The organism is Huaxiibacter chinensis (assembly GCF_022171985.1).
Taxonomy (GTDB): Bacteria; Pseudomonadota; Gammaproteobacteria; order Enterobacterales; family Enterobacteriaceae; genus Enterobacter; species Enterobacter chinensis_A.
Map to the genome: position 1 here is coordinate 287,692 of NZ_JAJVHF010000004.1, position 57,671 is coordinate 345,362.

A 57,671-nucleotide genomic window follows, 5' to 3' on the forward strand; every position below is an offset into this window, starting at 1 on the left:
GACACGTGCGTTATCCGAGCGGGTAAAAGTTGCTGATGAGCTGGGGATCGATCTGCGTGGAAGCGATGAGGGTGTGGATCTTTTATTGAATGGCCTGGGATGTCGATCGCAGGAGCCGCCTACAGATATTGAATTGCGCTTTATAAAAAAGCAAAAACGATTTGGCCGGACACCAAAGGCTTGTGCGGATTTTTCTCATTGTGTCGAATGTTCAAAAAGTTGCGTTGTGGAAACGCTGGAGTCTGTATGGCTCCTGCTGTCATTCAGGCATGCTATCGAGTATGGAAAACCGTTGTACATCGGTTCGGTCAATGCTGTGGAGCGTTATGAAACGTTACTCCTGAAGATTGATTTACGGCTTGGGCTGGTAGATGAGGCGACCCTGAAAAAAGCGCGCGTTAAACTTCAGCGAGAAGGTGTGGCTCCGGTATGGCAGATTTGAAGAAAAAAGAGGTAAGCCGTAGTCGAATGGCGGAGTTTCCTGCCGGAACGCCGCTTCGTTCAGGGGATGAGTTTCCGACTGAGGATATCATCTGTGAGGCACTAGAAAACAAAAGCTTTGAACGTCTGAATAACTGCCTGGTTATCGCCAGCTCAGATGAACATGATATGCGTTTTATCAATGAGGAGACGCTGAATATTTATTTCAGGGATGATGTCTGGACCAATCGCTATGTCAGAACCCATATTGGTGAAACGTTAAGAACCGTTAATTTTTCAGGCATACGGGATCCTGAACTGCGTCTTGAAGCCAAAATCATCTCAGCCAGCCTGCTCTGGATTGTCGGCAGGACCGCGAAGACGCAGTCCCTGATCCGGAAATGTGCAAACATTGTGGCGGGAGCCCGTATTATTGAGTCTATGGGGTATCGCAGTCTGTTTCAGCTTCGTTTTCCGCTTGTCCGGAATGCTTTCATTGTAAAGATGAAGGAGGAGGATGAGCACGGCAGGAAGCGTTCTGAAAGAACATTACGTAATTACTTTATGGACCTGGCGGATATCTCGCTGACAGGTCATACCCGTCTTCGAAAATACGGTTACTTTCCTGATATTAGCTTCGACAGTTACAACAGTGTGGATGATTCAAACCAGACATATTGTATGCCTTTCAGTCTTATGATGTCTGTCTGGGAAGGGCTGATTACTGAACTGGATGCTGAAATCAGTGATTTCGATTTTGACGGGTTTTCCCGGCTGTGCGCTATCATAAACGGTTTTTATGATTCGCCTTACTATACGTCGATGCTGGAAGCCCGTAAAAGAGGGACAGCAAAAAGCATACCGGATTACCGGGCCGCGTATTACTACAATATTGTTGCCGGGGAAATTCGGGCGCTTTTCGCGACACTTGGCCCCGGGATGCAGGGCTGGTTCTCGGTACATAAAAATAAGCGCTGGAGATCTGATTTTATTGGCGTTGATCACATAAAGCTGAACACCTGGCATTTTGAGCTGACGTTAAAAGTCATGAATGTGATACAGGCCATGTCGGGGATGAGACACAGCGAAGTGCTTGGCGTGATGCACGGTTCACTGATTTATGATGGTGATATCCTGGGACTTCGTTCGGTGTTGCATAAGTTCGCCCCGGAAGGTGGAAGTCACGAAGACTGGGTTGTTTGTCGCTATGTGGAAAAGCCTTTTCAGCATTTACGCAGAATTAATCAAATCATGACAGGCCTGGACGGGAAGACGCTGGACAATGTTCCATTGTCTTTAAATATCAGGTCGTGGTTCTCGGAGCAAAAACTCTCTTTTATGGGGACGCAGCGCCAGACTGAGTGGGCAAAGAAATTTGTGAAAAGACACCATCTGTTCATCCGACGTGACCATATTGATGAGTTCAGGCTTTTAAATCCAAACATACGTGATGATGAACGCGTTGCGATGGAGATTCGGGAGGGGGCTTTCTGGCCATTGCGAACCCATCAGTTTCGCCGTTCACTTGCTGTACACCTCAGGCGTCTTGATCTGATTTCTACTAATGATCTTATCCGGCAGTTTAAGCACTTAATCAGAGGCATGACGGAGTGGTATATGTCCGGTGCACTCAACGCTTCGCATTTTAGCCGGGCGATCCCTCAGGCATTCGCTGCCGAGATTGAGAGGGTTGATACCGAACTCTCAGCTTCCAGGGCTGTTTCTTATCAGCATGAAGGCCTGCTTTATGGCGAAGGCGGGAAGTTACTGATGTCCCAGAGAGGTGGGCACTTACATCAGATGACGTTTCCTACACTGAAAAAAGCGATGAGCATGGCTAAACGAGGCGGGCAAAAACTGGTATCTCTTGGAAACGGTTTTTATTGCATGAATGGCCATGACTGCGAGTTTAAGGCGGTTGTTCAGTCAGCGTCCTGCAATCCGGGATGTGAGAACATGCTGGCCGGAGCTGATTCTGTTCCCGTGTGGAAACGCAGGATGGCTCATTATGACAACCTTCTGGAGATTGCCGTGCGAAATAATGCTCCTCAGGCTGACAGGGATTTTCTGATGCTTGAGAGAGATTTTTATGCAGATGCTGTCCGTTTTTTTGAAAAGGATGAATAGAGCATGACGAACGAACAGTCGGGGGTTAAAAAAACACAGGCAAGAGCAGAGCAGGCCCTGAGGGAACTGATGTTATCAGGGGAGCGTATCAGCCAGTATGCTGTGGAAAAACGAGCGGGGCTGGCAAACGGCACCCTGAATTATAACTGTCCTGAGTACAGGCAGGTCAGGGAGGCTATCCGCAGTCTGAAAAAAACGTGCCAGGGCACCGCGCCGGTTGATGAGCAGGGCATTGAGCAGCAGATCAAGCTGAAAGAAAAGTATCGCCGTCAGAGAAATGAGCTGAGGGAAGAAATCAAAAAGATGATGGCTGAAAATGTAGAGCTGTTACATAACCTTATACTTTTACAGCAGTATGTCAGGGAGCTTGAACGCAACACCGGGAGGGAGAAAGGGGACGTCATTCCGTTCTCGGGTGGTGTCAGGGACTGAGGCTATACTGAACGGAAGGACGCGAGGTGAATCGCCACAGGTTTAACAGACACCTCAGAGTCATTTAAGATGACTTAAAGAGAGGTGCCCATGAGCGGTAAGCGTTATCCTGAAGAGTTTAAAATTGAAGCAGTCAAACAGGTTGTTGATCGCGGTTATTCTGTTGCCAGCGTTGCAACGCGTCTCGATATCACCACCCACAGCCTTTACGCCTGGATAAAGAACTACGGTCCGGATTCTTCCACTAATAAAGAACAGTCAGATGCTCAGGCCGAGATCCGCCGTCTTCAGAAAGAGCTGAAGCGGGTTACCGACGAACGGGACATATTAAAAAAAGCCGCGGCGTACTTCGCAAAGCTGTCCGACTGAGGTACGCCTTTATTCGTGACAACACCTATTGCTGGCCTGTTCGCCTGCTCTGTCGGGTGCTGGATGAACATCCCAGTGGTTTTTACGCCTGGCTTCAGCAGCCGCATTCACAACGCCATCAGGCAGACCTGAGACTGACAGGACAGATTAAACAGTTCTGGCTGGAATCGGGATGCGTCTATGGTTATCGCAAAATCCATCTGGATCTGCGGGACAGCGGGCAACAGTGCGGAGTGAACAGAGTCTGGCGACTGATGAAACGTGTCGGGATAAAGGCTCAGGTCGGATACCGGAGCCCGAGGGCATGTAAAGGCGAGGCCAGTATCGTGTCGCCCAACAAGCTCCAGCGACAGTTCAATCCGGATGCTCCGGATGAGCGTTGGGTAATCACAGCGTGGTTTCCTCAAACCCTCGCTGTGAATTAACTGAAATACTTCATTGAAGCTGTAACCAAACAGTTAACTGAAAGAATGAGCCCGCAGAGCATTGCACAGCGATGACACCATTTGTTGAGCTTCACCGTTTTCGCATACAACCGTCCGGAATTTGGAAAAGCACTGTCTTTTTGTACTGACCGATCATGATTAAGTGACACCTCTTCGAAAAAGAGAGCGCGATGAGCGATTAATATATGGCTCGAAAGACAATTATGTTGGGCTTTTATGACCGCTGTCAGAGGTATTATCTTACCCGGACGGCAACAGGGTCGGAATGTCATCAGCGGCACTGTAACAAGCTATCCGCCATCTTAAATATCTGCAGGTCCTTGCACCGAGTATGCACACCAACCGACAGAGTGATTTGACCCAAACTGGTGGATATTTTGCAAAACTATTAGCCTCTTATGACCGGTCTGCAGCCTGATATTGAGGAATTAGTGCGCTTTCATGGAATGCCTGCCGGGATCGCAAGTACGAACCCCCGGTACTGTTACACTGAATGTGCTCAGTCCTGTATCAGATTGTATTTTTCAGCAACTCAAGAACAACCCTTATTTTATCATTGTCACGTTTGTAGTACGTCCAGGGACCGATGCGCTGAGAAGTAACAAGTTGTGCCCGTTGAAGAGCTGAGAGGTAAAGAGAAACGGTAGACTGTGAGAGCCCGACCTTTTCCTGAATGATACTGACACACACACCGAACTCGTCCGCATCAGCATAAGGCTGATGGAAGTGTATTTTCGGTTCCTTGAGCATATGCAGAATTTTTCTTCTAACAGGGTTTCCCAGCGCCTTAATCACGTCATTCAAATCAATATCAGGCATAAACTCTGTCACTTGTCGCATTGAGGAATTGCAATGTTACGATACTTCTCTACGTTAAGCATCAGCTTTTGAAAAGCTGATGCTCATAAGAATGGTTAGCCAAAGGCGGGATAATCTGTGTAGCCTTTTGCCGTTCCACCATACATGGTTGTTGGATCGACCGGATTCAGTGGCCATTCATGATAAAGGCGCTGCGGTAAATCCGGATTAGCTATGAACGGGCGGCCAAATCCGATAATGTCTCCCCAGCCAGCACCGATAATCCGTTCGGCTTTTTCTTGCGTATATCGCCCGGCATACATAATTACACCGCTGAATAACTTACGGACTTCAGCTCTGAATGCTTCAGGCAATTCGGGAGCATCATCCCAGTCGGCTTCAGCAAGAGAAATATAGGCTATTCCGATTTCTTCAAGAATTTTAACGGCTTCGGTATAGGTTTCATGGGGATCATCTTCCACCAGGCCAAGATAGACCCTTACTTCATCCGTGGTCTGAAAGAGCGGAGCAAAACGGACTCCCACACGGTCTTTACCGACCACATCAGCGACAGCCTGCGTCACTTCGCGCAGAAACCGCAGCCGGTTATGTAATGAGCCACCATATTCATCCTCTCTTTTGTTGCTATGGGATGACATGAACTGGTTAACCAGGTATCCATTTGCACAGTGAATTTCCACACCGTCAAAACCGGCATCAAGGGCGTTCTGAGCTGCCCCGGCGTACATCCTGACAATCTCACTAATTTCCTCTTTTTCCAGTGCGCGGGGGCAGGAAGCGGTAGCCAGCGCACCCTCTCCCGGCCCGGTTTCGATGAATACCTTAACGTTTTCCCCTGCCGGTATCGCCGACGGAGCGACAGGCGAGGCGTTACATGGCTGCAGGGAGTTATGGGATACTCTTCCGACATGCCAGAGCTGGGCAAAAATGATGCCTTCTTTTTCATGCACTGCCCGCGTCACTTTCTTCCAGCCTTCCACTTGCCGTGAGCTGTAGATCCCCGGGGTCCACGCATAACCCTGCCCACGAGGTTCGATTTGTGTTCCTTCGGTCACCATAAACCCGGCACTGCTGCGCTGTGCGTAATATTCAGCCATCAGTTCGTTCGGAATATCACCCGGTTGTGAGCTCCGTGAGCGGGTTAAAGGCGGAAGTACAACACGATTCTTCAGGGTGTAGGGACCTAGTCTGGTGGGAGAGAACAGGTTTTTCGTCTTCATTACATATCCTGATATAGCGAATTTTCAATATCACTGAAACGCCATGTCTCAGCATTTACGACCTGGCATGTCGTCGTTCGGCCGATGTAGCCGCAGAACCACGACACTTTATTCCACATATTGAGATTTACCAATATCTAGATTTATAAAAATTATGATCGGATGAGCGGAACGGGGGGGTTGCCTGATGGCTCACAGAATCGGCATCATGAACCTAAATGGTTCTGATAATGTTATCGGAGATCCTGAACGGGAACGGTATGCGTCACGATTTTAATGACTATGTTGCATTCATGGCAGTAGCACAGGAGTGCAGTTTTTCACGGGCTGCTGTCCGCCTCGGGATCTCGGCATCCACGCTTTCACACACGATACGTCGTCTCGAGGAGCGCGTTGGCATGCCGTTACTTATGCGTACAACCAGGCGGGTGGCTGTCACCGAAGCCGGTAAACAATTATTACTGACGCTTGAACCCGGTCTTGCGCGCATTGAAGCGGGCGTGACAGCTCTTCAGAGACTGCGCCATACACCGGCTGGGCTGGTCAGACTTACGGTATCAGATCACATGATTCATGAATGTCTCTGGCCACGATTGTCACCGTTACTAAAAAAATATTCGGATATCAAGGTGGAAATGTCGCAGCAGAACGGTTTTGTCGACATTGTTGAGGGCAATTTTGATGCCGGAGTCCGAATTGGTGATGACATATTAAAGGATATGGTGGCCGTCCGAATCGCACCGGACATACGGTTTGTCGTCATTGGATCGTCCACCTATCTTGCAGAAAGAGGTCTGCCGCTACATCCCTCTCAGCTGGAAAAACATGACTGCATCAATATACGTCTGTCACCCACAGGCCCGCTGTATGGCTGGGAATTTGTCAGGCAGGGGGAGATTGTGAAAAAAGTGGACGGGCAGCTTACTTTTTCAAGCATTTATCCAATGCTTCAGGCAGTAAAAGATGGCTACGGCCTGGCCTACCTGCCGGAGTCTTCTGCCCTGGCGGGGATTGAGGCGGGACACTATTGTCGGGTGCTTGAGGACTGGTCAGAGGCTTTTCCCGCCGACATGATAATTCCAATAATGTCCATTACAGGCTCCGGTAAAGATAATACCGACACCTTACATGAGAAAGGCAAAAGCAATATAACCTGCTGTGCTCCGGATTTTAAGAATGAGCGGTTTACGTAGCAGGATGAGCAGTTCGAACCAGAAATTTCGTTACTATTGCTAAAGTAAAACCTGATGACCTCTAATCGTAACGGAGACCAATATGACTTCACAACTGAACTGGCAGGCCCCGGCTATCAATCGCAAAAAAGTAGGTGACATGACTGTGACCATGCTGAGTGATGGCTATCTGGACGTATCTTTTGAGCTGCTGTCTGGTATTGACGGCTCACGTGCCGAGGATTTACTGCAGAAGCGCGGTGTGCCAGCAGTACCCCGTATTAATATCAACGTCTACGTTATCCAGACGCCTGAGCGAACCATCCTGATTGACAGTGGTGCCGGAGGTATCAATGGCTGGGGCGGTCGGCTTCAGGTAGCCCTGGCCGCGGCAGGCATTGACCCGCTTCAGATTGATACCCTTCTCCTGACTCACGCGCATCCTGACCATATCGGCGGGCTTGCAGGCCCCCTGCAGACTCCCGTTTTCCGCAATGTTCAGCAGTTGTTTGTGCATGAGAAAGAACTCGCTTTCTGGCGTGATGAAACCATTTCCGCTGGCGCGCCTGACGCATTCAAGCCGTTCTTTGAAGTAGCAAGGAACGCCTTCAGCGCTTATGACGACAAACTGGTGCCATTCCGCGAGGAAGCGATTTTACCAGGTATTCAGACTGTACCGCTGTTCGGCCATACACCAGGACATACCGGTTATCTGCTGGGTGATGAAAAAGAGTCGCTGCTCATCTGGGGTGATATTGTTCACTTCCCGCACATTCAGGTTGCTCAGCCTGACGTTACTATCGCGTTCGACAGCGATCCTGCGGCGGCGGCGGCCATCCGTAGCAAAGTGCTTGACCGCGCAGCGAGCGATAACCTGGCTGTCAGTGGTATGCACTTCAACCTGCCTACTACCGGTAAGGTTATCCGTGAAGGTAACAGCTTCGCACTGAATTACGACCTGTGGTCACCCGCAGTCTGATCACCTTCCTTCCCGGTGCACACAATAGTGACCGGGAAGATCCCCTTTCATATCGCCCGACAAGAACCCACCTGCAATACTATGAATATCACTGCCTCACAAAAAAATGGCTCATTACTCTTGCGCCCTGGCTTTTTGTATTCCTCTGGAGTCAGGGTTTGTCGCAGCCAAATTTACCGTGCAGTACAGCGCGCCGTTTCATCTTTTATTCCTGCGTGGCGCATTTTCCTGTCTGGTCCTTCTGCTGCTTACACTGGGGTTCAGGGCCCGTTTTCCGTCCGGCAGAGGAATGGTTCGCAACCTGATTGTCGGACTTTTCCTGCAGAGCTTCTTTCTGGGCGGATGCTTTTATGCCATCCATCGTGGCATGCCGTCAGGCATTGTGGCGCTCATCACCGGCCTGCAGCCGGTACTGACTGCAATACTGGTTTCACTCATGCACCGTCAGTCCCTGCATCCCCGGAAATGGCTGGGTATTGCGATTGGCTTTGCGGGCGTTTTCCTGGTGCTCTCGCCAGGCCAGCATAGTTTTGCACTGGATCCTGTGGCTTTTGGGTCGGTCATGCTGGGGTTATTTGGCGTAACGATCGGAGCGCTTTATCAGCGCCGTGCTCAGGGAGATGGACATATCTTTGCGAACACGTTTTTACAGTACGTCACTTTGACAATATCGATGGGTGCAATTAGCCTGATGTTCGAATCTGCTCCGACGCAGTGGAGCTTATCATTTGCGCTGGGTCTGGGCTGGCTGGTTATTGGCGTATCGGTTCTGGCGATTATGTTGCTGATTTTTATGATACGAAGCGGTGAAGCAACCAAAGTCGCTACTTACTTTTACCTGGTTCCCATTCTCACGGCAGCTGAAGCGTGGTTGCTGTTTGGAGAGGCCATTACATTGCCCATGCTTGTGGGTATGGCAATAACTATAATCGGCCTGATTTTTGTCATCCGGGAATAGACAACCGCACGCGTCGCTGTATGCTTTTGTATATGGCGACGTATAATAGCGGTCAAAGTCAAATTCCGGATGAATATGCAAACAGTCAGCTTTTCCGATTCTCCCGTTGATGATCTCCTCGCTGAGCTTCTTACCCTGGCACGCTCCCGTTTTCCACTTCCCTGCGATTGCCTTCGCGCAGAACAGACGCATCAGGTAAAGAAGTTCGAGGTGGAAGGTGCGACCCTTTCCTTCCCGCTGGAAGGAGAATTCCGGTATCGTGAAAATGAGAAATGGCACCGGGTGATCCCGGGCGAGATTATGGTCGTCCCGAATGCCCGTAGCATCGATATAGAATATGCCCCTTCAGAACAAAGTGGTGAGTTTGTTGCCCTGAGCGTGGTGCTCGCGGAGGAACAGCTTGAAGCAGCCAGGCTGTTACTTGCCGCACCACCACCACAGGACACCGGCAGCATCGCAGCCATTTCCGTATCAGCTCTTCTTTCACCCCTTAACCGCTGGACAGCCGCAATGCGGGAAGGGAAGCGTCCGCTTTCCCTGCACGCCATGGTTGAAGTGGTGCTCTGGCTTTATGGCATGGGATACCATGCTTTGCTGCGAGCCCGGCAGCCAAGTCTGGCCATGAAAATCCGTCAGATGGTAGCGGACAAACCGGCTCATCCCTGGAGTGCTGCTGAAATTGAAGATCTGACGGGACTCAGTGGCCCCACGCTTCGGCGCCACCTGGCCAGTGAGTCAACCAGCTTACGCTCAGTTATCGCCGATGCACGTATCGCGGAGGCTCTCCGCCTGCTGATGACATCGACGCTGCCGGTAAAAACGGTCGCGGGGCGGGTGGGTTACAATTCACTATCGAGCTTCAGCAAGCAGTTTTCTGAACGCTATGGAATCGAACCTTCAGGGTTCCGCTGACTTCAGTTCGTTCAAGGTACACATTGCGTCCCTCGCACTTCAGTAACTTGCGTGGATCTTTCGAATATAACGGAAGATATTGGCCGGCATTGCGTGTAACCGGTTCAGGAGTTCTCATCGTGACGGGAGAGCTAAATCGGTACGGCTGTTGTTCTCAGCTATAAGAACAACTGAGTATCTGACCAGCTGTCTGGTGCTGGCAGCAGCATGCAGTGCAATCGGTCAGGCTCAAAGGAACTGACCTGATGTCAGGTTATAATTTCGGACACATCATAACCCCAGAAGGAGACAACTGTGGTTCATGTTTTCATTATCGGTGGTGCAGGCAAAATCGGCCAGCGTCTGTGCAGGATCCTTTCAGGTAGGGGGCATGCTGTTCGTGCCCTCTACCGTAAGCCAGAGCAGCAGGCATTGCTAGGCGAGCTGGGTGCTGAGCCCGTCAGTGGGAGCCTGACAGAGCTGGATGCAGCTGCGCTGGCGATGCACTTTGCAGGTAGTGATACAGTGGTGTTTACTGCCGGTGCCGGCGGTAAGGGGGGACAGGAGATGACCAATGCGGTCGACGGCGAAGGGCTGAAAAAGTCGGTAGCTGCCGCCCTCAGTGCCGGTGTGTCTCGCTTTCTGCTCGTTTCTGCATTCCCGGAGTCCGCACGGGGAGAAACCACTTCTGAATCATTCGAAAATTATATGCGTGTTAAAAAAATGGCCGATGTGGAACTAGCACAAAGCGAGCTTGACTGGGTGATCCTGCGCCCCGGCGCGCTGCAGGATAAGACTGGTACGGGTTATGTACGTGCCGGCCTGGCCATCCCGTATGGTAACGTGCCCCGTGATGACGTGGCGGCTACGCTGGCTGAACTCATTGAGCAACCTGCCGTCAGCCGCGTCATCATTGAGCTGACGTCTGGCGATGCTCCTGTCCGTGAAGCCATACAGAAGCTGGCGGGCCGATAAAAGGCAGCGCACGTACCAGCAGGCTGCAGGCCCCCAGGCGTTTACAATAAACTTTCCAGCCAGTCGGTAAACGCCCGTACTTTTCGGGAGAGATGGCGGTGCGGATACAGAAGTTACAGTTTGCGATTCGGGGACGTATTATCTGGCAGAACCTCTACCAACAGCCCGCGATCGAGATAAGGCTGCAAAAAAATATTCATGCCCTGTAGTATTCCCAGCCCCGCCAGGCCTGCTGCAATGTAGGCTTCTGAGTTATCCACGACAAGCCTGCCTGGAAGTTCAATTTCGGTGGAGCCCTCTGACGTCCCGAATGTCCAGGGCATAACTTGTCTGTTGCTGCTGTTAATCCAGTTGACGGCCTGATGCTGCTGCAACTCGTCCATTGTTTCCGGGGTGCCGTGTTGATCAAGATACGCAGGACTGGCGCAGGTCGTCATTTTAACGGTTCCCACCTCCTTTGCGATATAGTCGCCATCGTCCAGCTCCCCCACCCTCAGTATGCAGTCCAGGCCATCATGCAGCATATTCCGTCGGCGGTCTGAGCTGCTCAGGATAATTTCAATTCCGGGATGCTGGCGATAAAAATCAGGCAGGTTGGGTATAACAAGTAAAGCCGCAAACGCGACAGGCATATCTATGAGCGAATAGCGGGCGTCAAAATGATAGCGACAGGAAAGTTCTGCCATATTAAACATAACAACCCTTGGGCGCACCGCCGCAGGCGCCCTCAGCACGTTTCTGCGGCCTCCCGCCTGTTTCCGGCACCTTTCAAACGCCCCTGATGATTTCTGCGCGTCTGCATGGCTATGCAGTGAGATCTGCTCTCCACCGATTAGTGCATGCAGATTTTGGAAACGTCCAATTCTGGCACGAAGCGGTCACCCCGGCGGGGTGCAGTCCGCTGTCAGCGAAAACGGACATTGAGCCAATCAAATAATCTGTGCCAGAATTTGTCATTGAGGCTAGTACTTTCGAGTAGATCTATTTCCCGCCCGTACTCTTAAACTCATCTATCTCATCCTTCTACGACTTATTACCGGGAATATAAAACCCCGCCGAAGCGGGTTTGGTAATTTGAGTTTTTCTCAGGCGGCCATCTTTCTGCATTGTTCGGCGCAGTGATGACAAGCGCTTGAGCAATCCTGACAATGGTCATGTTCATGCTTTCCACACTCGTCACCGCACTTCTGACAAACATCAGCGCAAAGACGGCAAAGATCCTGGGCAGACCCGCTATTTAGTGTCATGAATTGAGCTGCAAGACGGCAGATATTTGCACACTGCATATCCAGTTTTATGCACTCGCGCATCATCTCCAGATTCTCTTCGTCGAGACACGAAGCCGCACAGTTATCACATGCCGTTGCACATAGATAACAGGCTTCGATGCATTTTTTGTATTCGTCTAACATAATTTCTCCTTAGCTAAGGTTACGTATTAAGCATGGAAGAGATAACTGATTATTCAAATTTTGAATTAGTTAATTACCTTTTCAGCATTTCATATCATTGATTCAAAGTGCATCTCTAGGGTTACCTAATTCACCTATGTCTACTTCTGGCACAATGCAGAAATGAGATAGATTTACTTTATCCGCTTCTCGCTCAAAGCTGTCCGTAATCCCTTGCCTGCTTAAAAAAACCGGATTAACGTGTGATGTTTTTACGTTTTCCAGGCAGCCTTCATCGGTAAGTACCTGTCTTACAGACTTCAATGCACTTAGTTAAGAAACATCCTAATCGTCCTTTCGCCGATCGCGAGATCTGTTATGGCAGCTAAACTCGATTGATACCCCAATCCGCGGGGCAGCATTTCCTTTCCGCACGCAAGAAGGAGAAGATCATGAAAGCAGTAATTTACAACGGTCCTTATGATGTAAAAGTAAAAGACGTACCGGATGCGAAAATTGTCCGCCCCACGGATGTACTCGTCCGCATCACCACCACCAACATTTGTGGGTCGGACTTGCACATGTATGAGGGCCGGACCAGCTTTGAACAGGGACGGATTCTGGGTCACGAAAACCTGGGTGAAGTGGTCGAAATTGGCTCAGGCGTTGAACGTATTAAGGTGGGCGACTATGTTTGTCTGCCGTTTAACGTGGGATGTGGTTTTTGCGAAAACTGTGAAAAAGGTCTGACCGGCTTTTGTCTCACTACCAATCCGGGTACGGCAGGCGCAGCTTATGGTTTTGCTGAAATGGGTCCCTGGGAGGGAGGTCAGGCGGAACTGCTTCGGGTGCCATTTGCCGACTTTAACTGCCTTGTTCTTCCCCCTGATGCGGCAGAAAAAGAAGATGATTATGTGATGCTCTCTGACATTTTTCCTACCGGCTGGCATGCAACAGAACTTGCCGGATTGAAGCCTGGTGAAAGCGTGGCCATTTATGGCGCGGGGCCGGTCGGTTTGATGGCAGCTCATTCGGCGATCATTAAAGGTGCTTCACAGGTGTTTGTGGTTGATACGCACACAGACCGGTTGGCTCTGGCTGAAAAAATGGGGGCGACGGGCATCAATGCTACTGGCGATGAAGCTGTACAAAAAATTCTCGACCTGACGGATGGACGCGGTACGGATTGTGGCTGCGAATGTGTTGGCTATCAGTGCTGTAACAAACATGGCCATGAAGATAACTCTGTTACCATGAACAGTCTTGTTGCGTCGACGAAAGCAACCGGGGGAATTGGTGTGGTTGGCGTCTTTATTCCTCAGGATCCGGGGGCTGAATCGGAGCTTGCCAGAGAGGGTAAGATGCCATTTGATTTTGGGAGTTTCTGGTTTAAAGGACAGGCAATCCGTACCGGCCAGGCGAACGTTAAGGCCTATAACCGTCAGCTGTCTCGCCTCATCCATCACGATAAAGCCAGTCCGGGCAAAATAATTTCTCATCGTCTTTCGCTTGAAGAGGCTCCTGCCGGATATAAGCACTTCGATGAGCGGGATGAAGGATGGACGAAGGTTATCCTTAAGCCTTAAATAGAGTTATCCGGTATGAGAAAGCAAAAACCGGGAAAGAATGTATGACTTTTGACAGGGTGCAATAAAATATCCTGTCAGGGCGTTATTATTCATACTTTCAGCTGCCAGGCGCTTCCATATCCAGACTTGTTCCCTGATTTTGCCGACGAGATAGCAAAATTAATACATTCAGGAGGAGGCATCTGCGGTTGATCTGTTCCGTATTTATTAACGCCCTGTGCTGTAAGTATTGTCTGCCTCTACCACATAGCAGACATGTGCGCAGGAACGGTCCGCTATGAGCGAAAAGCGGACTTCCGGTCCTTGCGCAAACTCCCGTTCCGAGAAGTTGCAGTTCACAAATCACCTGTTAAAGAAGGTATGGTAGCCCACAGCATTAATTTTGCTTCCATCTTCAGTCAGACTGGCCGGTACCGGCTTCCGATAAGTTTCGTCGGCTGAGGCCCGCTAAAGTAGAGAGGTCAAAAAATAACCTTGACGTACAATAATTTTCGATATCCAAACTGACCCCTAATTAGGTGGACACCTGATGACTGACTTAAAATTTCTATCACGCCAGCGTTACACATCCGCAGTCGCATCTTGCGGGGTTCAGCGGGGTGTTGCAGGCGGACGTGCACGTGCGGACGCCCTCTGACACCACGACCGAAGCGCTGTGCCGTATCGGCGAGCTGTATGGCATCGAGGCGGGCATCCGGGGCAAAAGCGCGGCGGAACGGCTGGCCATTCGGCAGGAAAAAGCGGTACCGCTGCTGACCGCGCTGGAGGGCTGGCTGCGTGAAAAGCAGAAAACGCTGTCACGGCACTCGGAGCTGTCGAAGGCGTTCGCGTACGCGCTGAACCAGTGGGATGCGCTGAAATTATACCTGCGGGAGATTACTGATACAGAACACGCCGGGAATGTGCCGCCATTGACGCAATGACGACACAGCCCTTTTTAACCGTTCCGTGAGAGTTCCCTGGCAATATACTGTGCGGTACGGCTTTCTTTGACCTGCGATACCTGTTCGGGAGTTCCTGCGGCAACCAGGCGTCCTCCCTCATGTCCCGCTCCAGGACCGATGTCGATAACCTGGTCTGCCTGAGTAACCGCCCGCATATCGTGTTCAATCATTATCACCGTATTTTCTGCATCAACAAGCCGCTGCAGCTGCACAAGGAGGCGGTCGGCGTCTGAAGCATGCAGGCCGGTTGTCGGTTCATCTAGGATATACAACGTGTGGCCACGTTGGCTACGTTGTAGTTCGGTTGCCAGCTTGATCCTTTGCGCCTCCCCTCCGGATAACTCGGTTGCTGGTTGTCCCAGACGCAGGTAGCCCAGACCAATTTCACTCAGCAGACGGAGGGGACGAGCCACTGGTTCTTCAGTCGCAAAGAACTGACTGGCTTCATCCACCGTCATATGCAGGACCTCCGCGATATTTTTGTCCTGCCAGCAGATCCTGAGAGTATCCCGGTTATACCGCGCGCCATGGCAGGTCGGGCACGGTGCATACACGCTCGGCATAAACAACAGCTCCACGCTGACGAATCCTTCACCTTCACAGGTTGCACAGCGGCCTTTTGCCACATTGAAAGAGAATTGACCCGCATCGTAATGATGGAGTTTGGCGTCAGTCGTTCCGGCAAAGAGCTTACGAACAGGATCAAACAACCCGGTATATGTCGCCAGGTTTGAACGGGGGGTCCTGCCTATCGGTTTCTGGTCAACCTGAACCAGACGCTTTACCAGTCCGGTATCACCGGTCAGGGTACCGTACGTTTTCTCCGTTACGGATGGCCCCTCAGCGTCGCTGGCTTCGGAAAGCACGTCTTCTGGCTCACCGCCAAGTGAAGAAAGCACCAGTTCCGGTAAGGCCTGGGCAATCAGACTGGATTTACCGGAGCCAGAGACTCCCGTCACGGCTGTCAGCACACCCAGAGGAATATCAACATCGATCCACTTAAGATTGTGGCGATGGATCCCCTGCAGTTTCAGCCACCCGGATGGGATACGGGCAAAAGATTGTGGTGGCCGGACTTCATCAAATAAATAACGCGCGGTACGAGATTGGGTGACGGCTTTCAGATCTTCAGGAATACCACTGTAGAGAACATGTCCTCCCTGTTCACCAGCCGACGGTCCCACATCAACAAGCCATTGCGCCCGTCGCATCAGGTTAAGATCATGTTCAACGACAAACACCGAGTTGCCGGCATCACGAAGGTTCTCAAGCGCATCGTAAAGCGCTTTACTGTCTGAGGGGTGCAGACCCGCAGACGGTTCATCAAGAACATAGACCACACCAAACAGCATCGAACTGAGTTGCGTGGCAAGACGCAGTCGCTGAAGCTCTCCTGCAGATAGAGTTGGGGTTGCTCTGTCCAGCGTAAGATAACCCAGCCCCAGCTTCTGCAACTGATACAACCGGGCCATGACACCACCGGTCAGCCGTTGTGCCGCCAGTCGTTTCTCTTCCGATAACGCCGATGTCCGGCAGACATCGGCGTTATCGGAATGGACCGCTTTTCCGGATGCAGCACGCTCTGTCAGATCCCGACGGGTGATATCCCTGTCGGCATCTGCGCCGGCGTGGTGGGCACTGAAATCCCCCCGGGAGATTGGAAGGAGCAATTCCGCCAGCTGGTCTAAGGGCATCTGCATAAATTCACCAATGTCCACACCGGCAAAGGTGACGGACAATGATTCTGACTTCAGTCTTTTCCCGTGACAGACCGGACACAGCTTGCCTTCCATAAAACGGGAGACTCGTTTTCTCATCAACGCGCTTTGCGTGCTGGCGAAGGTATGTAGCACATAACGACGTGCCCCGGTGAAGGTCCCCATATAACCCGGCGTCATTTTTTTCCTGACGGCTTCGCGCGTATCTTCCGGACTCAGTCCCGGGAAAACCGGTACAGTGGGGGTGTCTTCGGTAAAAAGGATCCACTGACGGTCTTCCGCTGGCAGATTTTTCCAGGGAGTGTCGATGTCATACCCCAGCGTCACCAGAATATCCCGCAGATTCTGTCCGTGCCAGGCCGGGGGCCAGGAAGCAATAGCCTTTTCACGGATACTAAGTGAGGGATCGGGCACCATCAGTGTTTCAGTTACCTCATAGATATGGCCCAGACCATGGCAAGAAGGGCATGCCCCCTGCGGCGTGTTGGGAGAAAAATCCTCGGCATACAGCATCGGTTGTCCGGCAGGATAAGCGCCCGCCCGTGAGTACATCATTCGCACCAGACTGGATAAGGTGGTCACGCTGCCGACAGAGGAGCGCGCGTTACTGGCACCGCGTTGTTGCTGAAGCGCAACGGCTGGCGGCAGTCCGTCAATGGCATCCACATCCGGAACCCCGACCTGATCAATGAGGCGACGAGCGTAGGGGGCAACCGATTCAAAGTAGCGCCGTTGCGCCTCAGCATAAATGGTGCCAAAGGCCAGTGAAGACTTACCCGAGCCTGACACACCCGAAAAAACAACCAATGCGTTGCGCGGAATGGAAACATCCACCTCTTTAAGGTTGTTCTCGCGAGCACCGCGAATCACAACTGAATTGTTGTCGTCAGTCAGGATGGGATGATAACCGAAAAGTTTCTTTGCCATAGAATTTCCTGTGCTAGGTGTGTCCGCTCTTAATAAGGCCACCTCTTGTGACGGTATCTGGTGTGCCGGACCGCTCGATCAGAAAGCCCGTCGAAAAAAGCGTTTGTGTGACTGGAAACAGATTGCTGAAGCTGGGCCCGGTGGTACCATGTGGGACACCGCTGAAGTTTCAGCGGTACCCTGCGGATCCGCCTTCTGTATGAGAACTGGCTGGCGGCGTACCCGGGACCGGAGATTTGGCTCCCGTGATAATGCGGGCTCCCCGGTACGCGACGCTGTGGTTCCAGACCCAGCTGATGGCGACACTCAGGCGGTTTCGGGTACCAATTAAAAAATACAGATGAATAATGCACGTGATTTCATATGTCATTTCCTTTCATTACAGTTTTAGACCCCATCAGACATCTGCCTGGCAGAGTTAACGGAGATAGGAGCGGACTATCGAAATGGTGTCGTCGATTGACCTCTTCTGCGACTCATTTCGTTTGCCCGTATCGGGGAATTCCTCCCGAAGATAGCTTTCCAGAACAACCGCCATCAGGTCGTTAACGGCTCCCTGGACTGACCCCGCCCCGGTAGACGATCCTGCCCTATAGTTTGAGTATAGGAGGAGCGTATGGGCACACCACGATTTACACCTGAATTTAAGGAAGAAGCCGTCCGTCAGATAACGGAACGCGGTTATTCCGTCGCCTAAGTATCTGAGCGTCTGGGCGTCTCTGCACACCGCCTCTACAAGTGGCTACGGGCTATCAAACCTGATAACAGCGAGCAGCATGCCCGGGATTTACTGGAAGCTAAAAGCGAGATCCTGAAACTCCGGGCGCAGCTAAAACGCACCGAAGAAGAACGGGATATCCTGAAAAAGGCCGCGCGGTACTTTGCAAAGGAGCCCGACTGAAGTACCGCTTTATCAATGAGCACCGAACTGTATGGGGTGTGATGACGATGTGTCGGGTACTGAATGTCGCCCGGGCCGGGTTCTATGCGTGGCTGCATAACCCTGTCTCGGCGCGTGATAAAGATAACCAGCGCCTGCTGATGCTTATCCGCGACTCATATTCCCTGAGCGGAGGCGTATACGGTTACCGGCGGGTTCATGGCGATCTGAACGAAATCGGGGAAACCTGTGGTAGAAACCGGGTGGGTCGGATCATGCAACTGGACCGGATTAAAGCTGTGCGCGGCTATAAAGCGCCACGTCGTATCGCTGGCAGGCCTTCAGTCGTTGCTCCTAATCTCGTGCAGCGGCAGTTCACCGTTGTCCGGGCCACCCAGGTCTGGGTCACCGATATTACTTATATCCGCACCTGGCAGGGCTGGCTGTATCTGGCGGTGGTTATCGATCTCTTCGCCCGTAATGTGGTCGGCTGGTCGATGAAACCCACTCTCTCACGCGAACTGGCGCTCGACGCGCTGATGATGGCGGTCTGGCGCCGAAAACCAGACAGCGAGGTTATCGTACATAGCGATCAGGGCAGCCAGTACGGCAGTGACGACTGGCAGCGCTTCTACCGGGCCAATAACCTGGCGCCGAGCATGAGCCGGCGTGGCAACTGCTGGGATAATGCGGTGGCCGAATCGTTCTTCAGTTCGCTGAAAAAAGAACGGATCAGAAAACGCATATATAAAACCAGGGATCTGGCCCGGGCGGATCTTCGATTACATTGAAGTCTTCTATAACCGGTCCCGGCGCCACAGCCACCTCGGCGACGTCAGTCCGGAGGCCTTCGAACAGGCCTCGTCGTGAGGACAGGATTTGTCTACAGGCGTGGGGTCAGTCCAAACTATAGGGCAGGATCGTCTACCGGGGCGGGGTCAGTCCATCAACGGCTCGGAAGTGTCTAGATTATCCGTGGCGATTCAGTTACAGTACATCTCAGGTCTGCAGGGTTCAGGCCCTGTTCAGGCCTGAAAATTAAGCACATTTTCTGAGGCTGGAAATCAACTCATGCTGACAGCCTGAGCCTGTTGGCATGGTAAGCAATGTGCTCACCAATAAAGCTGGAAATGAAATAATAGCTGTGGTCGTATCCAGTATGATATCGGAACGACGCATTGAGGTTCATCTCATTGCATACTCTCTCAAGGATTTTGGTGCGCAGTTGCTCTTCATAAAAGGCGTCACTCAGCCCCTGATCAATGAAGATTTCTGGTAATTTTTCACCCTGTAAAATGAGGCTGACTGGATCGTAGGCTTCCCACGTTTTTCTGTTTTCACCCAGGTAAGCGCTAAATGCCTGTTGCCCCCATGGCACCTGAGAAGGCGATACTATCGGGGAAAATGCTGATACGCTCACATATTCACCAGGATTTCGCAGAGCCAGCACCAGAGCACCCAGCCCTCCCATAGAATGACCGGATATAGATTTTCTTGCCGTTGCAGGAAAATGATTCATGACGACATCCGGAAGCTCTCTGAGAATATAGTCATACATCCTGTAATGAACATTCCACGGCTGTTCCGTCGCGTTCAGATAAAAACCGGCCCCCTGGCCAAGATCGTAACTGTCGGCATCCGGGACATTATTACCCCGGGGACTGGTATCCGGGACAACAACGATGACGTTATGCCGGGCTGCATAATGCTGCATACCTGATTTGGTGATGAAATTCTGCTCAGTACAGGTCAGGCCCGACAACCAGTATAGTACCGGCAGTTTTTCTGTTACTGCTTTGGGAGGAAGATACACACCGAAATTCATTTCACAATTAAGGGATTGTGAATAATGCCGGTACACGTTTTGCCAGCCGCCAGAGCTGGCATGCTGCTCAATGAGTTCCATCAGCCGTTATCTCATGGTTATTTCCCCTGACCGAAGCCAGGGGAAGTATCTTTAAATCCGGACGTCAGATAAACGTATACGCCGTGATTTTGTTACCCGCCGGATCCCGCAGGTAGGCAGCATAGGCCCCGGGAAGGTGACCACGCGGGCCAGGTTGACCTTCATCAGCTCCACCGGCGGCAAGGCCGGCAGCATGGAAAGCATCAACCTCTTCCGGGGTGGCAGCAGCGAAGCCGACAGTCACCCCGTTAGCGGAAGGTGCTTCACCGTTGCCCGGACGGGCAATGATAAATGCCGGCTTTTCGCGGCCATAGAGTACCCAGCCGTTGCCAAACGGGCCGAGGTTATTGATACCAAGCGTGCCCAGGACGACATCGTAAAATGCGGAGGATTTCTCGACATCGGCTGCGCCAATGAACACATGAGAAAAGATGCCGTCACCAGAAATTACCGGAGTTGTCATTTTCCACTTCCTTCAGTTTGAGTTGATTAAAATTCTGATGGGATCAGTAATGAATCACTGTCCGGATAGATTTGCCTTCATGCATAAGCTCGAAGGCGTCATTGATTTCATCCAGTGTCATCGTATGGGTTACAAATGGCTCAAGGTCAATATCCCCCTTCATGGCATCCTCGACCATACCGGGGAGCTGAGTGCGGCCTTTTACTCCGCCAAACGCGGAACCTTTCCATACGCGCCCGGTGACCAGCTGGAAAGGACGGGTGGAAATCTCCTGTCCGGCCCCTGCGACACCAATGACAACGGACTGCCCCCACCCACGGTGAGCACTTTCCAGCGCTGCACGCATGACGTTAACGTTACCGATACATTCAAAGGTATGGTCAATACCCCACTTGTTGATATCCAGCAGAACATCTTTAATCGGTTTGTCATAATCATTCGGGTTAATGCAGTCAGTGGCCCCGAACTGACGGGCCAGGTCAAATTTTGTCGGATTAGTATCGATAGCGATAATACGTCCCGCTTTTGCCTGACGGGCCCCCTGTACCGCAGCCAGACCAATTGCCCCCAGACCAAAAATGGCAACTGAATCGCCCGGCTGCACTTTAGCCGTGTTATGGACGGCGCCAATACCGGTAGTCACGCCACAACCCAACAGGCAGACGTGTTCATGGTTCGCCTCCGGGTTAATTTTTGCCAGAGAAACCTCGGCCACAACGGTGTATTCACTGAATGTGGAACATCCCATGTAGTGGTAAAGAGGCTGACCGTTGTATGAAAAGCGAGTGGTCCCGTCAGGCATCAGTCCTTTGCCCTGAGTCTCGCGAACCGATACACAGAGGTTCGTTTTACCGGACTGGCAGAATTCACACTCCCCGCATTCAGCGGTGTAGAGCGGAATAACATGGTCACCCGGCTTCACACTGGTGACGCCTTCACCAACTTCAACGACGATACCGGCTCCCTCGTGGCCGAGAACCACCGGGAAAACGCCCTCAGGGTCATTCCCTGAGAGGGTAAAGGCATCGGTATGGCAGACACCTGTGTGGGTGTTTTTAATCAGCACCTCGCCTTTTTTAGGCGGAGCAACATCAATTTCAACAATCTCCAGGGGCTTCCCTGGTGCAAATGCAACAGCGGCACGTGATTTCATACGTAATATATCCTCAATGTAATAATGGCCTCACCTATTTAAGATAGGCACGAACCAGCTCAATCGTATCGTCAACTGATTTACTGACTTCATGACTGTAGCTGTCATTCTGGTCAAAGGTTTCCCGTATGTGGCTCTCCAGCACCTCTGCCATCAGTCCGTTAGCGGCGCCCCGGACGGCGGCGATTTGCTGGAGAACGGAACGGCATTCAGCGCCACTTTCAAGTGCTCTTTCCAGAGCATCAATCTGACCCCGGATACGGCGAACCCGGGTTAGGACCTTTTTTTTCTCTTCAGGAGTACTGGGCATTGCTTACCTCACTGCTCTGTATTTCTTATACTATAGGGGAGTATTACATTAAGATCAACACATACCCCACTATAGTATAATAAATATATCAGAGCACCGGTAATGACTCCAACTTACTGATAGTGTTTTATGTTCAGATAATGCCCGATGACTTTGTCATGCAGCTCCACCGATTTTGAGAACGACAGTGACTTCCTGCCCAGCCTTGCCAGATGCTGCCTCAGATTCAGGTTATGCCGCTCAATGCGCTGCGTATATCGCTTGCTGATAACGTGCAGTTCTCCCTTCAGGCGTGATTCATAAAGCGGCCAGCCATCCGTCATCCATACCACGACCTCAAAGGCCGACAGCAGGCCCAGAAGACGCTCCAGCGTGACCAACGTGCGTTCACCGAATACGTGCGCCACAACCGTCCTCCGTATCCTGTCATACGCGTAAAACAACCAGCGCTGGCGTGATTTAGCGCCGACGTAACCCCACTGTTCGTCCATTTCCGCGCAAACAATGACGTCACTGCCCGGTTGTATGCGTGAGTTTACCGACTGCGGCCTGAGTTTTTTAAGTGTCGTAAAATCGTGTTGAGGCCAACGCCCATAATGCGTGCACTGGCGCGACATCCGACGCCATTCATGGCCATATCAATAATTTTCTGGTGTGTACCGGGCTGAGAGACGGTGTAAGTGAACTGTAGCTGCCATGTTTTACGGCAGTGAGAGCAGAGATAGCGCTGATGTCCGGCAGTACTTTTACCGTTACGCACCACGCCTTCAGTAGCTGAACAGGAGGGACAGCTGATAGAAACAGAAGCCACTGGAGCACCTCAAAAACACCATCATACACTAAATCAGTAAGTTGGCACCATTACCCGAATTACCAGCGTCTGCTCTTGGCACGGAGCGGACCTATTTACTGAGCCGAAGGTCCGCTCAGACTAACTCATTAAAGCCTGGTTGTTTTATCGCATCATCAGCCGTGTTCTGAAGCATTAGCTATGTATCTTCAGGGATGCTGATTTTCCCTCTGCACCAGATAAACCAGAATACAGTTTGATGTCGGTCAAAAAAGACAGCTTTAAGTGCATGAAATGAATAATGTTTCTTGAATGCTGGCAAAGCACTGGGATCGTAGTGTTGATTATTAGACGATCGGTCAATATTATTTATTGACGACTTAATGACTGAACGGTAAACGCCCGGACAAACGAGGTGAACGTGTTTAAATCTTTATTAATCAACAAAACAGATGGACGCTATAGTGCGCAACTTGCTGAAATCGCTGAAAGTGAACTACCGCAGGGGGATGTGGAGGTCAATGTTGACTATTCATCCATCAACTACAAAGACGCACTGGCCATTACGGGCCGGGGCCCAATCGTCCGACGCTTTCCCATGGTGCCCGGCATTGATTTTACCGGTACAGTGTCCGCCAGTTCACATCCCGAATATCAGGCCGGAGATAAGGTTCTCCTGACCGGCTGGGGTGTTGGGGAAAAACACTGGGGCGGACTATCCGAAAAAGCACGGGTAAATGGAGACTGGCTGACGCCGCTCCCGGCTGGCGCTAACGGCAAACACGTAATGGCAATCGGAACAGCTGGGTTTACCGCGATGCTGTGCGTAGACGCACTTCTGAATCATGGTATTAAGCCTGAAGATGGTCCGGTACTTGTTACCGGTGCCAGCGGCGGCGTCGGGAGCATTGCGGCCATGATCCTTGCATCAATGGGGTACCGCGTTACGGCGTCTACTGGACGCCCGGAAGAGGCTGCCTGGCTCTATAAAACGGTCGGTGTGGACGAGATTATTAACCGTTCCGAGCTCTCCTGTCCCGGAAAACCGTTACAGAAAGAACGCTGGGCTGCCGCCATTGATACAGTCGGTAGCCATACGCTCTGCAATGTATGCGCCGGGGTGCGTTATGGCAGTATTGTTGCAGCCTGCGGCATGGCACAGGGGATGGAACTAATGGGGAATGTGGCTCCGTTTATCCTGCGTGGCGTCACGCTGAAAGGGATTGACAGTGTCATGTTCGCGAAGGAAAAAAGAGCGGCGATCTGGCAGCAGGCGGTACAGTATTTACCGGAGTCCAGACTGGATAGCCTGACCACCGTTTATCCGCTGAGTGATGCCATCAATGTGGCCGAAAAACTTCTGAGTGGCGGAATTCGTGGCCGGGCAGTAATTCAGTGTAGCTAATGAAGTGGAAGCCAGGCTCAGCCTGGGTTTGATAATTATTATCAGGGGCTGCGGCCCCTTTTTTACTTTTCAACAGCCGTGTCCTTAGAGGGCTGATAGCGTACTGACTTTTTGAAATAGCTCCAGAAGTCGTACACAGGCTGGGTTGAGCAATAAAGTTTGGCACGCATTACGGCACCCTCCCAACTGCTCCAGAAAATGGCCGCCAGTTGCGTATTATTCATATCGGAACGGATTTCGCCCGAAGATAACGCGTCGGACAGACAGCACGCCACAAGCGCCTGCCAGCGCTCAAGTATTTCGTGGAGCTGTTTGATAAAGGACAGTGGAAGACCCGGACTCTCCTGCATCATATTGCCAACCAGACAGCCCCGGGTGAAATTGTACTTTTTAATGCCGTCGCAGGCATCGTCGATGAAATTTTCCAGACGCATCATTGGTGTGAAGGATGATTCATACAGATGTTTTTGGAGTTTATGCACAAAGAAACTGTCATAGGCGCTCAGAACAGTCTGGGCATACTCTTCTTTGCTCTTGAAATAGTAATAAAATGAGCCTTTAGGAACACTGGCATTTTTGACAATGGCATCGACTCCCGTTGAAAGAAAACCATTCTGCGTGAGCAGTTCAAGCCCGCTTCGGATCAGGTCATTACGGGTATCTGTATAGGTACTCTCTGTTTTTCGTGGCCTGCCTCGCCCACGAATTTCGCCAGTCATGACTTTGCTCCTGCATTTTATTAACGGAAAAGAATAAGTGATTTTGCGCGGAGGCTTCAATCAGTTTATCCCCGGCGGTGACGAGGTGGCCACCTATGCCGACTGGACAGGGGACTGACTATTGCCATAACGCCATCGCAGGTTGCTTCAGTAAACCTGCTAATCCCGTACAATGGCGAATTCGCTATATCCGCTTCTCGCACTTAGCTGCCATAAATCGGCCAGGCAATCACAGGTCATTTCTGTCTCGCAAAGAAGGTGCCGTTTCTGCTTTGCGTTGACACCCCTAAATATTAGAATTAAAAGGAGAGAGTTACTGGAAAAAGGCAGCGGAGGCAGTGACAATCGTGGCTTGAAGCCACTACTCGATGGATGCGGACATGTAGTTGGCGTCATTCGACAAAACTAGCAAACTTCTAATAGTCACCATTTCTCCCGTCTGGCGGGAGTGCTGTCAAATGCCCCCCTCATCTCTGTGTGGGAAATGAAGGGTGAAGGGGAAATAGATGACAGCGTTATTTCTACGCCCAGAATACTGAATACCTTGTACAGACGATCAATACTGGCGCTAGCAGGGTTTGCTTCCAGGCGGGCATAGGTTTGCTGCGTTACGGCAAGCCTCTCAGACACATCTTTTTGCGTGAAGCCCTTGATTTTGCGAAACCCGATTAGCACAGGTCTGAGCTGGTTCAGCGTTTTTATCGGGAACTGATTATTCATAAGTGACCTGCCTCGCAGACTGAGTAGGGAGTACCGCCCTGTAATACAGCAGGTAAGGTGTATTTTGTGTTATACAGACTATAGGCTGTAAAACCTTTATTGAAAAGATGCTGATGTTCCAGGGGCATGCCGAGCATGGACGATTTTCTGCGGGGCGGTATTTCGCTACGGGGGAGATTGCGTTCGGGCAATGTACCGGTGTAAAAAACGTCAATTTTTCAAAACCGCTGTTATCGGGATAAGCTGAAAACTCCGAAGGCAGACACAGCCACGAATAATGTCAGACTTAAACTCTGTAGCTGTCTTCTTTTGCCTGTAAATAACGTCTAGTTTGACTCTGATGAAGGCTGTACCAGGCAGAGAACATGTCACTCTCGGGGCCGGATGATAAAATGTGTTCAACTGGCTGGGCAGGGTAATAGCGAAGAACGTTCTCTGAAATTCGATTCAGCTCAGCGTAACGTGCGCTGTAGGTATGTATAATCCATTGCATCAATTTTGCATCCGTATTATTCGCAGATTACACACAAGAAGCTTAACAATGGCTGAAAGAGTGAGCAGGGATATGTAACAAAAACAAGGGCTTCAAGATGAACTGGATAAAACCGGAGCAGAGCAAGCCCTGTTCCGGTTTGTCAGGCTTTGGAATTTCTTCCAGGCCCCTGCAGCTAGTCACAACAAACACATTAATGTTTTCATTGCTTCAATTCAATATTATTGTGTGAAAGGGATTCCATCGAAATCGGCTTATGCATGCTTAAAACTAAACTGCCCCGGCTGCAGTCATTTGGTTGCTGTGGGCTCTGTACTGTGTCTAATAGTGAAAGAATCTTACGTTATAACGAAGGAAATTGCTGAATGACTCTACGATTGCAGACGGAATCACCCGCTGACCAGGATATGTTTAGAGGCAGCAGTCATGAAAAAGTTGCAGAGAATGTGGCTCAGATCATCAGGACACCTGATGTCAATATTATTGGTCTGGAAGGTGAGCTGGGTTCAGGTAAGTCAACAATATTGAAGTTCCTGCAGAAAAAGCTTAAAGATGATTTTACGTTCATTAACTTTGATGCAGAACGTTACCATCATGGCTCAACTAAAAAAGCGCTTATCGATGTCATCCACCACGGGGTCAGCCTACAATGTCCGGGCTCCCGGGATGTGTTGGATAAGTATAAAAATCTGGCTCTGGGTAACATCGTTGAATACGACAAGAGGGTCAGCAGCAGGCTAAGCTGGTTGACCGTCGTTTTTATTTTACTGTCATTGCTTTCCGTGCAGATGCTTCGTTATGTGCTAACAGACCTTAATCAATATTTTACTAACAAGGAGTCATTATTAGGGTGGCTTTTTTATGTTGAGGTGGCCGCGTTTCTTTCTCCTGCCATTATGGTCGCAGGACTGGCATGCCTGCAGAACATGGAATGGTACAGAAAGAAAGGGTATTCGAGTATTGGTGATTTGTTCAAACGCAACAGTACTGACAGGATTGAAGAGACTTGGCTAGTTAATAAGGAGGTCGGAGCTATTGAGCTGGCTGAAGCTCTGCAGGGATTTACCTCCAAAGAGGTCATTTCCCATGGAGATCGCTTCATCCTTATCATTGATAATCTGGACCGAATCAGTGCAGACAAAGTGAAAGAGCTCTGGAGTGATATGGAGCTTATTGCCGGAGCCACTCATGAACACTTCAGGATAGTGGTGCCCTATTCGGCAAGACAGGTTTCAGCCTCACTTTCTGTGGCGGGTTTCAGCGGGCGTGAGTTTATTGCAAAGCGGATTCCTGTAAGTTTTCAGGTTCCTCCTCTTATTTCGGCAGGATGGCAGGAAGCGTTAAGGCAGTACTGGAAAGAAACAGTAAATGAGGATGCAGGGATAGCGTGCCGGGAAGCAACGGTGTTGCTTGAGCGCTGGAAACCCTCTGAGTATCCTCGTATCACACCGCGATTAATGAAGAAGTTTGTTAATGATATTCATATTCTGAACCTTACCGTTCCTGCAACAGAAGATCATCGCCATATTCTTATTGCTCTCTACTTACTGGTGGTCAGATACGGGGAGCGAGATATTAAAGTATTACTTCGCGATCCCAAAGCTAGTCAGACCGAACCCGGTATTGCTCCGGATGATTTTGACGAGATGCTCTCGCTAACTTATCAACAAATATCCCGAATTTTTAATAACGATACAGAAAGATGGAGCGAATTTCTGATGAGCATCCACTATCAGTCCACGGTGGAGCTTGCCAGGAGCGAGTTGCTTGATACGCCTCTTAAAGACGCGATTGGTGCTATAAATATCCCACGGCTTGAAGAACTGACGGCCTTGTGGGGTTTCGCTGAAGCATGGCAGCGAGTGGCACCACATATTCAGATGCGAGACTGGCTGGTTTCTTATAGCCGGATGGATGAGAAGTGTCAGGCTCTCGCCGAACCGCAACTCAAAGTCGCAGTGCAAATGCTGAATCAGAGTTATGCTGTTTCACTCAGAGAAAAGAATGATGAAGGTTTCGTATTGAGTCTGCAGAAACTGATGGCTGACGGGCGGATAAGCCTAGAGCCTTTCGTCGAAAGGCAAATATCGTTTATTGTGAGTAAACTTGATGAAATTCAGGATTCAGAAAAATTGGAGGCTGAATCCACGCAGACGTTGCTGCAGGAAGCTGATTCATACTCTGTTCTGGCCGGTGAATCACTACTGAATAAAATGGAGAATTTTGTAGATGGCGTATTTTATGTGGAATACCTTGTCAATAATGAAGAGACCTTGTCAAACCTGAAAATTGGCACACTAGATATCGGAAATCACGGTCGGGAGGAGATGTTACGCTATGGAGCTGAGCAACCTCAGATAGACCTTTTTAATCCGGGAATTATCCGGCATATCAATATTGCATCGAAGGCGGTACAGAACGTAATTGGAAAGAATGATGGTACAGGTGGGGCTCAGGTTAGCTCTGCAATAATGACGCTTAAAAATCGTCAGGTTGTTGAGGACGTTATCCATTTCAGAAAAATTGTTCTGAGCCCGGACTGGAATAATAATGTTTTAAATCAATATTATCTTAATAATACGGCGACGAGGAATCTCTTCCCTGCGGAATTTGCTGCACAGGCTGTTGCTCACATGGTGCTCCATGGTAACTATGCCGGTATCGAGTCGTACAGTGAACATATTGGTGAGGAACGGTTTGACCTGGCTTTGGCTGCATATCTTCGTTATCTACGTACTGCCGAGAGTATCTTTATAGCACTTAAGGATAAAAATGTTCTGCCGTACATCAAAAATGCTGTTGGCAGGATTGTTGATTTAGGTCTTCTGGTGAATATACCTGTCCTGAGCTTTGTTAAAGGTCAGTATGACGTCATCAAAGAAGCTACAAATGCAACCTCTCTTTTAATATTTGTGCGAGAGCGTCAAAAAGCACTGTCAGAGAAAATAATTGAGTCTGATGTGAATGCTATGGGTCCAGTATTTCTCCATGACGTATATCAGTCAGGTGAGCAGTTTGATATTTTGAAGAAAAAGCTGAACGCCCTGGCATGTGGAGTATTTAGTTCTTCTGAAAGGCTTATTGAGTGTTTTACGGTTCTTCCTGTGAACATGCGCTTTATCCTTGAACAAATGCAACTTCAGGGGCAGCATATCCGGATGGAAGGTAGTGTGGGTATCTTTGCATCATGGTTCCGTGATGCAGAGCCAGACGTTGTCACAAATGCCGAGAACATTCATTTCCTGTGGTCTTGCCTCGACGATACCCAGAGAGAGACTGTACTTGATGAGTTGCACGATGTCTTACTTGAAAGACATATTCGTATTGACAGCCGTATTGCGATTATTACCCGTTTTCATAATGAGTTGTCGTTTATTGAACCTGAGAAGGCCGTTGAACGCAGGGCTATTGCGGCGCTGTTTAGCGCTTCTGTTGATAATGTATTATTGTCTCAATGGCTTGACCGTCAGACGTTTTCATTTTCATCATGGTCTCCGGAGGACGCCCGTACGGCAACGAGTTGTATAATGAATAACTCGGAGATTTTTCCTCTCATCTGCAGGAATTCACAGTATATTAAAAACAGAATGTTACCAGAGAAAGCGGACGTTACAGAAGATAGTGATACGTTTCCGGACTGAGTTCGTTCTTTAAATCCTATACCTGAAGACCACAGCGGTGGTCTTTGGGAGTTTTTTTATTGCCTGATATACATTAAGCATGTTATATCTTGCTAAGAAATAATCATTCAGGGATTAATCATAACTACTGAAGTTATGTTGTGTTCTTTTCTTTTAAAAATAAATTATTCAGATTTATTTTCTATTGATTTAATGAGGTAGGGAATGACAGAAAGTGCTTTGCTTTTGCGAGAGGCATTTAATGAATCGGTTAACTATATGACATGGTCTTTTTATTCACTGATAACTGCTTACGTTTCGATGGCTTTTTATGATAGAGTTGAGGTTAAGACCCGAATAAATAATTATCTGAATAAGTTACTTTTCGTGATTGCTATGTCCGTTTTTATCCCAAATATGTACTTTGTTTCAATGGTGTTCAGTCAGAAGTTAGGCACCGCAGCTGGCGTTGCGTCATTCATTATTGGGCTACTTTTCATGATGTTAAACTCGGCGCCTGTAATTACTGGTATCGTACAGCAGCGCAAAGATTGAGTTTTATGAGTATAGTCAGTTGGGTTTTCATCTGTTTTATCAGACTTAGAAAAATGAAATCTTTCAATTCATTGATTTTAAACGCAAAAAAATTTCTAAATGATCAGAATTATAGGGTGCTCGCTCTGCTCCATTACCGAGCACGAAGGCCGCATTATTCAGAGCCGTTCTGAGGAGTCGATCGTCAACGAGATCGAAGCCATTCGCGATACGGTGCCGGGCTTTACCGGGGTCATCTCCGATCTGGGGGGGCCGACTGCCAATATGTATATGTTGCGCTGTAAGTCGCCGCGCGCGGAGCAAACCTGTCGTCGTCTGTCGTGTGTCTATCCGGACATTTGCCAGCACATGGATACCAACCATGAGCCGACCATTAACCTCTATCGTCGTGCTCGCGACCTGAAAGGTATCAAAAAGATCCTGATTGCCTCCGGGGTGCGTTATGACATCGCCGTAGAAGATCCGCGCTACATCAAAGAGCTGGCGACGCACCACGTCGGCGGATATCTGAAGATTGCGCCTGAGCATACCGAAGAAGGCCCGCTGTCTAAGATGATGAAGCCGGGTATGGGCAGCTACGATCGCTTTAAAGAGCTGTTTGATACCTATTCAAAGCAGGCCGGTAAAGAGCAGTACCTGATCCCTTACTTCATCTCGGCCCACCCGGGTACGCGCGATGAGGATATGGTTAACCTGGCGCTGTGGCTGAAGCAGCGTCGCTTCCGTCTGGATCAGGTGCAGAACTTCTATCCATCGCCGCTCGCGAACTCGACCACCATGTATTACACCGGCAAGAATCCGCTGAGTAAGATTGGCTATAAGAGTGAAGACGTGGTGGTGCCGAAAGGGGATAAACAGCGTCGCCTGCATAAAGCGCTGCTGCGCTATCACGATCCGGCAAACTGGCCGCTGATCCGCCAGGCGCTGGAAGAGATGGGTAAAAAGCACCTGATTGGTTCCCGCCGCGACTGCCTGGTGCCTGCGCCAACGCTGGATGAGATGCGCGAGGCGCGCCGTCAGAACCGCAACTTGCGCCCGGCACTGACCAAGCACACGCCGATTGTGCATCAGCGTTCGAACGGCGGGGCAGGGGCGAAGAAAAGTGTGAAGCGTAAAAGCGGGTGAGTGCGGCCTGATGCCCTCACCCCGGCCCTCTCCCACAGGGAGAGGGGGAAAGGGTGCCACTTTGTATGGGGGAGCAGGAAAATCCCTGTGGGTGAGTGCGGCCTGATGCCCTCTCCCACGGGGAGATGGAGAAAAGGGTGCCCCTTTGTATGAGTGAGCGGGAAAATCCCTGTGGGTGAGTGCGGCCTGATGCCCTCACCCCGGCCCTCTCCCACGGGGAGAGGGAGAAAAGGGTGCCACTTTGTATGGGGGAGCGAGAAGATCCCTGTGGGCGAGGGAGAACGCCGAACAGTTCCCTCATCCTGTGGGTGAGTGAGAACACCGAACAGTTCCTTCATCCTGTGGGTGAGGGAGAAGACAGAACAGTCCCCTCTCCCTGTGGGAGAGGGTTAGGGTGAGGGCAACAGCGTGCGCCTGCCTCACCCTAACGCGCAACAGCGCGCCGGAAACTCACCCTCCAAACTGGTCAGGATCCGGCCCTAAGCGCTGACCTTTATCCAGCTTCGCAATTTCCCCCAGCTCATCTTTGTCCAGGCGGAAATCCCAGACATCGAAGTTCTCGGCGATACGCGATGGGGTGACCGATTTCGGAATAACCACCAGCCCGCAGTCGAGATGCCAGCGAATCACGATCTGCGCCGGAGTCTTACCATATTTATCCGCAAGATCGCGGATGATTTTCTGATCGAAAACGCCTTCGCCGCCCTGGGCCAGCGGGCTCCAGGACTCGGTCTGGATCTTATGCGTGGCGTTCCAGGCGTGCAGCTGCCGTTGCTGCATCAAGGGATGTAGCTCAATCTGATTAATAACCGGGGCGACACCCGTTTCGTCAATCAGGCGTTGCAGATGATGCACCTGGAAGTTACATACGCCGATACTCTTCACCAGGCCCGCCTGCTGCAGTTCAATCATCCCCTTCCAGGCATCGACATAATGGTCGATAGCCGGAACGGGCCAGTGCATCAGATACAGGTCGACAAAATCGAGCTGCAGTTTGTCCAGGCTCTCCTGCAATGCGTCATGCGGGCGTTTCTGGTCGTCGTTCCACAGTTTAGTGGTGATGAACAGGTCGTCTCGCGCCACGCCGGCGCTTGCCAGCGCGTTACCGACACCCTCCTCATTTTTGTAGGCGGCGGCGGTATCAATTGAGCGATACCCCACTTCGAGTGCTTTATGAATGGCGGATACGACCTCGTCGTTACCGGCTTTCCATACGCCCAGCCCTAACTGGGGCATTACGTTGCCGTCCTGAAGCTTGATTACGGTTTGGTTTGCCATCTTTCCTCCTCCATTTGCTCATCACCGGGGAGCCCCCCGATGATGTGGTGTGCATTAAGTCTGGACGAAATGTCAAAAAACGAAAGTCGGGAAGACAAAAACGCTTAGCGTGCCGCTTCGTAGATGCGACGGCTCACGTCCAGGGTAATGTCTTTATGTTCACCCAGTTGCGTCATGCCATGCTCTTCTAGTTTTGCCAGCAGCGCCGGGATAGAGCTACCGTCGAGGCCGTAGCCGGAAAGACGTGTAGGCACGCCCATCTGTTCAAAGAAGTTGCGTGTCGCTTCGATAGCCGCGTCGATGCGCGCGTCGTCAGAACCTTCGGTGATGTTCCAGACGCGCTCGGCATACTGCAGCAATTTAGCGCGTTTTGTGTCGCGTTTTTCATTCCACAGGGCAGGTAGAACAACCGCCAGCGTTTGTGCGTGATCCAGACCGTGCATTGCCGTCAGTTCATGGCCCAGCATGTGGGTGGCCCAGTCCTGCGGAACGCCTGCACCGATCAGGCCGTTCAGCGCCTGCGTTGCTGCCCACATCACGTTGGCACGTACGTCATAATTTTCCGGGTCTTTCAGCGCTTTCGGGCCATCTTCAACCAGCGTCAGCAGAATACCTTCCGCGAAGCGATCCTGAATTTTGCCGTTTACCGGATAGGTCACGTACTGCTCAACGGTATGCACGAAGGCATCGACCACGCCGTTTGCGACCTGACGCGGCGGCAGGGTGTAGGTATATACCGGGTCCAGAACGGCAAAGACAGGCTGAACGTGATCGTTCATAAAGGCCTGTTTGTCGCCGGTGGTTTTACGGGAGATCACCGCGCCTTTGTTGGATTCAGAGCCCGTCGCGGGCAGGGTCAGGACCGATCCCATCGGAATGGCGCGGGTGATTTCGCTGCCGCCGGTTTGCAGGATATGCCACGGGTCAACGCCGTCGGCGTAATGCGCCGCTGCGGCGATAAATTTTGTCCCGTCCAGCACCGAACCCCCGCCAACCGCCAGCAGGAAGGTGACGTTATCGTCACGGGCAATCTTGACCGCGTTCATCAGCGTTTCGTAAGACGGGTTTGGCTCGATGCCGCCAAATTCGCGCACGTCCATGCCTTCCAGGGCGCTATAGACCTGGTCCAGCACGCCGGTTTTCTTCACGCTGCCGCCGCCGTAGGTGATCAACACGCGAGCGTCAGCAGGGATCTGATCGCGCAGCCCGGCGATGGAATTTTTACCAAACAGAATGCGGGTAGGTGTATGCAGATTAAAGTTATTCATGTCTCGTTCCCTTATGTGGGTGAAAATCGTGGTGGCGCAGAAGGCGACCTGATGGGGGCCATTGTGGGCGTCACGGGCGATCCGCTCAATGCACATTCCTGCCGTTGTCTTGCCCATTTCTACAGAGGACTGGAGAAAAAGCGTAAAAGTGCGCACACTGTTCAGGTCAAATACTGGGCCAGGAGTCAGCGTTAATGAACCGCGAAGAGACGTGTCAGCTGTTAACGAAGCAAATTAACAGGCTGAAAGTGAAAGAAAATATGCTGAGTCATTTGCTGCCGGATGTGCGCCTTCTCTATGGCACTCAGCCAGGGACGCGCACGCCGGTGATGTATCAGCCAGGCATCGTATTTCTCTTTTCGGGTCATAAAATTGGCTATATCAATGAACGCGTGTTTCGCTATGACACCAATGAATATCTGCTCCTGACGGTGCCTTTACCCTTCGAATGTGAAACCTTCGCGACAGACGCCGTGCCTTTGGCGGGCATTCGCCTGAATGTCGATATTCTGCAATTGCAGGAATTATTGATGGATATCGGCGAGGACGAGCTGTTCCAGCCGGCAATGGCCGCCAGCGGGATTAATTCAGCCCGCCTTTCCGACGAAATTTTGTGCGCGATAGAACGTCTGCTGGATGTGATGGAGCGCCCGCTGGATGCACGCATCCTGGGTAAACAGATTATCCGTGAAATCCTGTATCACGTGCTGCTGGGGCCTGGCGGTGGTGCGTTGCTTGCGCTGGTGAGCCGTCAGACGCATTTCAGTTTGATCAGCCGCGTACTCAAGCGTATCGAAAGCCAGTACACCGAAAATCTCAGCGTTGATGAACTGGCCTCAGAAGCGAATATGAGCGTATCGGCGTTCCACCATAACTTTAAATCCGTAACCAGCACCTCGCCGTTGCAGTATCTGAAAAGCTACCGCCTGCATAAGGCACGTATGCTCATGATCCACGACGGTATGAAGGCCAGTGCCGCCGCCATGCGCGTGGGTTATGAAAGCGCCTCGCAGTTCAGCCGGGAGTTCAAACGCTATTTTGGCGTGACGCCGGGCGAGGATGCGGCGCGAATCAGAATGATGCAGGGTATGTAAAGAGAGGGAAAGGGCGGGCGCGCTCAGCGTCGCCCGGCTTTCTTCAGGCGTTACCGTATTTCTTTTTGATAACGACCACGATGGTGCCAATCAGGCCCGCAACCAACAGGAAAATTGGCAGAATCAACAGGAAGGTCATTACCTGATCTTCGTGACGTTTCACAAAGGGGATCATATTCAGCGCATAGCCCAGCGAGGTGACCACACCGACCCATAACAGGGCGCTCAGCCAGTTAAAGAACTGGAAGCGACGGTTGGAAAGACCGGAGATACCCGCCATTGTAGGTAGCAGGGTGCGCACAAAGGCCAGGAATCGTCCCGCCAGCAGCGCCAGCAGGCCGTGTCGGTCAAACATGCAGGTCGCACGCTGATGATATTTGTGAGGCAGCTGCGCCAGCCAGCCTTTGACCATGCGGGTATTGCCCAGCCAGCGGCCCTGCAAATAGCTTAGCCAGCAGCCCAGGCTGGCCGCACAGGTCAGGATAAACATGGTGGGGGCAAAATCCATCACCCCTTTACCGATCAATGCCCCAGCCAACAGCAACAGGCTGTCACCCGGTAAAAACGAGGCGGGAAGAAGTCCATTTTCCAGAAATAAAGTCGCAAACATCACAAAATAGACGACCCCTACGACATGGGGATCCGCCAGAGCGGCAAAATCGTGTTGCCAAAGTGCCGCAATAATATCTTGAATAACAGCCATGGACTTTCCTGTGGAACAGCAGACGCGGGTAGAGGGCTATTGTACTCCTTTTTGTCACGTCTGGTTTGATCACGGACGCAACTAACCAAGACTTTTCCCTTGCAGTGTTCACAAAAGAGTCCAGGAGTACATTTCTGCCTGCACTTTACACGATGCGCTCAAATCCTGCCGCTAAATCCGCAATCAGATCGTCAACATTTTCTAAACCAATATGCAGTCGGATAAGGGTGCCGGTAAAATCCGCCTCGCTACCCGGACGCAGGGCCGTGATCTGTTCAGGCTGGTTAGGCAGAATTAACGATTCATAGCCTCCCCAGGAGTAGGCCATGCTGAAGAGCGAAAAATGATCCAGATAGGCGGCCAGCGCTGCATCATCAAGACGTTGATTGAGCACAAAAGAGAACAGCCCGCTGCTTCCGGTAAAGTCTCGTTGCCAGAATTCATGACCTTTACTGCCCGGCAGGGCAGGATGATTCACCCGGGCAACCTGCGGATGCTGCGAAAGCCATTGCGCCACCTTCAGGCTGCTTTCATGATGCTGGCGCAGACGGACGCCCAAAGTGCGTATTCCCCGGCTGGTCATGTACGCCGTATCCGCATCTACCATTTGCCCCATCAGGTACGCATTTTCGCGTAGCTGATCCCAGCAGCGGGCGTTTGAAACCGCCGTGCCAATCATGCCATCAGAGTGGCCGATCAGATATTTGGTCGCGGCCTGAATCGAGATATCAATATCAAAATCGAGTGCCTTAAACAGCACGCCAGCAGCCCAGGTATTATCGATCATGATGATTGCATCGGGCGCAACGCTTCGCACGGCGGTAACGATGGCAGGGACGTCGTGGACTTCCATGGTAATGGAGCCCGGGGATTCCAGAAAGACAATGCGCGTGTTGGGCTGAATCAGCTCCGCAATCCCTGCACCAATCAGCGGGTCGAACCAGCCTGTGGTGACGCCCAGTTTACGCAGAATTTTGGTGCAGAAATCCTGGCTGGGCTCGTAGGCCGTGTTGGTCATCAGAATGTGATCGCCCTGCTCGACAAACGCCAGAATCGTATTGGCCACCGCCGCCGCACCGCAGGGGAAGAGGGCACAGCCCGCGCCGCCTTCCAGCTCGCACATGGCCTCCTGCAGAGAAAAGTGGGTCAGCGTGCCGCGACGCCCGTAAAACAGGCCGCCCTTGGCACGGTTACGCGTGGCGAGCTTCTTCTCTTCAACGGTATCAAACACCAGTGAAGAGGCGCGCTGAATAACGCTATTTACCGAACCCTGAGTGTACTTTTTACTGCGTCCTGCCTGGACACACGTGGTATCAAGCTGTTTCTCTTTCATGTTCGCTAAGCCTGTTTTTATACGTCTGGACGTCCAGACTACCATGAAAGTAAAAAAGTGCACTTCCTTGCTGGCTGAATAAGACGAAAATTTTCTAAAATCCCCGACGACAAAATTTTTACTGCGTAAGCGCAAGGAAAATGAAACGATTTTGCGTCATCATGTAAATACTAATGAGAACGACTATCAATTCGATGTGTTTTTGATATTATTATGCGCAGTTTTTGTGACTGACGTCCTGGAGATACAGAGTGGGTAATAATTTGATGCAGACGGATCTCTCCGTTTGGGGCATGTACCATCATGCTGACATCGTCGTGAAGATTGTGATGATCGGCCTGATTCTGGCATCCGTCATCACCTGGGCCATTTTTTTCAGCAAGAGCGTCGAGCTGATTTCCCAAAAGCGTCGATTGAAGCGCGAGCAGCAGCAGCTGGCTGAAGCACGCTCTTTGGATCAGGCTTCTGACATGACGTCATCCTTCCACGCAAAAAGCCTCACGACCCTGTTAGTGAATGAAGCGCAGAACGAACTGGAACTCTCCGCCGGCAGTGAAGATAACGAAGGCATCAAAGAGCGTACCGGGTTCCGTCTGGAGCGTCGTGTGGCAGCCATTGGCCGTCATATGGGCCGGGGTAATGGTTATCTGGCGACGATCGGCGCAATATCCCCGTTCGTGGGCCTGTTCGGTACCGTATGGGGCATCATGAATAGCTTCATCGGCATCGCGCAAACGCAAACAACCAACCTGGCGGTTGTCGCCCCGGGTATTGCCGAAGCCCTGCTGGCAACGGCGATTGGCCTGGTGGCCGCGATTCCTGCGGTGGTTATCTATAACATTTTTGCGCGGATGATTGGCAGCTACAAAGCCACGCTGGGTGATGTTGCCGCACAGGTTCTGCTGCTGCAAAGCCGTGACCTGGACCTGAACGCCAGCTCGGCGAAACCGGTGCACTCTGCGTCCAAACTGCGTGTAGGTTGATTCTATGGCAATGCGTCTTAACGAAAATCTGGACGATAACGGCGAAATGCATGAAATCAACGTGACGCCGTTTATCGACGTCATGCTGGTTCTGCTGATTATCTTTATGGTTGCAGCGCCGCTGGCGACGGTGGACGTGAAGGTGAATTTGCCTGCTTCTTCCAGCCAGCCGCAGCCCCGCCCGGAAAAACCGATCTATCTGTCGGTGAAGGCGGACAAATCCATGTTCCTGGGCAACGACCCGGTGACGGATGCATCAGTCATTCCGGCGCTGGATCAACTGACCGGCGGTAAGAAAGACACGACGGTCTTCTTCCGTGCAGATAAAACCGTTGATTACGAAACCATGATGCGGGTTATGGATACGCTCCATCAGGCGGGCTATCTGAAAATTGGTCTCGTTGGCGAAGAAAAAACGACAGCCAAATAAACGCATAACGGCAACCTCAGGGTTGCCGTTTTTAATAGGTTCAGCGTCCTCTCCCTGAGGAGAGGACGGCACACTACACCTTATCCCAGATGTTCACCACCACACACGCCATGCACTTCTGCCGTGACGTAGCTTGACTCCTGGCTTGCCAGATACACATAAACCGGTGCCAGCTCTGCGGGCTGACCGGCACGCTTCATCGGGGTTTGCTGACCAAACTGAGGAATTTTTTCCTGAGGCTGACCGCCGGAAATCTGCAGCGCGGTCCAGATGGGCCCCGGAGCAACCACGTTGACGCGGATACCTTGCTCGGCAACCTGTTTTGCCAGACCACGGCTATAGTTCAGAATAGCGGCTTTGGTCGACGCATAATCCAGCAGATGCGGGCTGGGCTGGTAAGCCTGGATTGACGAGGTCGTCACAATACTGGCACCGGCAGGGAGCAGCGGAATCGCCTCCTGAGTGATCCAGAACAGGGCCAGCACGTTTACGGCATAGGTCTGCTTGAATTGCTCCGTCGTCAGATCGGCAATCTTTTCAACAGCGGTCTGCTTCCCGGCTACCAACGCCAGAACATCCAGACCTCCCAGTGCCTCATGGGCTTTATGCACCAGCGAGCGGGCAAAGGTTTCATCGCTTAAATCGCCGGGAAGCAAGACGGCTTTTCGACCGGCTTCTTCTATCAGCTGCTTCACCTGCTGAGCATCTTCTTCTTCAGCAGGAAGGTAGTTAATCGCCACGTCCGCGCCTTCACGGGCATACGCAATGGCCGCTGCACGTCCGATACCGGAGTCACCGCCTGTCACCAACGCCTTGCGATTCGCGAGTCTGCCGCTGCCTTTGTAGCTCTCTTCGCCACAGTCTGGCACGGGGGTCATCTTCGCTTGCACCCCAGGAGCGGGCTGCTTCTGCTTAGGGTATTCGCCCGTATAATATTGGGTGGTGGGGTCCTGGATTGTCGTCTGGTTATTAGCCATTAAGATCTCCTTACTTGACTTGCGATATCAAATATTAAGTCTAGATGGCCTCACTCGTCTTAAGGCAAATTCAGGAATAACCCTAAAGCGGAGAAAGAGATAAAACAAAGAAAGGGATTACGACGCGGTGGGGGTAGCGGTCTGCTGGGGGGCGACGGACTCCTCGTTCAGGGCAACAGCGGTAACGTTTGCCGTGCGGTATTCACCGTCTGCCAGCTTGCGCGTTAAACGCAGCGTTGCCGTTTCACGGGCCAGCAAATGCTGATAGTGGCTTTCAAGCCGCCCCATGATCTTCTCTTTGAGTTCGGGTTTCAGCGCGATTACCGCGTTTATCATGGCACCATAAATTTCTTCTTTCACCTGCAGAGAATATATCTCGCGGCGATTCTGCCATTTTAAACGGACCAGCGCGGCCGGGATCGATACCAAATCTTGCGCAATACGCGCCATCTCATCATTTTTATAAGTGACCAGCGCGTCGAGATTTTGCTTTAAGATAAACTCATCGCTTTTTTGGTTATCTAAAGTCAAATAAACGTTATTGTCTTCGACATCTTTCACGTTAATCGTCCTCTAGTTTATAAAAGAGTGGGTTATTGGTTTCCAGGGTAATAAGATTAAGCCAAATTTTATTGCCCGCTTCGTTTATTTCTTCGGTTTTTTCAGCCATTATTTGACTTAATGCCTGGGCATCTATTTCACCTTCTGCCTGCAGATCGTTTAAAAGCGTGGCAAAGGCTTCAATTTTTACAACCCGAAATAAGCGGTCCTTAATATGCCTGTCGTGCTCTTCCAGCAGCATATTTCGGGACTTACCGCTACGGGTAACACCTATTAATATGTCGGCTTCGAAATCGTCGAGCGTTCTTTTTCCCTGAGTGAAATTAGCGTGGCTTTCTGCGCTCCCGGGTTTTGGATCCACAGAGGCAATGTGGTACCTGGCCGGGACGAGATTCTCGGGCAGCATTTTTATATCCTTTAACTTCAACACGGTAGGAATAGATAAGGCGTGAGATTCGTTGACAATAACATGTGGCAAATTTAAAATCAAAAAAAATGGAGCCAACCCATGAACAGCATTTTTTATTCTGTCATTACCTTACTATTACTCACAGCAGGCGTTCTTTTATTGATGCGAGAGTTCAATAAAACGAAAGGGACGCTGCATGACGCCTCTCAGCCTGAGCCTGTTCTTATGACCAAAGAAGAGGGTGAGGACCATTTTTCGGTGTTGATGAATGCCATCACGCCGGTATGGTATTGGCGCGTGAATCACGAATATATCGATTTTCTGCATGCGACAATTAAGCGCATGAAGATGACAGAAATAAACGACACGCCGGGCCTTTTCGATGCTCAGCGCCGCTGTAGCGACCTGAACTCTGCCGTCTATAAATATTATGACAATATCAAAAAGCGGTGTCTTAACGGCGAAAAGGTCTCTCATTCTGATTTGGATGTGCTGAACCTGCGCCAGTGTTTTCGCGAATTCAGTCTGGATGCCTATCCTGAGCTTGTGGTGATTGTCTGGCCTGAGTACGCCCGCCCGGTTGTCGACCCGTCTGAAGTCTGAAGATTTACCCTCTTTACCGACCGCAATCTGATGTCACCCCTCTCAGGAGAGGGGTGTGCTTCTTACTTATCTGATGATGCCTGCCACAAATTCAGTTCTCCGTCCGCGACGTGTCGATCGATTCGCTTCAGTTCGTCTTCGGTAAAACGCAGATTATTTAGCGCCTGGACGTTCTCTTCTAGTTGCTCCGCACGGCTCGCGCCGATCAGCACCGAAGTGACCCGGTCATCTTTCAGCAGCCAGCTTAATGCCATCTGCGCCATTGTTTGACCGCGCGCTTGCGCCATGTCGTTCAGCAGACGAAGACTGTTGATATTCGCCTCCGTCAGCATCTTCTCGGTCAGGCCGCGTGCTTTCTTACCCTCACGCTGCATGCGTGAATCCTCGGGGATCCCGTTGAGGTATTTTCCGGTTAACAGCCCCTGCGCCAGCGGCGTAAAGGCAATGCAGCCTGTGCCGTTCGCGGAGAGCGTGTCAAGCAAGCCGCTCTTATCCACCCAACGGTTAAGCAGGTTGTATGAAGGCTGATGGATAAGTAACGGGATTTTCCATTCACGCAGCAGGTCGGTCATCTGCCGGGTACGTTCAGGGGAGTAGGATGAAATCCCAACGTATAACGCTTTACCGCTTTGCACGGCGTGCGCCAGCGCTGAGGCGGTCTCTTCCATCGGGGTATTTTCGTCCACGCGGTGGGAATAGAAGATATCCACGTAGTCAACGCCCATGCGTTTCAGGCTTTGATCGAGGCTGGCGAGCAGATATTTGCGCGAACCGCCGGAGCCGTACGGGCCCGGCCACATATCGTAGCCCGCTTTGGTCGAGATGATTAATTCGTCACGGTATGCCGCAAAATCCTCGCGTAACAGGCGACCGAAATTCTCTTCCGCGCTGCCCGCAGGCGGGCCATAGTTATTGGCGAGATCGAAATGGGTGATCCCCAGATCGAACGCTTTGCGCAGGAGCGCGCGTTGATTTTCGAGCGGTTGCACGTGGCCAAAACTGTGCCACAAACCAAGGGAGAGCGCGGGCAGGCGTAGCCCACTTTTGCCGCAGTAGCGGTACTGCATATTCTCATAGCGGCCAGGGTAAGCGTTCCAGGACATTCTTTCTCCTTTCTTAGGTGATGAATTTTCGAAACAGCGTTTTCATTCTATCCTTATACAATCATATTTCCGGGAGATATGCGATGACGCGTCTGACGGCAAAAGATTTTCCGCAAGAGTTGCTGGATTACTACGACTATTACGCCCACGGTAAAATCAGTAAACGCGAGTTTCTTAACCTCGCAGCGCGCTATGCGGTGGGGGGAATGACCGCGCTGGCGTTGTTTGATCTGCTCAAGCCCAACTATGCCCTCGCAGAACAGGTAAAATTTACCGATCCCGATATCCTGCCTGAATACATTCACTACCCCTCGCCCAACGGGCATGGTGACGTCCGCGGTTATCTGGTGAAACCGGCAAAGGCGACGGGCAAGGTGCCTGCGGTGGTGGTTGTGCATGAAAATCGAGGGCTTAACCCCTACATCGAAGATGTGGCGCGGCGAGTGGCGAAAGCGGGGTATATCGCGTTAGCGCCGGATGGCTTAAGTTCTGTGGGGGGATATCCCGGCAACGATGAAGAGGGCAAAGTGCTGCAGCAAAAAGTCGATCCGACAGCGTTGATGAACGACTTCTTTGCCGCAGTCGAATTTATGCAGCGCCATCCTGACGCCACCGGGAAAGTCGGTATCACCGGTTTTTGCTACGGCGGAGGCGTCTCGAATGCGGCGGCGGTCGCTTATCCTGAGCTGGATTGTGCCGTGCCGTTTTACGGCCGTCAGCCCGCTGCCGCTGATGTGGTGAACATTAAAGCCCCTTTGCTCCTGCATTATGCCGAACGGGATAAAAATATTAATGAGGGCTGGCCTACCTATGAAGCAGCGCTTAAATTGAATAATAAGGTCTACGAAGCTTACGTCTATCCAGGGGTAAACCACGGATTTCACAACGATTCTACCCCAAGATATGATAAACCTGCCGCTGAGCTGGCCTGGCAGCGTACGTTAAGCTGGTTTGAAAAGTACCTGACATAACGCCGGATCGCGTGTTAACGATAATCATAAAAGGTTATATCTTCTCGTTTTTCTGCCGATAACCGAGGGTAAGTCTCGCCTCTGGGCGATATCTCCCTCACGGCAAGGAAAACTCTATGCAGATGCTTCGCAATTTCACGATCCGGTTTGTCATGCTGGCAATACTGGGACTCTTTTGTTTAATGTGGGCTGGGGTGGGATTGTACAGCACCTGGTCACTCTCCCGGGTCTCTGAAGGTAACGAGGTCGATCGCCAGCTGGTGAAACAGATGACGGTCCTGAGTCAGGGAAATGACCAATATTTTCGTTTTGTCACCCGTCTGAGTCGCGCCATGGAAGCCAAAGCGGCGGGCGGCACGCCCGATTTCGCTCCGGCACAGCAAGCCCTGGACAACATGGCAAAGAAGCTGGGTGAGATGAAAGCCATTTCGCCGGGTCCGATGGACGAGCAGGTCTCGGCACAGGTCATCTCAAGCTGGCAGGCTCTGCTCGATCAGGGGATCACGCCGCAAATGCAGCAGGCGCAGCAAGGCCAGCTCGACGGCTACCGTCAGCAGGCTAACACGGTGACGCCGCCGCTCAGCCGTGCGTTTGGCGCCGCAGCGGATGCTTTCAACATGACTGCCGATAAGACGCTCGACAGAACCCGCGTGCTGGTGGATGGCCTGACCAGCATGACCCGCACGGTGATCATTGCCGCCACGCTCATTGGTTTAATGATCCTCATCTTCACCGACCGTTATCTGGTGGCGATGCTGGTGAAACCTCTGGATCGCATGCGCGAACATTTCCGCCAGATTGCGCAGGGCGATTTGAGCCAGCCAATTATCCCCTTTGGACGCAACTGCGTGGGTCAACTGGTGCCGTTGCTCATCGCTATGCAGGACAGCCTGCGTGAAGCGGTCAGCACTATTCGTTCCGGTAGCGAAAACATCTGGCGCGGCGCGACGGAAATCTCCAGCGGCAACAATGACCTCTCCTCCCGTACGGAAGAGCAGGCCGCGGCGCTGGAAGAGACCGCTGCCAGCATGGAGCAATTAACCGCCACGGTAAGGCTGAATGCCGAAAGCGCACGTCAGGCGAGCCAGCTGGCCGACGTTGCCTCGACGACCGCCAGCCGGGGGGGATCGCTGGTAGATGACGTTGTCGCAACGATGACGGGTATTTCCGACAGCTCTAAGAAAATTGCGGAGATCACCAACGTCATCAACAGTATTGCCTTCCAGACCAATATTCTGGCGCTCAACGCCGCCGTCGAAGCCGCCCGCGCGGGTGAGCAAGGGCGCGGGTTTGCCGTGGTGGCCGGTGAAGTGCGTAATCTGGCAAGCCGCAGCGCCAACGCGGCGAAAGAGATTGAAGGGCTGATTGCGGACTCGGTTTCCCGCGTGGAACAAGGGGCGCAGCTGGTGAATGATACCGGCAACACCATGGAAGCCATTCTGCGTGACGTGACGGAAGTGACCACCATCATGAAGCAGATCGCCTCGGCATCGGAAGAACAAAGCAAAGGGATTTCACAGGTGGGCATTGCGATTACCCAGATGGATGGGGTGACCCAGCAAAACGCCTCGCTGGTTGAACAAGTTTCCGCTGCCGCTTCGGCACTGGAACGGCAAACCGAAGAGCTGCAACGTTCGGTGCAAAAATTCCGCCTCTCTGCGTAATCCCTTCAAAGGCCGCCTCATGCGGCCTGTTTTTTCGGCGGTCTATCGCTTTGAGGGCTGAGCGTCCGAAATCAGCTGCGTCACCTGCGACAGATCGCCAATTTTCACCTCGCTTGAGCGCTGAAACTTACTTTTATCAATCAGCAAAAGCGACTGACTGGCCCGGCTGAGCAACTGCGCCTTAAAGCGGGCATGGTAGTCCGTCGGATCCCACATGTTGCCCGCCTCATCAACGCCCTCGCAGGAGAAGATAAACAGATCGATCTCCAGCCCTTTCAGCAAGGACATCAGCGCAGGATTGACGTAACAGCGATATTTCCGCTCAAGCGTGCCGCCAGAGCAGATAAGCGTAATGTTTTCGCGTTTCGCCATCTCGTGACAGATAGGCAAGCTGTTGGTGAAGACGGTTAAGGGGATATCGGGGAGCTGGCGCGCCAGGTGAAAGCAGGTCGAGCTGGCGTCCAGCGCCAGCGTCATCCCTTCACTCACCCAGTCCAGCGCGTGGCGGGCAATATCCGCTTTATCGGCATAATGGCTTTTCAGCCGCGCGCCAAAGGGCTCGCCGCCGTCGCGGCTGTCGGGATGGATCACTCTCGCCCGACCATGGTGGCGGACAATTTTGCCCTGGTGTTGCAGGACGTTCAGATCGCGTCGGATCGTCTCTTTACTGACGGCAAGTTTTCCGGCGAGCGCGTCGGTTGTCAGCCAGTCGCAGTCACTGAGCAACTGGATAATCTGCGCCTGGCGTTGCGTCTTCATGCATCGTTCCCGGTGCGTAAACGTGCGCCCGGAATATAACAGGCGTAATGAACTTTCAGAGTGAGAATGTGCTGCCTGAACGCCTGTTTTGTCATGCGAAGTTTCTTAAGGAAATAAGGATGATTCTTGCCAGTTTAGGGGGACTTGTAAATATGAGAGTGAAAAAAGAACAGGTTACCGGCGGGGTTGCCTGGCAGGGAATGCCTCTCTCTGAATAAAGCATATCGGGACGCCGTGCGCTTATCGTTATATAATCATTTGCATAACGAAAAAGTGAGGACAACATGAAACAACGCTTTTGGCAGGCAGTGGCATTTAGCGCGCTGATTTTACTCCCGTTATCGTCCGAGGCATCGCGGCAGATAACCGACCAGATTGGCCGCACGGTGACCCTTCCCGATACCGTCGACCGTGTTGTGGTGCTTCAACATCAGACGTTAAACCTGCTGGTGCAGATGAACGCCACCGATAAAATTGTCGGCGTAATGGCAAACTGGAAACAACAGCTCGGAGACGGCTATGCCCGCCTCGCCCCGGAGCTTAACCACAAGGCGGCGCTCGGGGATCTGACGCACGTGGACGCTGAAAAACTGGTGGCCCTGCATCCGCAGGTGGTTTTTGTCACCAACTACGCGCCGCAGGAGATGATCGACAAGATCAGCAGCCTTGGGATCCCCGTCGTGGCGATCTCTCTGCGTCATGATGCCGCAGGGGAGAAGGCCAAAATGAACCCTACCATGGCCGATGAAGAAAAGGCCTATGACCTGGGGCTGCGCGAGGGCATCACGCTTATCGGTGAGATCGTTAATAAGCAGCCCGAGGCGCGGGCGCTGATTGAGGCCACCGATCGGGGGCGTAAAAGGGTGCGCGATCGTCTGAAGGATGTCGCGGCAGAAAAACGTGTTCGGGCGTATATGGCGAATCCGGCGCTGACAACCTACGGCTCGGGAAAATACACCGGCTTGATGATGGCGCACGCGGGCGCGGTAAACGTGGCTGCATCGACCCTTCAGGGCTTTAAAACCGTGGCGATGGAGCAGATCATTGCCTGGAACCCCCAGGTGATATTTGTGCAGGATCGCTACCCCTCCGTGGTCAACGAAATCCAGCGCTCACCGCAGTGGCAGACTATTGATGCGGTGAAACATCATCGCGTCTATCTGATGCCGGATTATGCCAAAGCCTGGGGCTATCCCATGCCGGAGGCGATGGGCATAGGTGAGCTGTGGATGGCGAAAAAACTCTATCCTGAAAAATTCCAGGATGTGGATATGCGCAAAGCGGCTGACGACTGGTACCAGCGGTTTTATCGCACGCATTATGAAGGGATCGACTGATGAAGGTCCTGGCGGCAGGCAGTCTGCGTACGGTCTGGACATCGCTTATGGCGCACTTCCCTGAACCGGTAGAGGCAGAGTTCGGCCCTGCCGGCCTGCTGAGGGAACGTATCGAAGCGGGCGAGTTTTGCGATCTGTTTGCGTCTGCTAATCTGGCCCATCCCCGGGCGCTGCTAGCCGCGGGGCGCGCGCTGGCCGTTTTTCCCTTCGCCAGCAATCAACTCTGCCTGACCGTGCGCCGCGAAGTATGGCGTAAAGGCGATGACTGGTTTTCGCTGCTGACGCGGGAAACATTACGCATTGCCACGTCCACGCCCGGCGCCGATCCGTCGGGTGATTACGCGCAGGAGCTATTCACCCGCATGGGGGCGGCGGGCGAAAGCGTGAGGCGACGAGCACAGGCGCTGGTTGGAGGATGTGATTCAGCGCCCATTCCTCCCGGCAGACTGGCGGCGGAGTGGATACTTCATAGCGGTAAAGCGGAGGTCTTCATCGGCTATGCGAGCTACGGTGAAACGCTTCGCCAGATGGAGGGGCTGAAGGTAATCACTATCCCGCCACCCTATAACCCGCTGGCGAACTATGCCTGTGCGGTCATCACGCCACAGGCACAGCCGCTGGCGGATTTTTTGCTGTCGGTGGAGGCTCAGAAGATAGTGCAACAGGCAGGATTTTTACCCTCTCCCCGTGAATGAGGGCTTCTCCCTCCCTGTGGGAGAGGCGTTTTTGTTTTCTCCCTCTCCCCGTGGGAGAGGGCTGGGGTGAGGGCAACAGGCCGCACGTTCTTCCTCTCCCTGTGGGAGAGGAGCTTTTGTTTTCACCCTCTCCCTGTGGGAGAGGGTCGGGGTGAGGGCATCAGGCCGCACGTTCTCCCTCTCCCCGTGGGAGAGGGCTGGGGGTGAGGGCAACAGGCCGCACGTTCTTCCTCTCCCTGAGGGAGAGGAGTTTTTTTTCTCCCTCTCCCAGTGGGAGAGGAGCTTTGTTTTCACCCTCTCCCTGTGGGAGAGGGCCGGGGTGAGGGCAACAGGCCGCACCCATTACCCCTGACGTTTATCCTCGGTCTGGGTATCGAAGTCGCTGGCCGCATGACGTTCATGCAGCTGCTCGCTCGGCTCACCAAAGGTCCGGTTGACCATACGGCCACGCTTCACGGCAGGGCGGTTGCCCACATCTTTCGCCCAACGCTGCACGTGGGTGTATTTTTCCGCATCCAGGAATTCAGCAGCGTTATAGACGTTGCCCAACACCACGCTGCCAAACCACGGCCAGATCGCCATATCCGCAATGGTATATTCTTCACCTGCGATATAACGGCCACGGGCCAGTTGCTTATCCAGTACGTCGAGGAGGCGTTTTGCCTCCATGGTGAAACGGTCAATCGCGTACTGGATCTTCACCGGCGCATAGTTATAAAAGTGACCAAAACCGCCCCCAAGGAACGGCGCGGAGCCTTGCAGCCAGAATAACCAGTTCAGGGTTTCCGTGCGCCCAGCCGGGTCCTTCGGCAGGAAATGACCAAATTTCTCTGCCAGGTACAGCAGGATATTACCGGATTCAAACACGCGCGTTGGCGGCGTAGTGGAATGGTCACGCAGCGCCGGAATTTTCGAGTTTGGGTTAACGTCTACGAAGCCGCTGGAGAACTGATCGCCTTCGCCAATGCGAATCAGCCACGCGTCGTACTCCGCGCCGGTCACGCCAAGCGCCAGCAGCTCTTCCAGCATGATGGTTACTTTCTGGCCGTTTGGCGTCCCCAGAGAATAGAGCTGGAGCGGATGCGTCCCCACAGGCAACGCTTTTTCGTGGGTCGCACCGGATACCGGACGATTGATATTCGCGAATGCGCCGCCGTTACTGTTTTGTTCCCATTGCCATACTTTTGGTGGCTGATACGTGTTGTCGGACATGTTGGTCTGCCTTTTGCGTGATGTATTGAGGCAGTGTAGCAGGAGATTCGTGAACGGTTTAACGAACTGAGCGCTATAAACTGGCGCTATTCCTTCTGGCGCTTATATATATCAATTCGGTTATAAGCTTAATCGAAAATCGCATTTTCATTGTTAATGCGAAATAACGCAAAGCTGCATATGATGCTTCTGAATAAAAATAATTTAACAGTATTAAACACTTTTCAGGCAAGGAGTTAGTGAGATATGCGCAAGCAACTATTATCTGCTGTTCTGGTGTCGATGGCATTAAGTGCGGCAGGGTGTGATGATGCCAAAAATAAAGAGACCACCGCTGCGCCAGCCGCGAAAAGCGAGGCAGCAAAAGAGGGAGGATCGCTGATTATTGGTATTACCTCCGGCGATCCGCTGGCGGTAAATCCGCTGTATGCCAGCGACCGCACCACCTTAACCATTATGCAGGCGCTCTATGCGCCGCTCTACAGCTTTAACGACGGAAAAATCGAATGGGGCCTTGCCGAAAGCCTGACGCCTTCCGCCGATAATTTAAGCTATACGCTGACCTTAAAACCCAATCTGAAATGGCAGGATGGCCAACCGCTGACCGCCGATGATGTCGTCTTCACTTTTACTAAACTGCTCGATGCCAAACAGCACAGCTTCTTTCGCAGCATGTTCACCTATGGCGGGAAACCGGTTGAGGTGAGCAAGGTTGACGATCGCACCGTGAAATTCACCTTACCGCAGGTAAGCGCCGCCTTTACCGGCACGCTGGTACAGATCTACCCGATCCCGCAACACGTGTTCGCCAGCGAAACCGATCTGGAAAAAAGCACCAAAAACGATGCGCCGGTAGGGTCCGGTCCGTTCAGGTTTAAGGAGTATCGCGCCGGACAATATTATGCCCTGACCCGTTTTGATGATTACTGGAACGGCAAGGCGAAGCTGGATTCCGTCACCTACCGCTTCGCCAAAGACAGCAATTCCGCCAACCTTGCGCTGCAAAACGGCGAGATTAACCTCAAGATGGTCGATCCGCAGGACGTCAGCCGACTAAAAAATACCGGTAAATTTGATTTCGTGGTCTATCCGGAAGGGCGTCTGGCCTACATGACCTTTAATCAGAACGTCCCGGTCATGAAGAGCAAAGAACTGCGTCAGGCTATCGCTTACGCCATTAATAAAGATGAGCTGACGCAAACGGCGTTCACCTCGCTGGATTACGCCAAACCCGCCACCTCATTCCTGACGCCGGATACCCTGTACCAGACCGATGACGTGGAGCAGTATAAATTCGATCAGGAGAAAGCGAAGGCGCTGCTGAAGGCGTCCGGCGCACCGCAGAATCTGAAACTGCGTCTGGCCTATGTAAACACCAATAAAACTCAGGAGAGCATGGCGCTCTATATTCAGCAGTCGCTGAAGGGGATTGGCGTGAACGTGGAGCTGATGCCGCTGGATTCCAACGCCATGTCTCAGCGAAGCCTGGATATGAATAACACGGCGTGGGAGCTGAATCTGGGCGGTTACATCATGGGCGCCGAGCCTGACGGCTATAAATCGCTCTTTATGAGCAACGAAGCCTACAACTACGCGCATTATAAAAATCCGCAGTTCGACGCGCTGTGGGATAAAGGCGCAGTAGAAACCGATACCGCGAAGCGCGCTGAAATCTACAAACAGATTCAGCAAACCGTCGCCAATGACATGACCTATTACCCCATCTCTTATACCAATGCGACCGTCGCCGTCGATAAACGGTTTGGCGGCACGCAGGAGGCTGAACCGAAGCCGGTGTATATGTTCCAGGATCTGTCAAAAATCTATCAAAAATAAGCGGTTGCCCCGATCTTGATCGGGGCCTTTTCGGTCTGGCGGGTAAGGACATGTCGTGAACACTTTATTAACGCGTCGGCTGCTGCAACTGCTGCCGATGCTTTTCTTTATTTCCCTGGTGGCATTTCTGCTGGTTAAGCTTGCGCCGGGCGACCCGGTGGCGGCGTACATCACCCCGCGAATGGCGCCGGAGGATATCGAACGGATCCGCCAGAGCATGGGGCTGGATAAACCGGTCGTCACGCAGTATGTGCTGTGGTTAAAAAATGTCTTACGGGGCGATCTGGGTTATTCCCTGATCTACCACCGTCCGGTGCTGGAGATGATCGGTGAACGTATCCCCGCCACGCTTGGCCTGATGGGCGCGTCACTGCTGATGGCGATGATTTTCGCCATTCCCCTCGGTTTGCTGGCCGGTGCGTTCAAACACCGCTGGCTGGATCATGTGCTGAACCTTTTTGCCTATATTGGTATTTCCGTGCCGATATTCTGGTTCGGCATTCTGCTTATCACCGTCTTTGCCGTGCAGCTCAACTGGTTTCCCAGCATGGGAATGCGCACCATCGGCATGGACGATAACTGGCTGGACGTGGTGCGCCACGGCGTATTGCCCTGCATCGCATTGACCTTTTATAACCTCTCCAGCTACGTGCGCTACATTCGTTCCAACACCATCTCGCAACTGTCGGCAGACTATGTCCAGACCCAGCTGGCCTACGGCGCCACGCGTTCCGGCATTCTGTTCCATCACGTGTTGAAAAATGTGCTGCTGCCGGTGATTACGCTCTTTGGCCTGTCGTTTGGCGAACTGATCGTGGGGGCTTATGTGACGGAAAGCGTCTTCTCGTGGCCGGGTATGGGGCTTCTGGGGATCCAGTCGATCACCTCGCTCGATTACCCGCTGATCATGGCGATCATTATGCTGTCGTCGATGATGCTGATCGTCGGCAACCTGATTGCCGATCTGTTGTATCGCTTCGCCGATCCCCGCATTCGTACACTGAGGTAACCCCGGATGAGCAGACGCTGGCAACACGTTCGTCACCAGCTGCGCCGCAATCGTCCGGCGCAGTTTTCCCTTCTGGTTTTGTTTATTTTTATCGCTGCCGCGCTCTGTGCGGGGCTGAGCCCCTACGATCCGGATCGGATGTCGTTGGGAGCACGTACGCTGCCGCCTGACGCGGCCCACTGGTTTGGCACCGATGAATATGGACGGGATTACTTCACGCGCGCGCTTTATGGCGGGCAAATCTCCCTGATGGTGGGCTTTCTTGCGATGCTCTTTTCCACGCTGATTGGCACCGTGGTAGGGACGGTCAGCGGCTATTTTGGCGGCTGGCTCGATAATCTGATGATGCGCGCCGTGGATATTCTGATGGCGATCCCGGCGTTTTTTCTGCTGCTGGTGGTAAACGCCTACCTCAAACCGGGCGTAGATAATATCATTCTGATCATCAGCCTTCTGACGTGGATGAGCATGTCGCGCCTGGTGCGAGCCGAAACCCTGACGGTGAAAGAGCGCGAATATGTTCTCTATGCTCGCGCATCGGGTGAGCATCCGCTGCGTATTATTTTGCGGCACATTCTTCCCGGCGTCATGCCGACGGTGATCGTGGCGGCTACCCTGAATATCGCCTCGGCGATCCTGATGGAATCGACGTTAAGTTTCTTAGGCTTAGGCGTGCAGGCACCCGCTGCCTCCTGGGGGAGTATGCTGAATAATGCCCAGTCGTACATTGGCGAAGCCTCGTGGCTGGCGATGTTCCCCGGCATTTTGATCCTGCTGACGGTCTTCAGTTTTAACGTGCTGGGCGACGTGTTCCGCACCGCCTTTGAGCCGGGAGCGAACCGCGATGAGTAACTTATTAGCCCTCGATAATCTGCACACCACCTTCCGTACCCGGGATGGTGATGTCCACGCGGTGCGTGGCGTGAGCTTTCAGGTGCAGCCTGGTGAGCTTGTTGGCATCGTCGGAGAATCCGGCTGCGGAAAAAGCGTGACCTGTAAGTCGATCATCCAGCTGCTGGGCAGCAACGGGCGGATCGCAGGGGGCAGTATCCATTTTCAGAATGAGGATCTGGCGCAGAAAACGCCCGAGCAGATGCGCGCCATTCGCGGAAATGAGATCGCCATGATTTTTCAGGATCCGATGACCGCGCTTAATCCTGTGCTGACCATCGGCAGGCAGATGGCTGAGATCCTGATACGCAATAAAAAGCTGTCAAAGAAAGCCGCTAAGGCGGCCGCCCTTGCCATGCTGGAGCAGGTGGGAATTGCCGAAGCGGAACGTCGTTACGACCAGTATCCGCACGAGTTCAGCGGCGGAATGCGCCAGCGGGTCATGATTGCCATTGCGCTCTCCTGTCACCCTAAATTGCTGATCGCCGACGAGCCCACGACCGCGCTGGATGTCACCATCCAGGCACAGATCCTGCGATTGCTGAAAAGCCTGCAACAGCAAACCAGGACGGCTATTTTGCTGGTGACGCACGATCTTGGCGTAGTGGCGCAGGTCTGTAGCCGTGTGGTGGTCATGTACGGCGGGCTGGTCATGGAGGAGGGCAGCGTGGAGGATATTTTTTACCGTGCCGCGCATCCTTATACCCAGGGGCTGCTGGCATCTTTGCCGCGTCCGGGACATGCCAGCCATCGTCTGTCACCCATTGAAGGATCGCCACCCGGCCTGCTTAACCCGCCCCCGGGGTGTCCCTTTGCCGAACGCTGCCCAAAACGGATGCCGCAGTGCGAACACCAACCGTCTTTTTACCGTATCGGTGAAGAACATCGCGCCGCCTGCTGGCTGTGGCAGGAGAAGGAGATTCAGGCATGAGCGAGCAACACGCGCCGTTAGTGAGCGTACGAGAACTGCGCAAACATTATCATCTCAACGGAGGGCTGCTGCGCAAAGGCGTGGCGGTGAAGGCGGTGGATGGGGTGAGTTTTGATATCCACCGTGGTGAAACCTTTGGTCTGGTGGGGGAGTCTGGCTGCGGGAAATCCACGCTGGGCCGCGCCATTCTGCGCCTGTTTGATATCACCTCTGGCGAAATTCACTTTGCCGGGCAGGAGATAGCCCAGGCCAGCGAGAGGCAACTCAAACCCCTGCGCAAGCGCATGCAGGCGATATTCCAGGACCCGTACTCATCGCTTAACCCCGGGATGACGGTGCAGCAACTCATCGCTGAACCCATGCAGATCCACGGCTATCGTCGTGAAGAACAGCAGACGCGCACGGAATTTCTGCTCGAAAAAGTCGGGCTGAAGCGGGAGCATCTGCAGCGTTTTCCGCATGAGTTCAGCGGCGGCCAGCGTCAGCGGATCAGCATTGCCCGCGCCCTGTCGGTGCGCCCGGAGTTTGTTCTGTGTGATGAGCCGCTGTCGGCGCTGGATGTGTCCGTGCAGGCGCAGGTGGTGAATATTCTTCAGGACCTGCAGGAAGAGCTGGGGCTGACCTATCTCTTTATCGCCCACGATCTGTCGATGGTGCGCCACATCTCCAGCCGAATCGGGGTGATGTATCTTGGCAAGCTGGTGGAGGTGGCACCCGCCGACGCGCTGTACCAGCATCCGGCGCACCCCTATACCCGTGCGCTACTGGCGGCGGTGCCGCAGCCCGATCCGCGCATTCGAAATCTGGAGCAGGCGACCTTACGCGGAGAGATCCCCAGCCCAACGGCGGCGCTGCCCGGGTGCCATTTTTGCAGCCGTTGCCCGCATGCAATGCCGGTATGTCAGACGCAAGAGCCGACCATGCAGGAGATCGCCCCCGGCCATTTCACCGCCTGTTGGCTCTTCAGGACCTAAGCCCGCGCGTTTACTCACTCAGGCAGAGGTGTATGATTGATTCACCTCTGTCAGGTTAATAACAACGTGCAGACGACGACAACCCTTCTAACCATTGCCGCCTGCCTGTTTTAGGTTGAGAACATGCGTAAAGGAAAGTTAAGCAGTGACGCTCCGTTTGGGACGTTATTAGGTTATGCGCCGGGAGGCGTGGCAATTTACTCGTCAAACTACGACAGTCTGGATCCGCGTCACTACCCCGAAGACGCCGAGTTTCGTAGCTATATTGGCAATGAATACATGGGGCACAAGTGGCAATGCGTCGAGTTCGCCCGTCGCTTTCTGTTCCTCAACTACGGCTTTGTCTTCACGGATGTCGGCATGGCGTGGGAGATCTTCTCGCTGCGCTTCCTGCGCGAAGTGGTTAACGACAATCTTCTGCCCTTACAGGCCTTTGCGAACGGCTCAAAGCGTGCGCCAGAAGCCGGTGCGCTGCTGATCTGGCAAAAGGGCGGGGAGTTTAACGAAACGGGCCATGTCGCGGTTATTACGCAGTTACTGGGCGATAAGGTGCGGATTGCCGAACAGAACGTGCTGCATTCCCCGCTGCCGTTTGGCCAGCAGTGGACGCGAGAGCTGCGCTTAAGCGTGGAGGACGGCTGCTACACCCTGCACGACACCTTTACTGATACCACCATTCTTGGCTGGATGATCCAGACGGACAACGCGGAACACAGCCTGCCACAGCCCGATATCGACGGCGAACTGCTGAACATTCGTGGCGCGCGGTTGCCGAACAAACGTCAGTTCGACGGCAAGTGGTTGAATGAAAACGATGCGCTGCAAAAAGCCTACGTCGAGGCGAACGGCCACGTGATCAACAAAGATCCCTGCCAGTATTTCACCATCACGGAAAGCGCCGAGCAGGAGCTGATCAAAGCCACCAATGAACTGCATTTGATGTATCTTCATGCCACCGATAAGGTGCTGAAAGACGATACCCTGCTGTCGCTTTTCGACATTCCAAAAATCCTCTGGCCGCGTCTGCGGCTTTCATGGCAGTGGCGTCGCCACCATATGATCACCGGTCGTATGGATTTTTGCATGGATGAGCGCGGGCTGAAGGTGTATGAATACAACGCCGATTCGGCCTCGTGTCATACCGAAGGCGGGCTGATCCTTGAGGAGTGGGTGAAAAATGGCTACCGCGGTACGGGGCATAATCCGGCGGAAGGGCTGCTGGAAGAGCTGACCGGTGCCTGGAAACACAGCCATGCGCGGCCTTTTGTACACATCATGCAGGATAACGACATTGAAGAGGATTACCACGCGCTCTTTATTCAACGTTCGCTGATGCAGGCCGGTTTTGAGACCAAAATCCTGCATGGGCTTGGCGCTTTAAGCTGGGATACGGCGGGACAGCTGGTGGATGAAGAGGGCCGCCACGTGAACTGCGTCTGGAAAACCTGGGCGTGGGAAACGGCCATTGAACAGATCCGCGAGGTGAGCGAAACCGAATATGCCGCCGTGCCAATCCGCACCGGTCATCCGCAAAACGAGGTGCGTCTGATTGACGTCTTGCTGCGTCCGGAAGTGCTGGTCTTTGAACCGTTATGGACCGTCATTCCGGGCAACAAGGCGATCCTGCCCGTGCTCTGGCAGCTCTTCCCGCATCATCGCTACTTGCTGGAGACGGACTTCGAGGTTAACGACGCGCTGGCACAAACCGGGTATGCGGTGAAACCTATCGCCGGGCGCTGTGGCAGCAATATCGATTTGATCAGCCCTGCAGAAGAACTGCTGGATAAATCCAGCGGCAACTTTGTCGACAGGAAGAATATTTACCAGCAGCTGTGGTGCTTGCCAAAAGTGGACGGGAAATATATTCAGGTCTGCACCTTTACCGTTGGCGGTAACTACGGCGGAACCTGCCTGCGCGGAGATGACTCGTTAGTGATCAAGAAAGAGAGCGACATTGAACCGCTGATCGTGGAGAAAGATCGCTAGCCCACAGGCGCAATGAAAACCGTTAACCTCCGGCGGGGAAACCTGGCGGAGGTTTTTTTATGGGCGAGCGAAACTTTAAGGCCTTAGCGTGCGAACTATCATTAAAACAGCACACTTTTCCCTGATGGAGCCAACCATGAAACGTTTGAAAACCTTGTCCGCTGTCGCCGTTCTGACGCTTTCTCTCTTTACGCTGAGTGCGCACGCCGCCCTGGAAGCGGGGGCTAAAGCCCCAGACTTCAGCCTGCAGGGCGCGCTGGGCGGGAAGCCGCTGACCTTCTCCCTGAAGCAGGCGCTGCAAAAAGGGCCGGTGGTGCTCTACTTTTTCCCGGCCGCCTTCACCAAAGGCTGTACGCTTGAGGCTCACGCCTTTGCCGAAGCCACGGATGAGTTCAAAAAACACGGGGCAACCGTCGTGGGCGTCACCGCAGGAAATGTCGATCAGGTGGATGAATTTTCAAAACTGGAGTGCCGCGATAAATTCGCCGTTGCCGCCGACCCGGGCGCGAAGGTGGCTGCGGAATATAAAACCCTGATGGAGATGAACGGAAAAACCGTTTCGGATCGGACGTCGTTTGTGATTGCCCCGGATGGAAAAATTCTGCTTAGCTATACGGATCGTAATCCCGACGAGCATATTCAGAAAACCATGGATGCTGTCAAAAAATACGCGGATTCGCATTCGTAATATCGCTGCCGGGGTTCGCCATGTTAACTGCCATTCTGGCCGCCTTTTTGGGCGGCATTATCCTTAATTTTATGCCCTGTGTTTTTCCGGTTATTTCGCTTAAAGCGCTTGGGCTTTTACATCATCAGGGCGACAGCAATCGTGCCCGTACGGAAGGCAGCGGGTTTTTACTCGGCGTGGTGGTGACCATGCTGGCGCTGGCGGGCCTCCTGCTGGCGTTGCGCGCCGAGGGCACCGCCGTGGGCTGGGGCTTTCAGCTTCAGTCACCGCTGGTGATAGGGATTCTGGCGCTCATTGTGCTGGGCGCGGCACTGAACCTGCTTGGCGTGTTTGAGGTGGGGTTATCGCTTCAGCGGGCGGGGGAAATTTCCGTGGGCCGGGGCGTCTTTGTGCGTTCTGCGTTAACCGGCGCGCTGGCCATCGTCGTGGCGACGCCTTGTTCTGCCCCCTTTATGGCCGG

General features: G+C 52.5%; 50 protein-coding genes and 5 pseudogenes (2 of these 55 only partly in view). 33 read left to right on the plus strand and 22 right to left on the minus strand.

Translation table 11 applies throughout. The annotated features are described in order from the left end of the window. The 4 genes and pseudogenes from LZP96_RS13110 to LZP96_RS13125 all read left to right on the plus strand — a co-directional run. Positions 1-442 carry the 3' end of a hypothetical protein gene (locus tag LZP96_RS13110; protein ID WP_007897920.1) on the plus strand. Its footprint begins 1,325 nt before the window's first position, so only the last 442 of its 1,767 coding nucleotides appear in the window; its start codon lies off the left edge, out of view; its stop codon occupies positions 440-442. Beyond that, positions 430-2,547 carry a hypothetical protein gene (locus LZP96_RS13115; RefSeq protein WP_017384059.1) on the plus strand — a complete coding sequence of 706 codons (2,118 nt, stop codon included), beginning with the start codon at positions 430-432 and terminating at the stop codon, positions 2,545-2,547. The genes LZP96_RS13110 and LZP96_RS13115 overlap by 13 nt, the downstream gene beginning before the upstream one ends. Positions 2,548-2,550: 3 nt before the next feature. Then, positions 2,551-2,979: a hypothetical protein gene (locus LZP96_RS13120; protein ID WP_017384060.1), complete on the plus strand. Its 429-nt coding sequence runs from the start codon at positions 2,551-2,553 to the stop codon at positions 2,977-2,979. A 90-nt stretch (positions 2,980-3,069) separates the two neighbouring features. Then, positions 3,070-3,758: pseudogene (locus tag LZP96_RS13125) on the plus strand (IS3 family transposase); the annotation flags it as partial. Positions 3,759-4,304: 546 nt separating this feature from the next. Here LZP96_RS13125 and LZP96_RS13130 read toward each other — a convergent pair. Further along, positions 4,305-4,613, minus strand: a complete 309-nt coding sequence (locus LZP96_RS13130; protein WP_032415288.1) for an ArsR/SmtB family transcription factor — start codon at positions 4,611-4,613, stop codon at positions 4,305-4,307. Between the two features lie 95 nt (positions 4,614-4,708). Beyond that, complete coding sequence (locus LZP96_RS13135; RefSeq protein ID WP_023279877.1) at positions 4,709-5,833, minus strand: alkene reductase; 1,125 nt, start codon at positions 5,831-5,833, stop codon at positions 4,709-4,711. Between the two features lie 260 nt (positions 5,834-6,093). Between LZP96_RS13135 and LZP96_RS13140 the strand changes: the two genes are divergently transcribed. From LZP96_RS13140 to LZP96_RS13160, 5 genes are all read left to right on the plus strand, one after another. Beyond that, a complete protein-coding gene (locus tag LZP96_RS13140; protein WP_158002126.1) occupies positions 6,094-7,026 on the plus strand; it encodes a LysR family transcriptional regulator in 933 nt (310 codons plus the stop codon). An 82-nt stretch (positions 7,027-7,108) separates the two neighbouring features. Further along, a complete protein-coding gene (locus LZP96_RS13145; RefSeq protein ID WP_017384065.1) occupies positions 7,109-7,984 on the plus strand; it encodes an MBL fold metallo-hydrolase in 876 nt (291 codons plus the stop codon). A 106-nt stretch (positions 7,985-8,090) separates the two neighbouring features. Beyond that, positions 8,091-8,942, plus strand: coding sequence for a DMT family transporter (locus tag LZP96_RS13150; RefSeq protein ID WP_023279882.1), 852 nt, complete (start codon positions 8,091-8,093; stop codon positions 8,940-8,942). 210 nt (positions 8,943-9,152) lie between these two features. Beyond that, entirely contained in the window at positions 9,153-9,854 is a 702-nt protein-coding gene (locus LZP96_RS13155) for a helix-turn-helix transcriptional regulator (protein WP_240186054.1), read from the plus strand. Between the two features lie 294 nt (positions 9,855-10,148). Continuing rightward, positions 10,149-10,808 (plus strand): SDR family oxidoreductase, encoded by a 660-nt coding sequence (locus LZP96_RS13160; protein WP_007897903.1) that lies wholly within the window; start codon positions 10,149-10,151, stop codon positions 10,806-10,808. Positions 10,809-10,849: 41 nt separating this feature from the next. On the opposite strand, the pseudogene LZP96_RS13165 reads toward LZP96_RS13160, so the two are convergent. Then, positions 10,850-11,446: pseudogene (locus LZP96_RS13165) on the minus strand (LysR substrate-binding domain-containing protein); the annotation flags it as partial. 447 nt (positions 11,447-11,893) lie between these two features. Then, complete coding sequence (locus LZP96_RS13170; RefSeq protein WP_022649401.1) at positions 11,894-12,220, minus strand: four-helix bundle copper-binding protein; 327 nt, start codon at positions 12,218-12,220, stop codon at positions 11,894-11,896. A gap of 431 nt (positions 12,221-12,651) precedes the next feature. On the opposite strand from LZP96_RS13170, the gene LZP96_RS13175 reads away from it, so the two are divergent. Both LZP96_RS13175 and LZP96_RS13180 read left to right on the plus strand, forming a co-directional pair. Then, on the plus strand, positions 12,652-13,785 hold the full coding sequence (locus LZP96_RS13175; protein ID WP_022651297.1) for a glutathione-independent formaldehyde dehydrogenase: 1,134 nt from the start codon (positions 12,652-12,654) through the stop codon (positions 13,783-13,785). 569 nt (positions 13,786-14,354) lie between these two features. Continuing rightward, positions 14,355-14,654: pseudogene (locus LZP96_RS13180) on the plus strand (IS66 family transposase); the annotation flags it as partial. Positions 14,655-14,725: 71 nt separating this feature from the next. Here LZP96_RS13180 and LZP96_RS13185 read toward each other — a convergent pair. Continuing rightward, on the minus strand, positions 14,726-17,377 hold the full coding sequence (locus LZP96_RS13185) for an excinuclease ABC subunit UvrA (RefSeq protein ID WP_012561117.1): 2,652 nt from the start codon (positions 17,375-17,377) through the stop codon (positions 14,726-14,728). A gap of 616 nt (positions 17,378-17,993) precedes the next feature. Between LZP96_RS13185 and LZP96_RS13190 the strand changes: the two are divergent. Beyond that, positions 17,994-19,127: pseudogene (locus tag LZP96_RS13190) on the plus strand (IS3 family transposase). A 199-nt stretch (positions 19,128-19,326) separates the two neighbouring features. Here LZP96_RS13190 and fghA read toward each other — a convergent pair. The 5 genes from fghA to LZP96_RS13215 all read right to left on the minus strand — a co-directional run bounded on the left by fghA (position 19,327) and on the right by LZP96_RS13215 (position 22,900). Beyond that, positions 19,327-20,163: an S-formylglutathione hydrolase gene (fghA, locus tag LZP96_RS13195; protein ID WP_012561110.1), complete on the minus strand. Its 837-nt coding sequence runs from the start codon at positions 20,161-20,163 to the stop codon at positions 19,327-19,329. A 64-nt stretch (positions 20,164-20,227) separates the two neighbouring features. Beyond that, entirely contained in the window at positions 20,228-20,626 is a 399-nt protein-coding gene (locus LZP96_RS13200; RefSeq protein ID WP_012561111.1) for a VOC family protein, read from the minus strand. Positions 20,627-20,669: 43 nt separating this feature from the next. After that, entirely contained in the window at positions 20,670-21,779 is a 1,110-nt protein-coding gene (gene frmA, locus LZP96_RS13205) for an S-(hydroxymethyl)glutathione dehydrogenase (RefSeq protein WP_017384070.1), read from the minus strand. Positions 21,780-21,813: 34 nt separating this feature from the next. Further along, positions 21,814-22,089 carry a formaldehyde-responsive transcriptional repressor FrmR gene (frmR, locus tag LZP96_RS13210; RefSeq protein WP_017384071.1) on the minus strand — a complete coding sequence of 92 codons (276 nt, stop codon included), beginning with the start codon at positions 22,087-22,089 and terminating at the stop codon, positions 21,814-21,816. 113 nt (positions 22,090-22,202) lie between these two features. Beyond that, a protein-coding gene (locus LZP96_RS13215; protein WP_223195083.1) for an IS1 family transposase occupies positions 22,203-22,900 on the minus strand; the annotation gives its coding sequence in 2 pieces (ribosomal slippage) (positions 22,203-22,651 and positions 22,651-22,900; 699 coding nt in all). A 400-nt stretch (positions 22,901-23,300) separates the two neighbouring features. Here LZP96_RS13215 and acuI point away from each other — a divergent pair. Further along, positions 23,301-24,284, plus strand: a complete 984-nt coding sequence (gene acuI / locus LZP96_RS13220; RefSeq protein WP_023280857.1) for an acrylyl-CoA reductase (NADPH) — start codon at positions 23,301-23,303, stop codon at positions 24,282-24,284. 62 nt (positions 24,285-24,346) lie between these two features. Here the strand turns inward: acuI and acuR are convergent, their stop codons facing one another. Then, the gene (acuR, locus tag LZP96_RS13225) at positions 24,347-25,003 is read right to left on the minus strand and encodes an acrylate utilization transcriptional regulator AcuR (protein WP_023280966.1); all 657 of its coding nucleotides are present in this window, start codon (positions 25,001-25,003) and stop codon (positions 24,347-24,349) included. 423 nt (positions 25,004-25,426) lie between these two features. After that, positions 25,427-25,723: a helix-turn-helix transcriptional regulator gene (locus tag LZP96_RS13230; protein ID WP_023314851.1), complete on the minus strand. Its 297-nt coding sequence runs from the start codon at positions 25,721-25,723 to the stop codon at positions 25,427-25,429. Positions 25,724-26,581: 858 nt separating this feature from the next. On the opposite strand from LZP96_RS13230, the gene LZP96_RS13235 reads away from it, so the two are divergent. The 3 genes and pseudogenes from LZP96_RS13235 to LZP96_RS13245 form a co-directional block, all read left to right on the plus strand. Continuing rightward, positions 26,582-29,857: a P-loop NTPase fold protein gene (locus LZP96_RS13235; RefSeq protein ID WP_023314849.1), complete on the plus strand. Its 3,276-nt coding sequence runs from the start codon at positions 26,582-26,584 to the stop codon at positions 29,855-29,857. 204 nt (positions 29,858-30,061) lie between these two features. After that, on the plus strand, positions 30,062-30,391 hold the full coding sequence (locus tag LZP96_RS13240) for a hypothetical protein (protein WP_000140246.1): 330 nt from the start codon (positions 30,062-30,064) through the stop codon (positions 30,389-30,391). Between the two features lie 114 nt (positions 30,392-30,505). Further along, positions 30,506-31,516 (plus strand): annotated as a pseudogene (locus LZP96_RS13245) (DUF3362 domain-containing protein); the annotation flags it as partial. 450 nt (positions 31,517-31,966) lie between these two features. On the opposite strand, the gene dkgA reads toward LZP96_RS13245, so the two are convergent. Both dkgA and yqhD read right to left on the minus strand, forming a co-directional pair. Continuing rightward, positions 31,967-32,794 carry a 2,5-didehydrogluconate reductase DkgA gene (gene dkgA, locus LZP96_RS13250; RefSeq protein WP_064327419.1) on the minus strand — a complete coding sequence of 276 codons (828 nt, stop codon included), beginning with the start codon at positions 32,792-32,794 and terminating at the stop codon, positions 31,967-31,969. A gap of 104 nt (positions 32,795-32,898) precedes the next feature. Then, positions 32,899-34,062, minus strand: a complete 1,164-nt coding sequence (yqhD, locus tag LZP96_RS13255; protein ID WP_064327418.1) for an alcohol dehydrogenase — start codon at positions 34,060-34,062, stop codon at positions 32,899-32,901. Between yqhD and LZP96_RS13260 the strand changes: the two genes are divergently transcribed. Together LZP96_RS13260 and LZP96_RS13265 are read left to right on the plus strand one after the other, a co-directional pair. After that, positions 34,042-34,257 carry a hypothetical protein gene (locus tag LZP96_RS13260; protein WP_064327417.1) on the plus strand — a complete coding sequence of 72 codons (216 nt, stop codon included), beginning with the start codon at positions 34,042-34,044 and terminating at the stop codon, positions 34,255-34,257. The genes yqhD and LZP96_RS13260 overlap by 21 nt on opposite strands. Continuing rightward, positions 34,257-35,156 (plus strand): AraC family transcriptional regulator, encoded by a 900-nt coding sequence (locus tag LZP96_RS13265; protein WP_064327416.1) that lies wholly within the window; start codon positions 34,257-34,259, stop codon positions 35,154-35,156. The genes LZP96_RS13260 and LZP96_RS13265 overlap by 1 nt, the downstream gene beginning before the upstream one ends. 43 nt (positions 35,157-35,199) lie before the next feature. Here the strand turns inward: LZP96_RS13265 and yghB are convergent, their stop codons facing one another. Further along, entirely contained in the window at positions 35,200-35,859 is a 660-nt protein-coding gene (yghB, locus tag LZP96_RS13270) for a DedA family general envelope maintenance protein YghB (protein WP_064327415.1), read from the minus strand. A gap of 145 nt (positions 35,860-36,004) precedes the next feature. Beyond that, positions 36,005-37,192, minus strand: coding sequence for a cystathionine beta-lyase (gene metC, locus LZP96_RS13275; RefSeq protein ID WP_064327414.1), 1,188 nt, complete (start codon positions 37,190-37,192; stop codon positions 36,005-36,007). 251 nt (positions 37,193-37,443) lie between these two features. Between metC and exbB the strand changes: the two genes are divergently transcribed. Together exbB and exbD are read left to right on the plus strand one after the other, a co-directional pair. After that, positions 37,444-38,175, plus strand: a complete 732-nt coding sequence (gene exbB / locus LZP96_RS13280; protein ID WP_064327413.1) for a tol-pal system-associated acyl-CoA thioesterase — start codon at positions 37,444-37,446, stop codon at positions 38,173-38,175. A 4-nt stretch (positions 38,176-38,179) separates the two neighbouring features. Continuing rightward, a complete protein-coding gene (exbD, locus tag LZP96_RS13285; protein ID WP_064327412.1) occupies positions 38,180-38,605 on the plus strand; it encodes a TonB system transport protein ExbD in 426 nt (141 codons plus the stop codon). Between the two features lie 80 nt (positions 38,606-38,685). On the opposite strand, the gene LZP96_RS13290 is transcribed toward exbD, so the two are convergent. From LZP96_RS13290 to LZP96_RS13300, 3 genes are all read right to left on the minus strand, one after another. Then, a complete protein-coding gene (locus tag LZP96_RS13290) occupies positions 38,686-39,582 on the minus strand; it encodes an SDR family oxidoreductase (RefSeq protein ID WP_064327411.1) in 897 nt (298 codons plus the stop codon). Between the two features lie 117 nt (positions 39,583-39,699). Further along, complete coding sequence (locus LZP96_RS13295; protein WP_064327410.1) at positions 39,700-40,143, minus strand: hypothetical protein; 444 nt, start codon at positions 40,141-40,143, stop codon at positions 39,700-39,702. A gap of 1 nt (position 40,144) precedes the next feature. Next, positions 40,145-40,549 (minus strand): hypothetical protein, encoded by a 405-nt coding sequence (locus LZP96_RS13300; RefSeq protein ID WP_064327409.1) that lies wholly within the window; start codon positions 40,547-40,549, stop codon positions 40,145-40,147. Positions 40,550-40,651: 102 nt separating this feature from the next. On the opposite strand from LZP96_RS13300, the gene LZP96_RS13305 reads away from it, so the two are divergent. After that, positions 40,652-41,155 carry an ESA_00282 family adhesion-associated protein gene (locus LZP96_RS13305; protein ID WP_064327408.1) on the plus strand — a complete coding sequence of 168 codons (504 nt, stop codon included), beginning with the start codon at positions 40,652-40,654 and terminating at the stop codon, positions 41,153-41,155. Between the two features lie 62 nt (positions 41,156-41,217). Here LZP96_RS13305 and LZP96_RS13310 read toward each other — a convergent pair whose 3' ends face one another. Then, positions 41,218-42,258, minus strand: coding sequence for an aldo/keto reductase (locus LZP96_RS13310; RefSeq protein ID WP_064327407.1), 1,041 nt, complete (start codon positions 42,256-42,258; stop codon positions 41,218-41,220). 83 nt (positions 42,259-42,341) lie between these two features. Here LZP96_RS13310 and yghX point away from each other — a divergent pair, with 83 nt between their 5' ends. Next, entirely contained in the window at positions 42,342-43,229 is an 888-nt protein-coding gene (gene yghX, locus LZP96_RS13315; RefSeq protein ID WP_064327406.1) for a YghX family hydrolase, read from the plus strand. A 116-nt stretch (positions 43,230-43,345) separates the two neighbouring features. Further along, entirely contained in the window at positions 43,346-44,893 is a 1,548-nt protein-coding gene (locus LZP96_RS13320) for a methyl-accepting chemotaxis protein (RefSeq protein WP_064327405.1), read from the plus strand. Between the two features lie 42 nt (positions 44,894-44,935). Here LZP96_RS13320 and fucR read toward each other — a convergent pair whose 3' ends face one another. Beyond that, a complete protein-coding gene (gene fucR / locus LZP96_RS13325; RefSeq protein WP_064327404.1) occupies positions 44,936-45,652 on the minus strand; it encodes an L-fucose operon activator in 717 nt (238 codons plus the stop codon). A 284-nt stretch (positions 45,653-45,936) separates the two neighbouring features. Here fucR and LZP96_RS13330 point away from each other — a divergent pair, with 284 nt between their 5' ends. Together LZP96_RS13330 and LZP96_RS13335 are read left to right on the plus strand one after the other, a co-directional pair. After that, positions 45,937-46,989 (plus strand): ABC transporter substrate-binding protein, encoded by a 1,053-nt coding sequence (locus tag LZP96_RS13330; RefSeq protein ID WP_064327403.1) that lies wholly within the window; start codon positions 45,937-45,939, stop codon positions 46,987-46,989. Continuing rightward, positions 46,989-47,684: a molybdate ABC transporter substrate-binding protein gene (locus LZP96_RS13335; RefSeq protein WP_064327402.1), complete on the plus strand. Its 696-nt coding sequence runs from the start codon at positions 46,989-46,991 to the stop codon at positions 47,682-47,684. Before LZP96_RS13330 ends, LZP96_RS13335 begins: the two co-directional genes overlap by 1 nt. A 342-nt stretch (positions 47,685-48,026) precedes the next feature. On the opposite strand, the gene yghU is transcribed toward LZP96_RS13335, so the two are convergent. Beyond that, positions 48,027-48,896 (minus strand): glutathione-dependent disulfide-bond oxidoreductase, encoded by an 870-nt coding sequence (gene yghU, locus LZP96_RS13340; protein ID WP_064327401.1) that lies wholly within the window; start codon positions 48,894-48,896, stop codon positions 48,027-48,029. A gap of 246 nt (positions 48,897-49,142) precedes the next feature. Between yghU and LZP96_RS13345 the strand changes: the two genes are divergently transcribed. The 8 genes from LZP96_RS13345 to LZP96_RS13380 form a co-directional block, all read left to right on the plus strand. Further along, positions 49,143-50,732 (plus strand): ABC transporter substrate-binding protein, encoded by a 1,590-nt coding sequence (locus LZP96_RS13345; RefSeq protein WP_064327400.1) that lies wholly within the window; start codon positions 49,143-49,145, stop codon positions 50,730-50,732. A 55-nt stretch (positions 50,733-50,787) separates the two neighbouring features. Continuing rightward, on the plus strand, positions 50,788-51,741 hold the full coding sequence (locus LZP96_RS13350) for an ABC transporter permease (protein ID WP_082904948.1): 954 nt from the start codon (positions 50,788-50,790) through the stop codon (positions 51,739-51,741). Positions 51,742-51,747: 6 nt separating this feature from the next. Continuing rightward, positions 51,748-52,593, plus strand: a complete 846-nt coding sequence (locus LZP96_RS13355; protein WP_064327399.1) for an ABC transporter permease — start codon at positions 51,748-51,750, stop codon at positions 52,591-52,593. After that, a complete protein-coding gene (locus LZP96_RS13360; RefSeq protein ID WP_258926057.1) occupies positions 52,586-53,563 on the plus strand; it encodes an ABC transporter ATP-binding protein in 978 nt (325 codons plus the stop codon). The genes LZP96_RS13355 and LZP96_RS13360 overlap by 8 nt, the downstream gene beginning before the upstream one ends. Continuing rightward, positions 53,560-54,537: an ABC transporter ATP-binding protein gene (locus LZP96_RS13365; protein ID WP_258926058.1), complete on the plus strand. Its 978-nt coding sequence runs from the start codon at positions 53,560-53,562 to the stop codon at positions 54,535-54,537. The genes LZP96_RS13360 and LZP96_RS13365 overlap by 4 nt, the downstream gene beginning before the upstream one ends. Positions 54,538-54,660: 123 nt before the next feature. Continuing rightward, positions 54,661-56,523, plus strand: coding sequence for a bifunctional glutathionylspermidine amidase/synthase (gene gss / locus LZP96_RS13370; RefSeq protein ID WP_258926059.1), 1,863 nt, complete (start codon positions 54,661-54,663; stop codon positions 56,521-56,523). 136 nt (positions 56,524-56,659) lie between these two features. Next, positions 56,660-57,211 (plus strand): peroxiredoxin, encoded by a 552-nt coding sequence (locus LZP96_RS13375; protein ID WP_258926060.1) that lies wholly within the window; start codon positions 56,660-56,662, stop codon positions 57,209-57,211. A 20-nt stretch (positions 57,212-57,231) separates the two neighbouring features. Further along, positions 57,232-57,671: the beginning of a protein-disulfide reductase DsbD family protein gene (locus LZP96_RS13380; RefSeq protein WP_258926061.1), read on the plus strand. It continues 796 nt past the right edge of the window; only the first 440 of its 1,236 coding nucleotides appear in the window; its start codon is at positions 57,232-57,234; the stop codon falls past the right edge of the window.

What these genes read in the sequence shown, in the direction of transcription:
- LZP96_RS13115 (WP_017384059.1), top strand. Translation starts at nt 430, where the DNA reads ATGGCAGATTTGAAGAAAAAAGAGGTAAGCCGTAGTCGAATGGCGGAG.
- LZP96_RS13120 (WP_017384060.1), top strand. Translation starts at nt 2,551, where the DNA reads ATGACGAACGAACAGTCGGGGGTTAAAAAAACACAGGCAAGAGCAGAG.
- LZP96_RS13130 (WP_032415288.1), bottom strand. Translation starts at nt 4,613, where the DNA reads ATGCCTGATATTGATTTGAATGACGTGATTAAGGCGCTGGGAAACCCT.
- LZP96_RS13135 (WP_023279877.1), bottom strand. Translation starts at nt 5,833, where the DNA reads ATGAAGACGAAAAACCTGTTCTCTCCCACCAGACTAGGTCCCTACACC.
- LZP96_RS13140 (WP_158002126.1), top strand. Translation starts at nt 6,094, where the DNA reads ATGCGTCACGATTTTAATGACTATGTTGCATTCATGGCAGTAGCACAG.
- LZP96_RS13145 (WP_017384065.1), top strand. Translation starts at nt 7,109, where the DNA reads ATGACTTCACAACTGAACTGGCAGGCCCCGGCTATCAATCGCAAAAAA.
- LZP96_RS13150 (WP_023279882.1), top strand. Translation starts at nt 8,091, where the DNA reads ATGGCTCATTACTCTTGCGCCCTGGCTTTTTGTATTCCTCTGGAGTCA.
- LZP96_RS13170 (WP_022649401.1), bottom strand. Translation starts at nt 12,220, where the DNA reads ATGTTAGACGAATACAAAAAATGCATCGAAGCCTGTTATCTATGTGCA.
- LZP96_RS13175 (WP_022651297.1), top strand. Translation starts at nt 12,652, where the DNA reads ATGAAAGCAGTAATTTACAACGGTCCTTATGATGTAAAAGTAAAAGAC.
- LZP96_RS13185 (WP_012561117.1), bottom strand. Translation starts at nt 17,377, where the DNA reads ATGGCAAAGAAACTTTTCGGTTATCATCCCATCCTGACTGACGACAAC.
- fghA (WP_012561110.1), bottom strand. Translation starts at nt 20,163, where the DNA reads ATGGAACTCATTGAGCAGCATGCCAGCTCTGGCGGCTGGCAAAACGTG.
- LZP96_RS13200 (WP_012561111.1), bottom strand. Translation starts at nt 20,626, where the DNA reads ATGACAACTCCGGTAATTTCTGGTGACGGCATCTTTTCTCATGTGTTC.
- frmA (WP_017384070.1), bottom strand. Translation starts at nt 21,779, where the DNA reads ATGAAATCACGTGCCGCTGTTGCATTTGCACCAGGGAAGCCCCTGGAG.
- frmR (WP_017384071.1), bottom strand. Translation starts at nt 22,089, where the DNA reads ATGCCCAGTACTCCTGAAGAGAAAAAAAAGGTCCTAACCCGGGTTCGC.
- acuR (WP_023280966.1), bottom strand. Translation starts at nt 25,003, where the DNA reads ATGACTGGCGAAATTCGTGGGCGAGGCAGGCCACGAAAAACAGAGAGT.
- LZP96_RS13230 (WP_023314851.1), bottom strand. Translation starts at nt 25,723, where the DNA reads ATGAATAATCAGTTCCCGATAAAAACGCTGAACCAGCTCAGACCTGTG.
- LZP96_RS13235 (WP_023314849.1), top strand. Translation starts at nt 26,582, where the DNA reads ATGACTCTACGATTGCAGACGGAATCACCCGCTGACCAGGATATGTTT.
- LZP96_RS13240 (WP_000140246.1), top strand. Translation starts at nt 30,062, where the DNA reads ATGACAGAAAGTGCTTTGCTTTTGCGAGAGGCATTTAATGAATCGGTT.
- dkgA (WP_064327419.1), bottom strand. Translation starts at nt 32,794, where the DNA reads ATGGCAAACCAAACCGTAATCAAGCTTCAGGACGGCAACGTAATGCCC.
- LZP96_RS13260 (WP_064327417.1), top strand. Translation starts at nt 34,042, where the DNA reads ATGCAGATTAAAGTTATTCATGTCTCGTTCCCTTATGTGGGTGAAAAT.
- yqhD (WP_064327418.1), bottom strand. Translation starts at nt 34,062, where the DNA reads ATGAATAACTTTAATCTGCATACACCTACCCGCATTCTGTTTGGTAAA.
- LZP96_RS13265 (WP_064327416.1), top strand. Translation starts at nt 34,257, where the DNA reads ATGAACCGCGAAGAGACGTGTCAGCTGTTAACGAAGCAAATTAACAGG.
- yghB (WP_064327415.1), bottom strand. Translation starts at nt 35,859, where the DNA reads ATGGCTGTTATTCAAGATATTATTGCGGCACTTTGGCAACACGATTTT.
- metC (WP_064327414.1), bottom strand. Translation starts at nt 37,192, where the DNA reads ATGAAAGAGAAACAGCTTGATACCACGTGTGTCCAGGCAGGACGCAGT.
- exbD (WP_064327412.1), top strand. Translation starts at nt 38,180, where the DNA reads ATGGCAATGCGTCTTAACGAAAATCTGGACGATAACGGCGAAATGCAT.
- LZP96_RS13290 (WP_064327411.1), bottom strand. Translation starts at nt 39,582, where the DNA reads ATGGCTAATAACCAGACGACAATCCAGGACCCCACCACCCAATATTAT.
- LZP96_RS13300 (WP_064327409.1), bottom strand. Translation starts at nt 40,549, where the DNA reads ATGCTGCCCGAGAATCTCGTCCCGGCCAGGTACCACATTGCCTCTGTG.
- LZP96_RS13305 (WP_064327408.1), top strand. Translation starts at nt 40,652, where the DNA reads ATGAACAGCATTTTTTATTCTGTCATTACCTTACTATTACTCACAGCA.
- LZP96_RS13310 (WP_064327407.1), bottom strand. Translation starts at nt 42,258, where the DNA reads ATGTCCTGGAACGCTTACCCTGGCCGCTATGAGAATATGCAGTACCGC.
- yghX (WP_064327406.1), top strand. Translation starts at nt 42,342, where the DNA reads ATGACGCGTCTGACGGCAAAAGATTTTCCGCAAGAGTTGCTGGATTAC.
- LZP96_RS13320 (WP_064327405.1), top strand. Translation starts at nt 43,346, where the DNA reads ATGCAGATGCTTCGCAATTTCACGATCCGGTTTGTCATGCTGGCAATA.
- fucR (WP_064327404.1), bottom strand. Translation starts at nt 45,652, where the DNA reads ATGAAGACGCAACGCCAGGCGCAGATTATCCAGTTGCTCAGTGACTGC.
- LZP96_RS13330 (WP_064327403.1), top strand. Translation starts at nt 45,937, where the DNA reads ATGAAACAACGCTTTTGGCAGGCAGTGGCATTTAGCGCGCTGATTTTA.
- LZP96_RS13335 (WP_064327402.1), top strand. Translation starts at nt 46,989, where the DNA reads ATGAAGGTCCTGGCGGCAGGCAGTCTGCGTACGGTCTGGACATCGCTT.
- yghU (WP_064327401.1), bottom strand. Translation starts at nt 48,896, where the DNA reads ATGTCCGACAACACGTATCAGCCACCAAAAGTATGGCAATGGGAACAA.
- LZP96_RS13345 (WP_064327400.1), top strand. Translation starts at nt 49,143, where the DNA reads ATGCGCAAGCAACTATTATCTGCTGTTCTGGTGTCGATGGCATTAAGT.
- LZP96_RS13355 (WP_064327399.1), top strand. Translation starts at nt 51,748, where the DNA reads ATGAGCAGACGCTGGCAACACGTTCGTCACCAGCTGCGCCGCAATCGT.
- LZP96_RS13360 (WP_258926057.1), top strand. Translation starts at nt 52,586, where the DNA reads ATGAGTAACTTATTAGCCCTCGATAATCTGCACACCACCTTCCGTACC.
- LZP96_RS13365 (WP_258926058.1), top strand. Translation starts at nt 53,560, where the DNA reads ATGAGCGAGCAACACGCGCCGTTAGTGAGCGTACGAGAACTGCGCAAA.
- gss (WP_258926059.1), top strand. Translation starts at nt 54,661, where the DNA reads ATGCGTAAAGGAAAGTTAAGCAGTGACGCTCCGTTTGGGACGTTATTA.
- LZP96_RS13375 (WP_258926060.1), top strand. Translation starts at nt 56,660, where the DNA reads ATGAAACGTTTGAAAACCTTGTCCGCTGTCGCCGTTCTGACGCTTTCT.